The following is a 57,671-nucleotide window of genomic DNA, read 5'->3' as shown; positions in this document are numbered from 1 at the left end:
GAAAAATGGAAAATTGTAGAATCACTTAAATACGCAAAAATTCAGCAAATTAGTCAAGGTTTTGCTCAATTAGCAAAAATTGATAATTTGTTTTTACAAGACTTACTTGAAAATTATTCTGCCGAACTTTTATTTGAAAAATTAAATGAAATCAAATTCTTGGACGAATACAGCCTAATGCTCATAAACATAAATAAAGCGAGTAAAACAACTTCCTTAAAGATTTTGAAATTAATTGAACAAAACCATAGTTTCAAAGAACGATTTAACTCAAAGGGCATTAAAGGAAGAGAAATTCCAGCTATACTTAACTGTCTTCGCAAGCTTGGAGCTAATTCTTATTGTTCAAAATTAATCGAAGATTCAAATAAAGATATAATTGAAGGTAGAGTTTTGAGTTCTTTACCAGAGGTATCCGTTCGTATAATAAAAAGTATAAAGCCTATAAACGAGCATTTAGCGGATAAAATTCTTTCCACATTTTTAGAATTAGACCTTATAACCAAATTGGATAACAAGAATTATAAGTTATCACAAGTATCTGATTTCTTGGTTAACTTTTCTCATTGTGACGAAAAACTTTGCTCTGATTTTTTTGAGAAAATAAATAATCTGATTTTCATTAAAAAATCTTTAAAAAGTAATGTTTCATTTGCCGAAATATGTACTTTTTTATCTAATGTTAAAAACTGTAATATTGCTAAAACGAGAGATATTTATAGTAACATTTATGCTCATAACGTTTTTCACAAAAAGGCACGAGAAATACAACCTCGAGTATTTGTAAATTCATTACATCAACTAAATTCGGTTGATAATAGATTTACAGTCAGGTTTATAAACTCTTATGTAAATCAAAAAAATATAAACAAGGAATTAATTTTTAAGACAATAAAAGAAGTGAATAAAGATTTCGGAATTAAACTGAATTAAAAAAAGCCAGCTTACAACAACATATATAAAAAATTGCGGTTTTTAGTGTTTAAACGGAAATCAATTTTATAAATTTAAGGTCAGTATAAATCCGAAAAGTTAGTGCAAAAAATCCGCTACTTTTCATATACAAGACCGTTAAACGAATTCTTCAAAAAACACTAATTTGTTTTAAGAAATTAAGACAGTAAGCGCAACTGCTTTAAGGATTGCAACGGCATCCTTTTTTAAATCTAGATAAATACAAGTTTATAATGAACTTTAATGTTTGAGATTGCCACGTCGCAAGCTCCTCGCAATGACCTCTATTTTAAAAAGATATATGTGGAAAGCCTGACCCGATAGGGTAACGCCCAAAATAAAAGTTTTATTTCCTTTTTTAAATGTCAAGAGTTGTATTTTTATCTCACATAAATATAGATTTTAGGTTGCTAAAATTATGAATACTGCATTAAAACAATATATACAGGAGGTGTTTGGTATTACTGTAGCGCAAGCAAAGCAACTTGATGGTTATGATAATTCTAATTATTTGATAGTAGCTGATAATACTAACTATATTTTTAAAACATACAGCTATACTACAGCATTGTTTGATTTAGTACAGGCAGAAAACGAAGCGCTCTTACATGTAGCTAAGTCTTTAAACATTAAATCTCCAAAACCATTAAAAGCAAAAAATGGAGCCTATGCTACACGAATGTCTGCGGAGAATGGTGATAAAATATGTCGCTTGCTAACCTATGTGGATGGCTCTTTTTTAGGGGATGTTACACATACCGAACCTTTAATTACGGCTTTTGGAACGTTTTTAGCCAAACTAGATATAGAGTTGCAATTGGTAAATAACTACACGATACAATCTAGAAGTTGGCCTTGGGATATTAAATGTTTTGAGTTGAATAAAGCATATATGGAGGCTATTCCTTTGGCTAAAGATAGACATGTAGTGCTTTACTTTTTTCAGCAATTTGAGGCCATTGTGTGCCCTCGTTTTCCTGAGTTACGACAACAAATTATCCATAACGATGCCAACGAGTGGAACGTTTTGGTAGCGGAACATGCTGTTTCTGGCATTATAGATTTTGGAGATATTGCCCATTCGTTTTTAATAAATGAAGTAGCAGTAGCGTTAACCTATATTTGCTACGATAAAGAAGATCCGTTACGATGGGCAAGTGCATTTCTAAAAGCTTATCATAAGGTTTTACCGCTTAAACCCTTGGAAATTGAGTTACTGTATTACCTTATTGCAGCACGATTGTGTATTAGTGTTTGTAATTCGGCTTATGCAAAACAGGAAAATCCAACAAATACTTATGCATCTGTAAGTGAGGTTTCTGCCTGGGGTATGTTATACCGTTGGTTAGCCATTGGGCCTGTAAAGGCTACCAATAGTTTTAAAGAGGCTGTTGGGTTTGAGTTAGCTACACTATTACCAATTGAAGCGGTTATTACTAGACGACACCAACATATTAGCAGTATATTATCGATGAGTTATGATACGCCGATATATATGGAACGTTCGGCATTTCAATATATGTATGCTACTGATGGTACCACGTTTTTGGATGCTTACAATAATATTCCACATGTGGGGCATTCGCACCCTAAAGTAGTGGTTGCCGGTCAGCAACAAATGGCTAAACTCAATACGAATACACGATACCTTTACGATAATTTAGCGCGTTATGCGGAGCGTTTAGTCGCTAAATTTCCTCCGAGTTTAAATAAAGTGTTTTTTGTGAATTCTGGTAGTGCAGCGAGCGATTTAGCAATACGCATGGCTAAATTTTATACAGGAAAATCGCATGTTATGGTTGTGGAACAAGGGTATCATGGCAATACACAAACATCTATAGATATTAGCGATTACAAGTTTAATAACCCAAAAGGGCAAGGACAAAAGCCTTATATATTAAAAACAGCCTTACCTGATGCTTACAAGGGTAAGTATGCTGGCGATAACGATACTATTGGAGCAAGTTATGCTACCGATGCCTTTAATGATATGGCACCTTTTAAGAACGATATTGCAGCATTTATAGCAGAGCCTATTGTAGGTTGTGCAGGACAAGTTCCGTTGGCTGATGGTTACTTAAAAACGGTCTACCCTGCCATACGTAAGCAGGGAGGTGTGTGTATAAGTGATGAGGTACAAACAGGCTTTGGTAGGCTTGGGGATTATTTTTGGGGATATGAAATGCATGGTGTTATACCTGATATGGTTGTTTTAGGGAAACCCATTGCGAATGGGCATCCCATGGGTGCTGTAGTATGTACAGACGAAATTGCTGCGTCTTTTGAAAAGGGTGTAGAATTTTTTAGCTCGTTTGGTGGTAATCCTGTGTCTTGTGCTATTGCTGAGGCTGTTTTGGATGTGATTGAAAGTGAAAATTTGCAACAAAACGCTAAGGAAGTTGGTGCCTATTATGCCTCATTATTTAAGGGGTTGATGACAAAATATCCTTGTATTGGAGATGTAAGGGGTGCTGGTTTATTTTTGGGTGTTGAGATTGTGAAGGATGGTACAAAACTACCCAATACGGATTTGGCACATCACATTAAAAATGAATTGAAAGGTTTACATATTTTAATTAGTACCGATGGTCAATTTGATAATGTACTTAAAACGAAACCTGCGCTTTGTTTTACTAAGGCTAATGCTAAAACCGTTGTAGATACTATAGATAGGGTTTTGGAAGTGTATTATAAAAATTTTTAGGTTACCCCTCTAAATAATTACTTTCTTTTATGTTAATGCTTAATGTTAGCAAGTGTGCCCGCGTTAAGGATTGAGGCATTTGTTGAAGCTCCCCGACGATAGGAGGGAGCGACTGCCGAAAGCCTGACCCGACGCAGGAGGGTAACGCCCAAATAATAATTCGGTTAGTTTTTTAAGATAGTAATTGTATTTTTGCCAGCGAGTAAATCGCCTTATCGCTCTTGTGCTGAATTTATTTCAGCACTTGGGAGGAAAGTCCGAACACCATAGTGTAACACAGTGGTTAACAGCCACCAGCCGAAAGGTTAGGAAAAGTGCAACAGAAAGTATGTACGGGTAATGCCGTAGTGAAACCGGGTAAACTCTGTGTGGTGCAATGCCATGTATACCAGCGCTTGAAGGCGGCACGTTTGATTGCTGGAGGGTAGGCAGCTAAAGTGTTTTGGTAACAAAACATTGAGATAAATGATAAGGGTTGCGCCTTGGCGTAATACAGAATTCGGCTTATAGATTTACGTTGTTATAGTATAAACCCTTCCAAGATAATATCAAGGAAGGGTTTATGGTTAAAAATGGTTGGTTAATTATGTATTATTGTTCTTCTTTTTTAGGCATGTAGGATAGGTCTGGGCGCATTCTTCCTCTATGTTCAACCCACTCGTCTAAATAGGCTAATAGTTTGTTAAATGTGTCATAACGGTCTGGGCCTAAAACATCCTGGTTTGCCTTTGCTCGCGTTTCGCTATCTATTCCATCTTTAGCAGCTACGGATACTAAATAAAAATTTTCCATAGTACCAAACCCGGAGTGATAGATATTATAATATTCTTTAGAGCCTTTTTCTTCAAACATGGCTTTGATGGCTTTCATCCCTTCTTTAACTTTATCTTTGTTTTCTGCTTGATAATGTAATTCGTACCAAACACGGTGATTTTGGTCTGTCATATCTGTGCCTTCTGGAGCTTTATAGGATAAATCATCTACCTTATACATGATGTAAGAACCAGAAGCTGTGGCGCATTTATCTAGATTTGTAATCATTTCTTGAAATTTATCTCCCATAGCTTCAGCCATTGCTTTCATGGGTCTTTTGTCTAGTTCTGCCATATTTTCAATTGGCGTGATGTAATAATACGTAAAGTCGTCTTGTGCTGCGGCATACCACTCAGCATCTACATTATGCTCTGTACAAGAATCGTTAAAAGCTTTTACAGCTTTTTCGTATTCTAACATTTTAGATGGTTTTACATTGTCTTGGAAAACAACATACATTTGTTGGGCAAAAGACATGCAAATTGATAAACAAAATAATACACAAGTTAAAGCTAAGTTTTTTTGATTTTTCATAATTATTTATGGTTTTAAGGTTAGTATTCAAAATAAACCATAAACAAGCCTACTTAAAAAAGATTATACTTTTTTGAGTTTGAGAGTAGCATCAATAGAGCTTGGGACTCTAAGGGAGATTTCTAAGGTACTGAAAAAAAGAAACTTAAATATTAACAAATGTTAAGCATCTAGTTTTTAAAGAAACTAAATACGCTACCGCCGTAGTTTTTTTGGTTTGAGAAGTTTGGTAAGGTTGAGAGATTTGTATGTTTAGAATGCTCAATAATTAACATGCCTTCATCTAGCAAGATATTGTTTTGAAAAACTAGTTCTGGTATTTTTGCAAATTGTTCGTCTGAGAAGCTATAAGGAGGATCTGCAAAGACTATATCTGCACTTTGTTTAGTACTTTCTAAATACTTAAAAACATCACTTTTTATCGTGTCTATTGGCATTTCAAAATTTTCCGCAGTTTGGTTGATGAATTTTACACAAGCAAAGTGTTGGTCTATAGCAGTAATTTGTTCTGAGCCTCTAGAGGCAAATTCATAGCTAATATTGCCTGTTCCTGCAAATAAATCTAATACTGAAATTTCATCGAAATAATAGTGATTATTAAGAATATTGAATAATGATTCTTTTGCCATATCAGTTGTAGGACGAACCGGCAAGTTTTTTGGCGCAATAATTTTTCTGCTTTTATAAATTCCTGAAATAATACGCATTAAAAACTATTTACAATAATGTGATTTGAATGATTAGATTCTGAATCGTTAGTAAGTTCTTTACCAAGCTTTTCTATACTTATATTTCTTATATATTTATATGCTATTTTGTATAAGATATGCTCTTTTGAGATGTTTCCTATCAATACTGTGTCTATTTTTTCAGGGTCATAATTAAGCTGTTCAAGCGTAAATAAAATATAATAGATAAAGTCTTCTGCATTACTATATTCAAAAGTATTGTATAGCATTAGTTTTCCATTATCTACGGCAACTATTTCAAAATGTTGTTCTCCTATATGTATATAGGTTTTTGTTGATTTGGAATCTGTGTCTTTGTATAGTAGTTTTTCAATTAAAATTGTAGAAAAATGTTTGAATGTAAATTCTCCAAAAGCTTCGTAAATATAGTTGTTGATATTTACATAAGGTACGTAAACATTAACACTTTCATTATTACTTAAAGTATCATAACTTATATAATCTGACTTTAATATTTTTGAATTAAATTTTAAGTAATCTGCTAAATAATCCTCATTAAATAGAGGTTTGGGTACTAGCGTAGATAAATCATTTTCATGAATTACAAGTATGTCGTCAAATTTGTCTTGGAGGTAGGGTTTGGTATCGAAAAAATGGATTAAACGTTCTAATGCTTCAAAAGGATTTACTTTTTTATTAAAGCTAATGTATTCAATACTGGAAATAGTATTAGTAATTGTGTTTAGAACACAAAAAGAAAGTCCACTCAAACTAATTTGAATGGACAGTTTTTGATTGGTAATAGTATCGTTTGTGTTATTTCTTGTCTTTAGTGTCATAAAATTTTGCCCAATTTCCATTAGTTTGAGCTTCATCCATTGAACCAACTTTTATGGAATTTCCTTGAACTCCTACTACAGAAGAAATAACTTCATTTTCTTGTCTTACTAGATTTTTATCCTGATCAAATAAAACTACATCTTTTTTAACAGACGCTTCAAATACAGGGATGTTAATGTCATTTTGAACAACATAACCAGATTTCAATTCAAATTTTGCACCTTCTTCTCCAACAGGTACATTCATCATAGTTTTGTACCTATCGGAATTTTTGAAAATAGAATCTTTAACTGGTTTAGTACCTAAAGTATCTATTATAACTATATCTTTAAATGTTTCTACACCTCCATAACGTTTAGTTAACTCTTCGTCAACAACACTTGAGTCTCTACGCTGAGTTAAAGTAAAACTGGCTGTATCAATAAACTTAACTAATTCATCAAAATTTCCAGAAAATTTTCCGGTTACACTTTTATGAGCTATTTGAGCTTCTCTTATATCCTTTAATTTATCGATTACTTGAATATAACGCTTTTCTTTTTCTTTATTAAATTGAATGGGTGCATATATAGACATAAATGTTTGATAAGCTAAGAAAAATATAATACCCCATAAAACAATCATTATAACTGGTCTAAATTTGTTTGGTACAAATTTGTCAATGAGCTTCACTAACCCTATAGTAATAAGTATTACAACGATAACTCCTATTATCAACATAGTCTTAAAATTTATTTAAAGTTCTTATTGGTCTTTCGCAAATCTACAATTTTTTTTTAATGGTTAAAACTATCTTAATAAAAATCATTTCTATATTTGATTAATTTCTAAACCGTTTCATTTTTAAATGACTTCAGCTGAATTTTATTCTCTTGTAAAGCAACATTTTCCATTTCAACCTACCTTAAAACAAGATATTGTAATACAGCAACTTTCTCAGTTTTTATTTAGTAAAACATCAAATTCTGCCTATTTACTAAAAGGATATGCAGGTACTGGTAAAACCACCATAGTAAGTACTGTTGTAAATAATTTATGGAAAGCAAAAATGAGTGCAGTATTATTGGCACCAACAGGTAGAGCGGCTAAAGTAATTGCCAACTATTCTAAAAAAGAAGCGTTTACCATCCATAAAAAAATTTATTTTCCAAAGAAGAATTCTGGAGGAGGTGTAAAGTTTGTATTGCAGCCTAATAAACATAAAAACACCATTTTTATTGTAGATGAAGCTTCTATGATTCCTGATACGCCAGGAGATTCTAAACTATTTGAAAATGGTTCGCTTTTAGATGATTTAATGCAATATGTGTATTCTGGTTTTAAATGTAAATTATTGCTTATTGGAGATACAGCTCAACTTCCTCCTGTAAAGTTAGATATTAGTCCTGCTTTAGATGAAAATAAGCTTGCCTTAAATTACAATAAAGAGGTTGTTGTAATGGAATTAGACGAAGTAGTACGCCAAGAACAAGATTCTGGTATTTTAGCCAATGCCACCTTACTTAGAGAAGCCTTAACTAATGCGTTCTTTGAAACGTTTAAATTTAGTCTAGATGGTTTCAAGGATATTGTAAGGCTAATAGATGGTTATGAAATTATGGATGCTATTAATGATGCATATAGCTCTTTAGGTAATGAAGAAACTGCTATTATAGTTAGAAGTAATAAACGGGCAAACATATACAATCAGCAAATAAGAAGTAGGATTTTGTTTAATGAAAACGAGCTTACTGCAGGCGATTACCTTATGGTAGTTAAAAACAATTATTTCTGGATAAAACCCACGACAGAAGCAGGGTTTATTGCTAATGGAGATATAATTGAAGTATTAGAGATTTTTAAAATTGTGGAGTTATATGGGTTTCGTTTTGCTGAAGTAAAAGTACGAATGGTAGACTACCCAAAAATGCGTCCTTTTGAAACAGTATTATTATTAGATACTGTACATGCTGAAACACCCTCGCTTTCTTATGATGAATCTAACCGTCTATACCAAGAAGTGATGAAAGATTTTGAGGATGAAACCAGTAAGTATAAAAAGTTCTTAAAAGTAAAGAACAACAAGCATTTTAATGCGTTGCAGGTTAAGTTTTCGTATGCAGTTACTTGTCATAAATCACAAGGTGGACAGTGGCATACTGTTTTTGTAGAACAACCTTATTTACCAAATGGTATAGATATTGATTATATGAGGTGGCTTTATACAGCAGTAACAAGAGCCAAAGAAAAATTGTATCTTATTGGTTTTAAAGATGATTTTTTTGAAGACTAATTTTTAGAATAAAATGACACCTGAAACAATAATTAGTATTTGTTTGGGCATAGGATTATCTGCTTCGGTAGGTTTTCGTGTGTTTGTACCTTTGTTTGCATTGAGTTTAGCAGCATATTTTGATGTTTGGCAGCTTAACGAATCCTGGGAATGGGTAGGTAGCATGCCTGCACTAATTACCTTAGGTGTGGCTACCATAGTAGAGATTTTTGCATATTTCATTCCTTATGTAGATAACTTATTAGATAGTATTGCAGTCCCTCTTGCAGCCATTGCAGGAACCGCAGTAATGCTCTCTACTGTGGCAGATTTAAGTTCTGTTACCACTTGGGCCTTGGCTATTATAGCTGGTGGAGGTACTGCTGCAGCGGTTGCAGGGTCTTCAAGTACTACAAGGTTAGCTTCCACCGCAACTACTGGAGGTATTGCAAATCCAGTAGTATCCACTGTAGAAACAGGAACTTCAGTAGTAATGTCTGTGCTTTCTGTTTTTGTACCAGTTATTGCTGTAGTCTTAGTAGCTATCCTTCTATTTATCATTTTCAAAATTTACAAACGATTCACAAAGAAGAAAGGCACAGTTGCGTAATTATTTGGTATTTTTGAATTTAAACTCTAAATAGTAAATGAAGATAATTTCAATGATTCCAGCACGTTACGGTGCATCTAGATTTCCTGGAAAACTCATGCAAGACTTAAATGGTAAAACGGTAATTCTTCGTACATATGAAGCTACTGTGGCTACTAAACTATTTGACGATGTTATTGTTGTAACTGATAGCGAGATAATTTACAACGAAATTGTAAGCAATGGAGGTAAGGTAATGATGAGTAAAAAAGAACATGAATGTGGTAGTGATAGAATCGCTGAAGCTGTTGAAAATTTGGATATTGATGTTGTGGTAAATGTACAAGGAGATGAACCATTTACTGATGCAGCATCTTTAAGTAAATTGATTGAGGTTTTTAAAAATGATTCAGAAAATCAAGTAGATTTGGCGTCTTTAATGGTGCATATTACTGATAAAGACGAGATTGAAAATCCTAATACAGTAAAGGTAGTTTTAGATAATTTTAATTTTGCATTGTATTTCTCAAGAAGTCCTATTCCTTATCCAAGAGATGAAAACGTAAATGTAAAATACTATAAACACAAAGGCGTATATGCTTTTAGAAAGCAAGCACTTTTAGATTTTTACAGGTTACCGATGTTGACTTTAGAGGCTGCTGAAAAGTTGGAACAATTAAGATATTTGGAATATGGCAAACGTATTAAAATGGTAGAAACTTCTGTTGAAGGTGTTGAAATAGATACTCCTGAAGATTTGGAACGTGCAAAAAAGTTATGGAAATAGACTATAGCGGTATAAAAGTAATAGGTTTTGATGCCGATGATACCTTATGGGTAAATGAGACTTATTTTCGTAAGGCAGAAGAAGAGTTTGCTAAATTGCTATCTGAGTTTGAAACTCCTAATAAGATTGATCAAGAATTATTTAAAAAGGAAATAGGTAATTTACCGCTTTATGGTTATGGAATTAAGGCCTTTACATTATCTATGGTAGAATGTGCGTTAGAACTTTCTAATTACACTATTTCAAATAAAACCATTGAAAAAATATTAAATATAGGTAAGCGTATGTTGAATGAGCCTTTAATATTACTGGATGGTGTTCAGGAGGTCTTGGAAAAACTATCAAAGCAATATAGACTCATTTTAGCAACTAAAGGCGATTTGTTGGATCAAGAACGAAAATTGGAAAAATCAGGATTAACCTCTTATTTTCATCATATTGAAGTGCTAAGTGATAAGAAAGAAGACAATTACAGTAAGCTTTTAAATCATTTAGATGTTAATCCATCTGAGTTTTTAATGATTGGTAATTCTTTAAAATCTGATGTTTTACCTTTAATAAATATTAAGGCAAAGGCTATTCACGTGCCATTTCATACCACTTGGGCACATGAAATGGTTACTGAAAAGGAAACGAATGGTAAAGAATATAAGACGATACAAACCTTGAGAGCGCTTTTAAAGTTGCTACCTTTAAGTTTCAAGTCAATTTAATTAAGTAAAAGTAAAATAATGCTATTTTTACATTTTGTAAAAGAAAATACACTACATGAGTTATAAAAACTTTCCAATGGTGCCAAGAGTAATTTTTGGCAGAGGTAGTTTCAATCAGTTAAGTGAATTGTTAGCTCCAAATCGCTTAAATAGTAAAGCCCCATTTATTTACTTGGTGGATGATGTGTTTCGTGCAGAGGTTAACGTTACCTCTAGAATTCCTATTTCTTACGAAGATAAAATTATTTATGTATCTACTGAAGAAGAACCTAAAACATCTCAAGTCGATGAATTGGTAGAACACATCATTTTAACTTCCAAGGAAACGCCTTCTGGAATTATAGGTATTGGAGGAGGGTCTATATTAGATTTAGCTAAAGCAGTAGCTATTATGTTAAATAATGAAGGAAGTTCTGAAGATTATCAAGGTTGGGATTTGGTTAAAAATAAGGCTGTTTATCATGTAGGTATTCCAACAATTTCTGGTACTGGGGCTGAGGTTTCAAGAACTACTGTTTTAACAGGTCCTACTCGAAAATTAGGTATAAATTCAGATTTCACACCATTTGATCAAGTGGTTTTAGACCCCGAACTTACAAATGGGGTGCCAAAGCAACAATGGTTTTACACAGGTATGGATTGTTTTATTCATAGCGTAGAGTCTTTAAATGGTACATATTTAAATGCATTTAGTAAGACTTATGGAGATATGGCTTACCAAATATGTAAGCATATTTATTTTGATGGTGGTTTAACTAAAAAGGAGGCTCAAGATCAATTAATGATGGCCTCATGGCATGGTGGAATGAGTATAGCCTATTCTCAGGTAGGTGTAGCACATGCGATGAGTTATGGGCTCTCATACTTGCTGGGTATTAAACACGGTATTGGTAATTGTATAGTATTTAACCATTTGGAAGAATTCTATCCAGATGATGTGAAGCTATTTAAACAAATGTTAGACAAACATAACATTAAGTTACCAACAGATATTTGTCGTAACTTAGGAGAACAGGATTTAGATACTATGATAAGCATCGCCTTAAGTTTAGAACCACTGTGGGAGAATGCTATAGGGAAAAAATGGAAAAAAATCATTACCTCAAAAAAACTTAAAGAACTTTATTTAAAAATGTAATATGCGAAAGAAGTTAGCCAAATTTATTTACTATAAGTTAATGGGCTGGCAGATTGATGGACATTACAAAATTCTTCAAAACGATTTAAAAAAGGCAGTCATTATAGCAGCACCACATACTAGTTGGCACGACTTCTATATTGGTGTTTTGGTACGTACTATATTAGGGGTAGAAGTTAATTTTATTGGTAAGAAAGAATTGTTTGTTTTTCCCTTTGGGTATTTTTTTAAAGCTTTAGGAGGGCGACCTATTAATCGTCGAAGCAGTCAAAACGAAGTAAAAGCTGTTGCGAAATTATTTAAAGCAAATGAAGTTTTTAGAATAGCATTAGCTCCTGAAGGTACTAGAAAGAAAGTAGATAAATGGCGTACGGGGTTCTATTATATTGCAAAAGAAGCTAAAGTACCTATCGTAATGTTTACTTTAGATTTTGGGAATAAAAAAAACACATTTTCAAAACCATTTTACACTAGTGATAACGTAGAAAAAGATCTTAAGTACTTAAGATCTTTTTACAAAGGAATTAAAGGTAAAATACCTGAATTTTCATAGAAAAAACCTAAACTTGGCATAGGTTTTGATTATTGTAAATCGATGGTTCATGAAACATAAAGTAAACAATTTCTTGTCACTAAAAAGAAACATTAACCACATAAAAAAGCTACTTCATTTGAAGTAGCTTTTTTTATACTTATTGAGTAAGTTGTATTATTTCAATTCTTTTAGCCCGTTTTCTATAAGCATTCTTAAATGCGCTTTATGTGCTCTTGAAGCAATATTTCCTGATGGAGCAGCCATGGTTTTAATACGTTTTAAGTTATACAGAGCCATAGATCTAGCATTATGAGTGTATATAGAACTCATTTTTCCAGTTAGCATATTTAACAACATATCTGTGTACTCTAGCTGTAGGTTTTGTCTAAAGGTATTTACATTACCATAAATATCAGCTTTAAAAATAGAGTTGTTCAAGTCAATCATCATTGATGATAATTTATATGAGTTACCATATAATTCAGAATCAGTAATTCTCTGTAAAGTGTTATAATGCAATAAATGGCTTAAAACACGTTTTTGCATTCCTAGAACACGGCTGTGTATTTTTGGATCTTCAGGAGATCTAAAATTAAACCCTCTACGCTGACTTGCTAAATAATTATATAAATCATTTGGTGCATCAAATGCGTTTGGAGCAAAGATGTATTTACTCAATGCATTCATTGCCTTTTTTTGATCTTCAAGACTTACGGGAGTATAAGGTTGAGTAGCTCCATTTTGTCCCACCATAGCCCTATCAACATAAACGCCTCCAATAAATCTTGAAATTGTATTAGCAGCACTACCCTGTTGACCAGATAAAATATAGTATACCCGTTTTAGTTCTTCATAAAACGCTCCCTCTTTAGCAAAGTTAGTTTTAGCATCTTTTAAAAGTTGGTCGGATAGTTGTATTCTATCGATAGCCCAATCTATTTGCTCATTGGATTGATCTGATACGTTTACTCTAGGGTCGATTGCCTTTCCTGGACTACGCATATCATCCGCGTCATTTCCAAAAATATGTTCGGGTTTTGTAGATTCGTTTAGTAATGCTTGTCTTTCATTTTCTGATTGAAATGGTTTATATCCAAGTTGTATTGCCCAAACATCATAAGGTCCAACAGCAACATCATCATATTGTCCTTGCTTACTTCTATCTTTTGTAATGTTTAAGGCTGCGTAATCCATAACAGAAGCTGTTAAGCATTTGCCTTCAATAAAACTAGCGTCATTTAACTGCGCTCTTGAGAAAAGCTGACTTGCTTTCATATTGTGATTTAAGCCTAAAGTATGACCAACTTCATGCATTATTAATGCTAACATGGATTCTTTTTTGATGCGTTCCATTTCTAAATCAGAAGCACCAGTGGCAGAAACCACAGCATTTGCAAACATAAGTTCTTGATGCATTTCATGACCAAGACTGCAATATTTAAAATCTTTTTGTTGTTCCATGCTTACGTCATTATAAATTTTATCATAGAGTACTCTATTGGTAAAATGAACGTATTCTAGCATAATATCTGCTCCTAATATTTGGCCCGTTCTAGGGTTTACAAAACTGGGGCCATAACCACCAAATGGCGGACGTGGAGATGATGTCCATCGTAATACATTATACCTAATGTCTCCAGCATCCCATTCAGCATCATCTGGTTGTACTTTTACTGCTATTGCATTTTTAAATCCAGCTTTTTCAAACGCCTTGTTCCATTGTAATACACCATCTTTAATAGTTTCTCTCCATTCAATAGGTGTTGTGTTTTCAATCCACCATGTAATAGGTTCTACAGGTTCAGATAATTCTGCATCTGGATTTTGTTTCTTTAAGTGCCACCTGTGTATTAAATCTCTGTAAGGTGTTGTACTTGTACTGGTTTGGTCATCAACCTGCCTTGTGAAATAACCTACCCTTGGATCGTCAAATCTTGTTTCGTAGTCATTGTCAGGCATGGCTATTAAACTATGGTTTACTTTTATGCTAACGTTTCTACCATCTGTTACAGCAGTAGATCCACTATTTAAAACAGAGGGTTTTGAATATACATATTCTGCTGTAATGTTTATGTTGTCTGGGTAATTTTTGAGGGAATTTATTTTAGTTTTATTTTTATCTAAATTACCAAGTGAAAACGACATTGGGGAACTACCTGGAAATCTTGGTCGTTTTATCTGTCCGAATGTTTCTTTTAAAAATAAGTCACTTGCTTTAATGAGATATACTCCTTTTTTCTTATCGTAAGCTTCAATTTTTAAACTAGCAATATTAGCATTAGAAATGTTGGCATCTTTAGCTTTTGATAAAGGGCTGCTAGGGTCAAAATAGAAAGATGTGTTTTGTTTAATAAATTCAATTTTATTAAAATGTTTGTCAATTTTTATAATTTGAGTTGGATTGTAAGCACCTCTAAATCTCCCTGCTTCTAGAACACCATCTGCTATTTGCGCAAAATGGATATATTCTTTTCCTAAATCCTCTTCAGAAATTAGCATTTGAAGCGCACCAGTAATAGTATCTTGATATAAAGTAAAAAGCCCCTCTAATTTTTTACTGGATTTGGTTAAACTAGCAATAGTCTTTTTTTTAGATGGCCTTTTTACAGGAGCAGCCATTACAGTTTTATTTTTATTTTTTTTGTCTTTTCGTTTGTTTTGAGCGTTAATACTAAAAGGTATAACTAGAAAGACAATTAAAAGCATTAAAATTGCTTTTAACTGGCATACAGATTTAGTCTTCATAACGAGGTTTTGAAATTTAGAATATTTATATTAAATGAATTAGTCGGGCTAAAGTTAAGTATTAAACTTTTTAGATTTTAATTCAAAATGTTAAATGAAGTTAAATTGAGTAAAATAATCATAAAGCATCATATTGATTAAGGATTGAAACAATATGTGTTTTTTTTGTTTCAATTTAAAAGAGGTAATGCTTCGTTTTATTGAATCAATTTATGAATTGTAATGTTTTATTGTTTGTGCCATTTCCTAGTACTAATTGTTTCAGTGTTGGGGAAATCCTCAGGAATATTTTGAGTCACTTTTCCTGTTGCAGCCCATTCTGTGCCACGCTGTAAAGTTGTTATAAAACCAACACACTCCATAGAGTAATCCATGTGCCCTAGAGCACTATGGAATGTTCTGCCTTCTCCATATTCAATAGCCATAAGAAGAGGCTCATGTCTATCCGTCATTTTTTTACTGTATTTGGAGTCTGAATACGCAGTTGCAAGAATAGTCATGTTTTTTGCAGGCCCTCGCATGCGTTCATAAAGTTCATCTTTATTATGTAACCATTCTAATGGTAGCCCTTTCATTATTGGGTGTTCTGGTGCTCTAGTTTTAATAATATAATTGTGTTGAGGTCCATGCGAAGCACAAGGTCCTTTAGAGGTATCTGTAACCAGCTTATTTTCTTTATTATAATAAGTATAAGGTCCAGATTCTAGAGTTCTTCCTCCCCAACCTCCTAGGCCAATCATTTTATTATACTCTTCCCATTTTCCCCAAGCATTGTTTGCACTATGAATTATTACTAAACCACCACCATTGGCCATATAGTTTTCAAAGTTTTTCTTAGTTGTATCTGGCCACTCAGAAGATTTCCATCCCAAATTGTTAATAACAACGTCATATTTTTTAAAATCTGGGCTAAATTTAGGATCGAATCTTGTGGAATCTAAAACAACTCTTTCTATTCCATCTTCAAAAGGATAAATATTAATAAGCTCTTGAATATTATCTGTCTCTTTTATTTCGTTATGATGGGGGCCTATCCAAAGATATTTTTTTCGTTCAATTTCTACATCAAAAAGACCTGTTTCTTCTAGGTAGCTTTTAATCATAAATGTGCTTTTAGGCCAAATACCGTGACTGTTTTCTCCATCAATAATTAGTGCTTTTAGTTTAGGAGTGTGCTCAGAGTTTTTTTGTTGGTTTTGTTTACAGCTAAAAAATAATAGCATTAAAATTATTGAAACTAAGAGCCGGAATGATACCATTTGATGTGTCGTTAATTATAAAAATGTTAAGATAAAACTTATTACATTTATTAAAAACTATTTGTAATTAAAAAAGCACCATCAAGGTGCTTTTTACTACTATTCAATGTAGTGAAATTAGAATTGGTAACGTATACCTAAGGCAATATCAAAATCTAAATCGTCATTGTCAAAAACATCATTACCAAACCCAATTTCTGGTCTAAAATCTAAAGATAACTGTAGTGGGATATCAAAATTGTATTCAATACCAATATTACCTGCAGCGAAAACAAATGTATCACCATCATCAAAGCCTTGAGGTACCCTATCAAAACTGTAAGATGCTAATCCTCCACCAACACCTGCATACCAATTGAAATTACCATCTAGTAACCAGACCCATTGGTACAATCCTGCCAATTTGAAACCGTCAAAATTGTTGCCAGACCTTAAGCCTAGATCCAATTCCAGTCTATTGTTTTCACTAAGAGCACGTTGGTAAGAAATTTCAGCTCCAAATCCATCACTATCCCCCAAACGCAGACCGATAGCGTTATCAGCTATCTCTTGAGCATTTGATGTAAAAGTAAATCCTAATAAGGCTACTGCTAATACGAATAATTTTTTCATAAGTTTTTAGTTTTTATTTGATTAATGATATACGATCTTTATTTGAAAAAAGATCATGTGTATTATTCTGGATAACTTTACAAAAATAACGCCAAAAATGTATTTATATTTATTGCTTTTATAATATTGTTAATATAAATCGATGCAACATCAACTAAAATCCTTAGAATCAAAACTATCTGGAGAATTATTTTTTAATGATTTAGTAAAAGCCATATACGCTACTGATGCATCGGTATATCGTATGTTGCCATTGGCTGTGGCAATTCCAAAAAGTGAAGAAGATATTAAACAGTTGGTGCTATTTGCCAAGACTCATAAAATATCATTAATTCCTAGAACAGCAGGAACTTCTTTGGCAGGGCAATGTGTTGGTTCTGGTATAGTTGTAGATGTATCAAGGTATTTTACAAACATTATTAAAGTAGATAAAGAAGCTAAAACTGTAGTTGTTCAGCCAGGAGTGGTTAGGGATCAGCTTAATAATTATTTGAAATCTTATGGTTTGTTTTTTGGGCCTAATACTTCAACCTCCAATCGGTGTATGATTGGTGGAATGGTAGGGAACAATTCTTCAGGAACAACATCAATACAATATGGTGTAACTCGAGATAAGGTTATACAATTAAAAACGGTTTTGAGTGATGGTAGTGATGTGACTTTTGGAGAAATATCATCAGAAGAGTTTATTGAAAAAACAAAACTAAAATCTTTAGAAGGAAAGATTTATCAAACGATATATCAAGAGCTAAAGCAGGAATCAGTACAAAAGAAAATAAAAAAAGAATTTCCAAAACCTGAAATTCATAGGCGAAATACAGGGTATGCAGTTGATGAGCTATTAAAATCTGATGTTTTTTGTGGACAAGACGCTACTTTTAATATGTGTAAGTTGCTTTCTGGAAGTGAAGGTACGTTAGCAATAACGACTGAAATTACATTACAACTTGACGATTTGCCGCCAGAACATAGTATTATGGTAGCAGCACATTTTAAAACAATTTCAGAATGTTTAAAGGCTGTCGTTCCAGTAATGAGGCATAATTTGTACACCTGTGAAATGATGGATAAAACCATTTTAGATTGTACAAAACGTAATAAAACCCAACAGGAAAACAGAAAGTTTTTAGTAGGCGATCCAGAAGCCATTTTGATGTGTGAAGTAAAATCGCATAATCTTGATGATGCAAAAAAACAGTCTTATGAACTCATAAATACTTTAGAGGCTTCTGGCTTAAGTTATGCAAATCCTGTGTTGATTGGAGAGGATATTAATAAAGCTAATAATTTACGAAGTGCAGGGTTAGGGCTTTTAGGAAATATAATTGGAGATGAAAAATCTGCGGCATGTATTGAGGATACTGCTGTAACTTTACCAGATTTGGTAAACTATATTTCTGAGTTTACCAGTTTAATGAAAGGATACAATCAAAAAGCTATTTATTATGCACATGCTGGTGCGGGAGAGTTGCATTTACGACCAGTTTTAAATTTAAAGAAAAAAGAAGGTGTTGCATTATTTCGAAAAATAACTACCGATGTGGCGCATTTGGTAAAGAAATATGGTGGTTCTTTTAGTGGAGAACATGGAGATGGGATTGTAAGAGGCGCATATATACCGTTAATGATAAGGGATGAGAATTATCAACTTTTAAAACGGATTAAAAATATATTTGATCCTAATACTATTTTTAATCCAGGGAAAATAGTTGATGCATTCCCAATGGACGAATCTTTACGCTATGTTCCAGATAGGGAAGAGCCAGACATAAAAACTCTTTTTGATTTTTCTGAATCTCAAGGCATTCTACGTGAAGCTGAAAAGTGTAATGGTTCTGGAGATTGCAGAAAACTACCTGAATTTGGGGGTACTATGTGTCCTAGTTATAGAGCAACTAAAGATGAAAAAGACACCACAAGAGCTAGAGCCAATGCATTACGTGAGTTTTTGACGAATTCTGAAAAAGCAAATAAATTTAATCATAAAGAATTAAAAGAGGTTTTTGATTTATGTTTAAGTTGTAAAGCATGTGCTAGTGAATGCCCAAGTAGTGTTGATGTTGCGAGTTTAAAGGCTGAGTTTCAATATCAATACCAGAAAGAGAATGGGTTTAAATTCAAAGATAAGGTTTTTGCAAAATCAACCCAGTTAAATAAGTTTTTGTCTAGAGGCCCTTTGATTAATAATTTTTTGACCGATAATATTTTGATATCGAAGGTTATAAAATTTTCTTTAGGAATTCATAAACAAAGAAGCCTTCCAAAAGTGTCTAGATCTTTTAGTTTTAGAGACGCTAGAAGACTGACTAAGAACGTAAATAATCCAACAAAAACAGTATACCTCTATGTAGATGAATTTATCAATTATTTAGAATCTGAAATCGCTTTAGACTGCATGATTTTATTGGAAGCTTTAAACTACAAAGTTATTCCGGTACATCATTTAGAGTCATCAAGATCTTATATTTCAAAAGGATTTCTAGAAGAAGCAAAGGTTATTTCAAAAAAGAATATAGCTTATTTTGAAGGTAAAATTTCAGATGAAACACCTCTTATCGGTATTGAGCCTTCAGCAATTTTAACCTTTAAAGATGAATATTTAAAATTGGTAGATGATAAAACTTCCGCAGAAAACATAGCAAAACACACATATTTAATAGAGGAATTTATTCAACAGGAAATAGAGCAAGGTTATATAACTTCAGATCAATTCACTTCAGAAACAAAAAAGATCAAATTTCATGGGCATTGTCATCAAAAGGCATTAGGAAATCAATTATCTAGTTTTTCTGTATTAAACCTTCCAAAAAATTATAGCGTTACCATAATTCCTAGCGGATGTTGTGGTATGGCAGGGAGTTTTGGTTATGAAAAAGAACATTATGATGTTAGTATGCAAATTGGTAAACAAACTTTGTTTCCTGCAGTGAGAAAAGCACCAGAGTATGTTGTTATTTCAGCAAATGGTACTAGTTGTAGGCATCAAATAAAAGATGGTACTGGTAAAGTAGCAAAGCATCCCATTACTATTTTAAAAGAAGCGCTTATTTAACTTTTTGCGTTTTATCTACAATGGTTATAGCAGCTATAAGGTCTTTAACTTCCATTTCTTTTACGTCTTCATCAGCAAAGAAAGGAGATAGTTTATCGTTGTTGTAATTGTAGATTTTCCAACGTTTAAATTGATACTCCAGAGCTGTAAAGTTTTCCACCCAATCTCCAGAATTTAGATACATCGTTTTTCCATGTTTATTCTCACGAATTTCCATTTTAGGTTGATGAATATGACCGCAAACTACATAATCATAACCATTATCAATTGCTAAATCTGTAATTACTTTTTCGTAATCATTAATAAATTTCACGGCACCCTTTACGCTGTTTTTAATTTTTTTAGAAAGTGAATAGCGTTCTTTACCTAGTTTCGTTAAAACCCAATTTGTAAATCGGTTTAGTAATATTAAAAGATCATAACCATAACCACCTAGTTTTGCTAGCCATTTGGCATTCTGTATAGAAATATCAAATACGTCCCCATGGAAAAACCACCCCTTTTTACCATCTAAATCTAAAACTAATTTATCAACAATGGAAACATTGCCAATACTAGTATTACTAAACTTACGTAGCATTTCGTCGTGGTTTCCAGTTATATAATAAACCTCTGCTCCGTTAGCTGCAAAATCCATTATTTTTTTAATCACTTTTAAATGTGATTTAGGAAAATAACGCTTACTAAATTGCCAGATATCAATGATATCTCCATTTAATACTAACTTCTTTGGATTTATGCTATTTAAGTAGGTTAACAGTTGTTTAGCATGGCAAGCGTATGTGCCTAAATGCACATCGGATATTACCGCAACTTCAACTTTACGTTTTGTTTTCAATGGGTTACTCAGGTATTAAAAAATCAAGTATATATTACTTTACAAATAACATGTTTTGGTGTTATGTGATGATTACTAATTAATTAACTAATTATCAGCTTTTTGTTACCATAATGTTATGCATTGGTGTATTTTGATTCCATTGAAAATTAGTGTAATTGAAGGCTAAGGCTTATTTTAGCAAAAAATTTTTGAAATGGCTGGAAATTCCTTTGGAAAACTCTTTAACGTAACAACTTATGGTGAATCGCATGGACCTGCTTTAGGAGGCGTAATTGATGGTTGCCCTCCGGGAATTGAACTTGATTTAGAGGCTATTCAACATGAAATGAATCGCCGTAAGCCAGGGCAATCCGCAATTGTTACACAACGAAAGGAACCAGACAGCGTAAAATTTTATTCAGGTATTTTTGAAGGAAAAACTACGGGAACACCCATAGGTTTTGTTATAGAAAATACCAATCAAAAATCTCATGACTATTCACATATAAAAGATAGTTATAGACCAAGTCATGCAGATTACACCTATGATAAAAAATATGGTACACGTGACTATCGAGGTGGCGGACGTAGTTCTGCACGGGAAACAGCTTGTAGAGTAGTAGCAGGAGCAATAGCAAAACAAATGCTAAAAGGTATAGAGATTTATGCTTATGTATCTAGCGTTGGTACTATGAAGTTGGATAAGCCATACACGGATATCGATTTATCTCAAATAGAGTCTAACATTGTACGTTGCCCAGACCAAGAGATGGCAGCTAAAATGGAGCAATACATTAAAGAGGTGCGTGGTAAAGGAGATACTGTTGGGGGAATAATAAGTTGTGTAATTAAAAATGTACCCGTTGGATTGGGGGAACCAGTTTTTGATAAATTACATGCAGAACTAGGAAAAGCTATGTTATCTATTAATGCAGTAAAAGGTTTTGAGTATGGTAGCGGATTCCATGGCAGTACCATGTATGGTAGTGATCATAATGATGCTTTTAATACAGATGGTTCTACTAAAACCAATTATTCTGGTGGCATACAAGGCGGCATAAGTAATGGTATGGATATATACTTTAATGTGGCATTTAAACCAGTAGCTACCTTAATTCAGAAATATGAAACCATCGATAAAGAAGGTAAAGTAGTACAGATGCAAGGTAAAGGTCGCCATGATCCTTGTGTGGTGCCAAGAGCGGTTCCTATTGTAGAAGCAATGGCAGCTCTGGTATTAGCTGATTTTTATCTGATTAATAAAACTTACAGATAGTCTCTTACTGTATTACGTTCTCTATTACACTTGAGTATTGCTAGGGTAATCAGATATTCTGTTACTGTTAAAACCAAGTCGTCTTTTCTTTTAAAAATCAGAGGTTTTTATTAATTCAATAAAATTATTTCTATCCTTTTTTGAATTTTAAATTATTACAACAAAGGATTAATTATGTTGTAAATAGTGAATAGAATTATATATATTGTGATGGATTTTTAGTGATTAATATTTACAAGTTATAATCTGTTATTTTATGAGGAAACTAGCATTACATTGGAAAATTATTATAGGAATGGTTCTTGGAATCATTTTTGGTTTTATAATGAATGGTGTAGATGGCGGGAAAGGGTTTGTAACTGATTGGGTATCTCCATTTGGTACTATCTTTATAAACCTTCTAAAACTGATTGCAGTACCATTAATTTTAGCTTCTTTGATAAAAGGAATATCCGATTTAAAAGATATTTCTAAAATAAAATCAATGGGATTACGTACCATAGCTATTTATGTGGGTACAACTTTGGTAGCTATCATTATAGGATTAAGTATTGTAAATGTTGTAAAACCTGGTACAGGAATGCCAGAGGATACCATTGAAAAGATAAAGCTTAAATATGAAAATGATGCTGGAGTTACAGATAAATTAACAAAAGCGGCTGCGCAAAAAGATGCAGGGCCGTTACAATCTTTAGTAGATATTTTTCCGAGTAATATATTTAAATCTTTTGCTGAAGCTTCCATGCTTCAAGTTATTTTCTTCGCCTTATTTGTTGGTATTTGTTTGCTCTTAATAGGGGAGAAAAAAGCAAAACCATTAATAGACTTTTTTGATTCTTTAAATGAAGTCGTTATGAAAATGGTAGATTTAATTATGCTTTATGCGCCTTATGCCGTATTTGCATTATTAGCAAATGTGATTATAGCGTTTGATGATACTGAAATTTTAATTAAACTACTGTACTATGCATTTTGTGTGTTAGGCGGTCTTGTATTGATGATAGTATTTTACCTGTTTTTAGTAGGTACTTTTGTAAAGAAATCGCCAATGTGGTTTTTAAAGCAAATAAGTCCAGCACAGCTTTTGGCGTTTTCTACAAGTAGTAGTGCTGCCACATTACCAGTTACCATGGAACGAGTTGAAGAACATTTAGGTGTAGATAAAGAGGTTTCTGGTTTCGTGTTGCCAGTTGGAGCAACAGTAAATATGGATGGCACAAGTTTGTACCAAGGCATTGCCGCAGTATTTATCATGCAAGTTATCTGGCCCGAAGGTTTAACATTTACTAACCAGATGGTTATAATTCTTACTGCTTTATTAGCGTCTATAGGAAGTGCTGCAGTACCAAGTGCTGGCATGGTAATGTTGGTTATCGTTTTAGAGTCGGTTGGGTTTCCTGCTGAATTACTACCTATAGGATTGGCATTAATTTTTGCCGTTGACAGACCCTTAGATATGTGTAGAACTGTAGTAAATGTTACTGGAGATGCTACTGTATCTATGCTAGTAGCAAAATCTTTAGGTAAACTACATACACCAAAGCCCAAGGAATGGGACGACCATTATGAGGAGGTTAAATAATCAGTACTAAATTTTATACTCGGCTTTTTTTCGTTATTTTTAAAGGAACTAATAAATTTTAAAATAGTAAAGCATGAATATTTGTTTCATTATGTATCCGTGGGAAAATATTGATCCTGATAATGATACAACGCTTGCGCTTATTAAGGAATGTGTAAAACGAAATCATGGTGTAGCCATGTGTATTCCCGCAGATTTAACAATACGAAATAGTGTTACTACAGCAAACTGCTCAGTGATAAGTCGTATGGAGAAAACACCCTCTTCTTTAAAATCATTTTATAATAAAGTGAAGATTAGGGAAGAGATGTTGCCATTAGCTGGCTTTGATGTAATATTTTTTAGGGCGAATCCACCCCTAGACCCTATCATGCTTAATTTTTTGGATTCTGTTAAAGATGATGTTTTTATTATGAATTCATTACAAGGGATGCGAGAAGCAAATAATAAATTGTACACTGCTGCTTTTGGTGATGCCCATAGTAATATTATTCCAGCTACGCATGTATCAAAAAGTAAGCGCTATTTAATTAAACAGATTAAAGAATCTACCGCTGATAAAATGATTTTAAAACCTCTAAATGGTTTTGGTGGTTCTGGTGTTATTCTTATAGAAAAATCTGCGATGAGTAATATAAACTCTTTATTAGATTTTTATATTACCAATAGTGATGGCTCAAGTAGTTATGTGATTTTACAGGATTATATTGAAGGTGCAGATCAAGGCGATGTACGTATTTTAATCTTGAATGGAGAGCCAGTAGGAGCCATGAAACGTGTTCCTGGTAATGATGACCACCGCTCTAATGTTTCGGCTGGAGGTAGCGTGCAAAAGCATGCTTTAACTAAAGAAGAAAAAGCATTGTGTAAGCAAATTGGTCCGAAATTAGTAAATGACGGCTTGTATTTTGTTGGTATTGATGTTATTGGAGGGAAATTAGTTGAGGTAAATGTAATGTCTCCAGGAGGTATTACCTATATCAATAAAGTGTATAAACTTAAAACAAAAATAGAAGAGAAGGTCATCGACTTTTTGGAAATGAAAGTATTAGATAAACTCCAAGCTTTTGACAGGCGAACGCGATTACGTAAGGCGGTTCAAGATGCTTAAACAAGCTTAAATAGCAAATTAACTTTTTTAGCGGTTTTTCCAATCAGGTTTTGTAAGATAAAAAATGAATATTACCCTAACCACACCAGTAGTCTCAGTACAATGGCTTCATGATAATTTAAAAGCAGAAAATTTAATAGTACTGGATGGCACTATTGCCAAGACATTTGATGCATTATCATTACAGATTTCAAAAGCACGTTTTTTTGATATCAAGACAAAATTTAGTGATACATCAAATCCGTTCCCAAGTGCTTTTCCTTCAGAGGAACAATTCCAAAATGAGGCTAGAAGTTTAGGTGTAAATAATAATAGTGCTATTGTAGTTTATGATGATAAAGGTATTTATTCCAGCGCTCGCGTATGGTGGTTATTTAAAGCCTTTGGTTTTAAAAACATAGCAATTTTAAATGGTGGATTTCCAGAGTGGCAAAAGTCCAACTTACCTACGCAGTATATGCAGGCTTATGAGGGTAGTTTGGGCAATTTTGAAGCGAAACTACAGCCAGATTACATGCAATTTTTTGATGATATAGTTATTGCTTCTAAAACGCAAAGTCATAAAATAATTGATGCACGCTCTTCAAAACGATTTAATTGTGAAGTATCAGAACCTAGAGAAGGATTGAGACGAGGTACCATTCCAAATTCTGTTAATTTACCATTTACAAATTTATTAGAAGATGGTAAATTAAAGTCAAAAAAAGAGATAGAAAAGGCATTGTATATGGTAGCCGAAAAAGACGATGCTATTATTTTTTCATGTGGCTCTGGTATTACGGCTTGTGTATTGGCTTTGGGTGCTGAGATGTCAGGATATAGAAATATTTCGGTATATGACGGTTCCTGGACAGAATACGGGGCGTTAACTTCTGGTAACATGGAACAACCAGAAACATGGACGAAAGATGAGTTGCTGGCTTATATATTAATTTACGTTTCGCATTCTGATTTAAACGACACTTGGAAAGAGAAAGAATATATTTTGAGTAGAGTTGAAAAGGATGTATACCATCGTGTTCACGAGCAATTTGGAAAAGATAGCGATTATAAGAGCATTCAAAATATTGTAAAAGCAGTTAGTACCCACGATTATTACAGAAATGATTTTGCAGATCTATTTGCGGATATAAAACTAATGGCTTTTGCGGATGGGAAGTATGACAATATGGAAAAAGCAGTGTATTCTAATTTGAAAAGGATTTTAAAAATAAAATAATATCAAAATGAAGAAATTTCAGTTATTATTAGTTATAATAATATTTAGTTCTTGTGCATTGAAACCAATTTCTAGTGAATATGATTTTGTTCCTACTAATATTGATGAGATTAATCTAAGTTCTTTAGGAAATGGCAAAGTATTAATTTATAATGGAGCAGACATTTTACATAAAGTTGATAATACTGCTAGATTAAATGTTCTAATTAACAATAAAGCTTTGGGACAAGTAAGACCAAGAGAATATGTGGTTTTGAACTTTAAGCCAGGTTCTTACAGTTTTAAATTACAGCATATCGATTTGGTAAATATGAGAAGCGAACACACAGTACAAGTAGATGGAAGCACAAAAGTTATACGAATTGAGCCTACAATAACTTCTAATAAGTTAACCATAACAAACGAACTGCCAAAAAAGTTTGAGAAGTTTACTTATATGTTAAAGCGATAAGTATATGTATAGACTAACAGTTTCTGAAATAATCTCAAAAATACATGCAGGGAATATTTTTGAAGCAGTAGCTTCCGATTATTCGTTTACCATAAAAATTGATGGGTATGTGCCTTATGCTTGTGCTGCAATTCATGACGGACATCAATTTAGAAAAGAACTTTGGTGTAACTGCATTCATACAGAATATGAACGTTGGTATGAAGAGGATCCGGAAACGAAAACCATGATACAGTCTCATCCTATTGTTATAGCGGGTTGTGATTCCCGTTTTGAATATGATTTAAATCGCGCACCAGAAGCTGCTGTTTTTGAAACTGCTTGGGGTAAGCAATTATGGCGAGAATCTCTTTCTGAAGCCATGAAGGCTAAAAGCTTAAGGAAACATGCAAACTTCTATAAGGTAGCGCATGCTTTAATAGAAACTCTAGAGCAAAAATTTGGGTTTTGTACTGTTTACGATATGCATAGTTACAACTGGAAACGTTGGGATAGAGAAGTGCCAACTTGGAATTTAGGTACAAGCAATGTAGATAATGAACGGTTTGGAAGCGTTATAGAAGATTGGAGACATAGTTTATCAGAAATTGAGTTTCCTCATGGTATAAAATCAACTTCAAAAATTAATGATACTTTTCAAGGCAACGGATATTTCTTGAAATATATTACCAAAAACTTTAAAAACACTTTAGTTTTGGCAACCGAAATAGCTAAGGTGTATTGTGATGAATATGAGCAAGTTATTTTTTCTGAAGTAGTTAAAACTGTAGAAGAAGAATTGAGAACCCGAATTCCAAAACATGCGCAATATGTTTATAATGTTTTTAAAGCGTAAATTACGATGGTGGATAATAGCACAAGTCAAAAAGTATTATTAGAAATTGATAAGAATATCGATATGTTGGTAAAGCAAATCGAATTATTAAGCTACGTAAACCCCATAAATATTGAAGAAGAAAAAGAACGTTTTTTTGCATCTAAGTATTTAACAGATCCTATTTTTCAATATCCAAATATCAATTTCGATAAGTTTAAACTGCATCGTGAGCTATTTACACAACCATTAGAGCAAATTACAGATAAGGATATTCGTAATCTTTATGAGGATATTATCTATGCCTACTCAGGCTTAATTCAGTGTATTGAAAATATTGGTAACGGCAAGCATTTTTATTTTAATAGTTTGCATTGTTTTGGTACACCAACAGAGAATGACGTAGAGAATGCTAAATTTATTTTACATTTTGAAGATGAAAACAGGGGCGAAGACCGTTTTCTACCAAAGTATTCCGCTAAAGATTCAGAAGTCTTTTTTAAAGCGTTTTCAAAGAAATACGATTTCAGCTATGCTATAGAATTTTCCAACAAAATTTCAGCTATAGCTATGGTACTTAATAATGTTAAAACCTTAGTTTTAAATACAAATCATACCTATTCAGATAATGAGATTGCTATATTAACCAATCATGAAATTGGAGTACACATGGTAACGACTATGAATGGGTTGCTACACCCTCTAAAAATATTTTCTCACGGTTTTCCAAATAACGAAGAAACTCAAGAAGGATTGGCAGTATTTTCAGAATATATGAGCAATAATTTAACGGTTACAAGGCTTAAAGAATTAGCGTATCGTGTTATTGCTGTGGATAGTTTAGCAAAAGGTTATCCTTTCTCTAGAACATTTAGATTATTACATAACAATTACGATTTAGATAGAGAAAGAGCCTTTTATATAACATTAAGAGCCCATCGAGGAGGTGGTTTTACTAAAGATTATCTGTATCTCTCTGGGCTTAAAAAAATTTATGATTATTACCATTCAGGTAAAGATTTAAGCTTATTACTTACAGGAAAGGTGTCATTAGAATATGTAGAAGAAATAGAGTCTTTAATCCAAAAAGGTTATGCTGCAGTTCCAAAACACATTACAGATTCTTATGCTGAAAATAAAAACACTAATAAGAAGGTGGATTTTATTCTAAGAAGTTTAAAGTAACTCAGTGCAATTTAGAATATAGAATACCCCAGAATTAAAGAAACTGTTTTGTGATCTAATAAAACATCTATTTCATTAGGAAAACTTAAACGCCTAGGTGTATTATACCTTAGTTCCAAACTGTATTTATCTTTGAATTTATAGCCTAAACCAAGAGCGAGATTAGGGCTACTGTTAACTTCTGCTTTGGTGTTGTTAATAAATGCTTTGGAGTTTAAATCTACATCAAAAACTACAGCAGCATTTAGAAAAAGTTTTGACTTTTCATTGAAGAAGAAATAGTGCCTTAAACCTAGTGGTATTTCAATGGAGGAGTAGTCTAAATTTATCAATATTTCTTGACCTATGATAAGGTCGAATGGATTTACAATTATCCTGCCCTCATAGCTAGAAAAACGGTATGTAGGTTCTATAAATAAAGCCCATTTATTACTATTGAACCCTAAAATATATTCAAATTCAATACCGACTCCAAGATTTTGATTTTTCTCAAAATTATGCTCCTCAAAATCTGGGATTAAATCTTCGAAATTAACAAGCTTAGAACTATTTATTCGAGGTCTTATAGATAAATTGAAATTATCTTTTGATTGTTTCTTTTCATTAAAATCTATATACTCTGAGTGTGTACAATTATTAAATTTTTTGAAAACATTTAATAAGCTTTTAGTATTATAATTAAGGTTTTTAATAGTACTGATACTAATTTCAGAACATTTTAGAGCGTTTCTAATTTGCTGTTTGAATTGGTTATTTGTGCCAATTTCACGTTGTGAGGTAAAATATTGTTTGTATACCAATTGTTTTATTTCATCATTTTCAATTGAAAAAAAGAATTTTTCTATATTACTTTTCCTGTATAAATATAAACTAGCTTTACCATCAAGTAGAACTTTTAAAAGCAGTGTTTCCTTGCTAAAAGATGGTTTTTTGGTATAACTCAAGTTGTTTTTTTTGTCATCAGATCTATCTATATTTACTTGAGTTTTTACATATTTACAAACATCATAGATGCCAAATTCTTTAACCAAATCAACACCTATCTCTATCTCTTCCTCATTTTCGGATATTTTGTATGTAAATTTTGAAGGATTATTTATCCAATCTAAGTTTTTAATTAAGCATTCTACTTTATCATCAAGATTATTAATATAATAGCCTTTTTCGTATGTTATTTGCGAATGAGAATTAATAATTATAAATAATCCAAATACAATAATCGTTAAAATGTTTTTTAACATATTTTAATAATAGTTTAGAATTTACACTCGTTTCATTACCTGATTGAAGGTTAAAAGCTTGCAATTTCATTGCAGTTACTTTTAGTTTCTATAAATCTTTTTTAATACTGATTGTCATTTCTAACATAGTGAGAAACCTGACTATGTTATAGATTCAAAAACTATGGATTTCCAATCCATAATGGTTTATTAAAAAATTAAATGCGTGTAAATGTAAGAAAAACTATTAGTTGAAATTGGTAGAAGATTGGTTTAATCAAATTTTTTCCCACAAAAAAAGCCTCAACAATTAGTTGAGGCCATAGTTAATTTGAGTTAGTCAACTTCTTAATTATCCATTCATGGAAATTAAAAATTCTTCATTATTTCTAGTTTGTTTAAATCGGTCATTTATGAATTCCATAGCTTCAACAGGATTCATGTCTGCTAAATATTTACGCATTACCCACATACGTTGTACGGTATTATCATCTAATAATTTATCGTCACGACGCGTACTTGAAGATGTTAAATCGATAGCAGGGAAAATTCTACGGTTAGATATTTTTCTATCTAACTGAAGTTCCATGTTACCAGTTCCTTTAAACTCTTCAAAAATAACTTCGTCCATTTTAGAACCAGTTTCAGTAAGCGCAGTAGCTATAATGGTTAATGAGCCACCATTTTCAATGTTACGCGCTGCACCAAAGAAACGTTTTGGTCTATGTAATGCATTAGCATCAACACCACCAGATAATATTTTACCAGAAGCAGGTTGTACAGTATTGTAAGCTCTTGCTAAACGCGTAATAGAATCTAAAAGAATCACAACATCATGACCACATTCTACAAGTCGTTTTGCTTTTTCAAGAACAATGTCGGCTATTTTTACATGCTCATGGGCTTCCTTATCAAAAGTAGAAGCAATCACTTCTCCACGTACATTACGTTGCATATCTGTAACTTCCTCAGGACGCTCATCAATCAATAAAATCATTTGATATACCTCAGGATGATTCGCAGCAATAGCATTAGCCACATCTTTAAGTAGCATGGTTTTACCTGTTTTAGGTTGCGATACAATCATACCACGCTGGCCTTTTCCTATAGGCGCAAACAAGTCCATAATTCTTGTAGAAATAGTACTTTGGCGTTCAGCAATATTGAATTTTTCTTCTGGGAATAGCGGTGTTAAGTGTTCAAAAGCAACACGGTCTCTCACTACATTAGGGTCTTGACCATTAATTTTACTAACCTTAATTAATGGAAAGTATTTTTCCCCTTCTTTTGGCGGACGTACATGTCCTAAAACAGTGTCTCCTTTTTTAAGACCAAACAATCTAATTTGCGATTGAGATACATAAATATCATCAGGAGAAGATAAATAATTGTAATCTGAAGATCTTAGAAATCCGTAACCATCTTGCATAATGTCTAAAACACCTTCACTTTCAATAATGGCATCAAATTCAAAATCAGGTTCACGATAACGGTTTCTATTATCCTTGTTACCATTATTACCTTGATTTTTATGATTTTGGTTTTTATGCTGGTGGTTATTATCACGTCTCTGGTTACGCTGTTTATTATCGCGTTGCCCTCTGTTTTGTTGGTTATTATTATTCTGCTTTTGGTTATCGCTAGAACTTTTAGCCTCAACAGTTTTTTCTTGTGTATTAGTAGGCGCTTTATTCTCTTTTTGAGAATCATTATTTTGCTCTCTTTGTACACGCTGTCTAGGCTTTTTAGAAGGTTGTTCTGCTTTTTTATCTTGTGCAGGGGCTGCTTCTTTTGCGGCTTTAGGGTTTGCAGCTTGATGATCTAGGATTTGATATACCAAATCCAGTTTTTTCATCGAGCGGAATTTAGGGATACTTAATTGTTTTGCAATTTCTTGTAAATCAGTAAGTTTTTTTTCTTTTAATTGTGAAATTTCAAACATGAATGTTTAATTGAATGCTATTATATTGTGTATAAAAAAATTGAGTTTCCTGAAAAAAATATAGATTTTTTATTCTGAAGAATTAACAATCTGAATTAGCGATTGTTGAGAATTAATTAGTGCAATAATACAACTTTATTTTAATTAAACCTGTCAAATTAATAAAGAAACTACTATTTTTGCCATCCAGATTATAAAAATAATATGTTACAACGCATACAAACGGTATATTTATTATTAGCAGCAGCCAATGCTTTGGGGCTAATATTTGTATTTCATTTATGGATTACAAATGATGGTGCTACAGTTTTTGCTAAAGATCAATTACCATATTTTGCAGCGTTTTTAGTATCAGGAGCCTTATCGCTCATCACAATATTTTTGTTTAAAAACAGGAAGCTTCAATTTGTTTTGGGGCGTCTTAACATCATATTAAACTTTTTTTTACTAGGATTTTTCGTGTATCTATCTCTAAATTTATCTGGAGAAACCGAGGTTTCAGAGAAAGGTATTGGGATGTTTCTTCCTATTATTTCTATCGTGTTTTTGGCCTTGGCCAATAAAGCCATTAAAAAGGATGAAGATCTTGTAAAATCTGTAGATCGATTACGTTAAACCTAACATCTTAGTAGTATTAGTGCGTAAGCCCAAGGTGAAGATCTTGGGCTTTTTTATTTGAGCGTTACCCTCCTAAGGTCGGGTCGGGCTTTCCGCTATATCTTTTCTCGTGCCTCAAAAAGGATGCCGCTGCAATCCCTAACGCGGGCAAGTCCGATAGTTTTAGAAGTTACTGTAGTACAATTATTTTCTGCTAAAGCCTCTTATTTAAACCCATAAATATTTCCCAATTATAAAATACTTAACAAAATAATATTTGTGTTTTTTTACTATTGTCAAAAATATAATTCAAACATTTATTATGAAATTTTTCATATCACTCACAATTCTATTTTTAAGTATAATAAGCTATTCTCAAGAAGAAGCAATAATTGGGAAAGTATGGAATTTAGAAAATAATCAACCTTTAGCTTATGTTAATATTGGTGTTAAGAATAAAACAGTTGGGACAGTTTCAAATAAAGATGGAAGGTTTAAGCTTACTCTAAATAATAAAGTCACTTCAAAAGACACGGTTGTTTTTTCATATATAGGTTTTAAAACTAAAAAATATTTAATTTCAGAGTTAAGTAGTATAAAAACTCCAATTTTACTTCAACCTAAAAATACAGAATTAGAGGAAGTTATTGTTAATTCAAAAAAAGTAAAACTTAAACTCAAAAATATTGGAAGAAATTCAAAAGGGTTAGGATTAATGCATGCAAATTTTTACACATACTATGAAAAAGATGTAAATGACAGATTGAGTAAGGAGCTAGGAATGAAGCTTAAAATAAGAAGAAATTGTCACATTCAAAATTTGAATTTCAATATAACTACAAATGATTTCAAGTATTTAAAGTTTAGAGTAAATTTTTATAAAATTGAAGACGGACTTCCAACAGATTTAATCATACGTAAACATATTGTGTTTGAAATAGAAGATAATTTTCTTGGATGGTTTAAAGTAGATTTGGAGTCCTTCGATATTTATTTTGAAGAAGAGACTGAAGAGGTCGCAGTAACGATACAATGGTTAGAAAGTGTGAAATCTAGTGGAACGAGTAAATATTTTTCTATATCAACAGCTAGCTCACCAACACATACAGCTTATTTTAGGGAAAAAACTATGGATAGTTGGAATAAAAGTGGTCAAGGCTTAAGTTTTTATTTGAAGGCTATGTGCGAATAAAACAACAACTTTTTAATTTTTTGGATGTCTTGTTGGAAACTCAATAACCTCTAGATTATCAATTTTTTTACCATCAATTGTAAAACGCAGCATGGTTCTTACTTTATGAAACCCATGTTTACCAACAGCACCAGGATTCATGTGTATAAGGTTTAGTTTTTTATCGGGCATTACCTTTAAAATATGTGAATGTCCACAAATAAATAACCGTGGTGGATTTTGTTTTATAGCTTCAAAAACTCGCATATTATATTTTGGAGGATAGCCACCAATGTGTGTCATCCATACATCAACATCCTCACATTTAAAACGGTTATGCTCAGGGAATTCAGCTCGTGTTTCTGCATCATCAATATTACCATACACACCACGTAACGGTTTTAAAGCCTTTATAGCATCGGTAACTTTTAAATCGCCAATATCTCCAGCGTGCCATACTTCATCTGCCTGTTTTACATATTTTAATATGTCATTATTTATGTAGCCGTGAGTATCAGAAAGGAGTAATATTTTCGTCATTTTAAGTGCTTAATAAGATTTTACAAAGATTCAAAATTTAAATGAGGCATAGTATATTATGTATAATCTTCTCATAATTTTAAAAAAAATACAAAGAGTTGGCTTTCAATATAAAAAAATGAAATATTTTTATAAATGTAGATAAGTCTTCATAAGATAATGTATCTAATTTTCTGTATCTCTATAATTAATGAAATACTTTTCAATACATCTATATCGTAAAATGCTCAATTGTGCCATTGGAGAGGGTATGTCTCGAGATGATTTTATGAATCTACCCACGCCTATTAATGCTATTGATGGATTACAGGTAATTTCGGCTGATGAGTTTTTAGCATTACACGAATTGTTAGATGATAAACTCGGTCCAGGATTTGGAGTAAGAGTAGGTCAGCAAATGAAAATAGAAGACTATGGGGTTTTAGGACTCTCATGGCGTACATGCTCTAGAGTTGGAGAGATTTTTGAACGTAGTGAGCGGTATTTTAAATTATTATCCAACACCTTTATGTGGCATGTGGAAGTAGAAGGAAATCTATCCCATATATACCTTAATAGAGAAGCCAAACGCCGTGGTATGGAATTATCTACAGAAGCAAGTTTGTCAGCCACTGTAGTAGTACTTCAAGCGATGTCTGAAAAAGATATAGCACCAATTAAAGTGGCATTTAAACATGGACCTCCTAAAGATTTAACCAGTTATACGGCTGCCTTTAATTGTTCAATTGAGTTTTATGCACCACATTACGCTATTACTTATAAAACAGCAGATTTACAATTAAGAACTGCCAAAGCAGATAGTAGTATTAATAACTACCTGTTAATGCAAGTTGACGAAAAAACCAAGGGGATTAAAATTCCAGGAAATAGATTCGTTCAAGATGTAGAAACTCTTATTAAAGATGGGCTTCCAACAGGTATACCTAGTATTCAAAATGTTAGCAGCCTTCTAGCTATGAGTAATAGAACACTTACCAGACGTTTAGCAGATGCAGGTGTAACATACCGCGATTTAATTAAAAAGACCCAAGAGCATATAGCTAAAACACTACTGCAAGATCATAATAATAGTGTAGGAGAGATAGCCTTTTTAACAGGTTTTTCCGAACAGAGTGCTTTCAATCGCGCTTTTAAGAAATGGACAGACCAAACCCCTTCAGAATTTAGAAGTAAACATTAAAAAAAACTCACTTTGGCTTAAAATGTCAAAAGGTTGTCCTATAGTGTCAAAAATCTAGTGTAAGCACTTCGCACCTTTGTATCATCAAAACAATAACATTGTAAAAAGATGATAACACTATTTAAATGGGTATTAGTTTTTACGCTATTTATTACAGCCAAACCACAAGACTATAAACAAGACCTTGCTTATACGAACTATTTGGTAAAGACCAAATTAGATTCTACTTCAAACAAAGCATTTTCAATTCTTGAAAACAAGTGCAATATCTGCCACACAAAGCGCAATCGTAAGCGCATTTTTACCGCTAAAAACATGAATGTTTTTAAGGATGATATTTATAAGCAGGTGTTTATAAAACGACGCATGCCGAAAGGCAATAAAATAAAACTCAATAGTAAGGAATATCAACAATTATTAACGTGGATTAGCAACACACAAAATGAAACTTATGGAAATAAAATTTAAACTCATCGTGTTAGTTTTAGGTGTACTGTTTACAGGACTAACAGCAGGACTTTGTTTTACATGGTCTAACGCTATAACACCAGGTATAGGAAGATTAGACGATTTAAGCTTCTTAAAATCGTTTCAAGCCATGAATAGAGCAATTATAAACCCACGTTTTCTGATAGTATTCTTTGCGCCAGTAGTACTATTATTTTTGAACACCTACTTATACAGGAAAGCAGATGCAACAACATTCTGGCTATTCCTTAGTGCGGCAGTTTTGTTTTTTATTGGAGTGGGCCTTATAACAGTATTAAAAAATGTGCCACTAAATACTATTCTGGAAAATTCGGTATTAGAAGATTTATCATCTGTAGATGTAAAGCGCTTAAGAGAAACGTTTGAAAGTTCTTGGAATTTTTGGCACATGATACGTACAATAACCTCTTTCACAGCATTTACATTATTACTAGTAGGTATACTTTATAACAAATAAAATAAGAACTATTAAAAACAAACAATTATGAAAGTATTAAGAGCGATTACTATCGGTACAATTATTTGGGGTTTTGGTGTGAGCTTGTTCAACCTATCTTTTTATATCCCAATATTAGAAGATGCCCAACAACAGGCTAATATGGTTTTGTTTCTTGTGGTTATGCCACTGGTTTGGTATGGCGCAAGATTTTATTACCGAAAAGAGAAACATACTCATGGGTATTGGGTAGGACAAGCCTTTTTCTTAACAGCTATGGTTTTAGATGCTATAATTACTGTACCAGTATTTATAATACCCAATGGCGGTAGTTACTATGAGTTTTTTACCGATTTAGGGTTTTGGATTATAGGGCTAGAATTTATAACCATTACTGTATTGTATTGGTATACCAAAATTTATGTAAGAACACTAAAAACAATTAACTGATTTTTTAAACACAATAAATATATAAACATTAAAAACGAATATTATGAAACAAAACATTTTAGTCATCGGAGGTACTGGTAAGACTGGTCGCCGAGTAGCAGAAAATTTAACTCAATTAGGCCATAACGTTAGAGTTGTAGGTCGTAAAACAAATCCTGTATTCGATTGGGAAAACCCAGATACTTATGATGCAGCTTTAACGGATATGGATAGAGCTTACATTGTGTATTATCCAGATTTAGCAGTGCCAGGGTCTAGAGACGCAATTACCACATTAACACAAAAAGCTTTAAAAGCTGGCTTAGAAAAAGTGGTATTACTTTCGGGTAAAGGCGAAACAGAGGCAGAAGCTTGTGAGGATATAGTAGCTAACTCTGGGTTAAATTATACGTTGGTTAGAGCCTCATGGTTTAATCAAAACTTTAGTGAAGGTGCATTTTTAGAGTTTTTATTAAACGGTGTGGTAGCATTACCAATGCCAGAAGCTAGAATTCCATTTGTGGATGCTAATGATATCGCAGATGTGGTAACCAAAGTTTTAACAAATGATACCTACAACGGTAAAACCATAACGGTTACAGGCCCTAAAAAACGCACCTTTGAAGAATTGGTAACTATCATGGCAAAGGCAAGTGGGAGACAGATACAATATGTACCAATTTCTATAGAAGCATTTAAGGATGGTATGCGAGAAGCAGGCCTGCCAGATTCTTATGTTTGGTTATTTGGCTATCTGTTTAAAGAAGTGCTAGGTAACCCAGATAACCAAGAAGTATCTCATGATGTGGAGCGTGTTTTAGGACGACCTGCTATTGATTTTGAAACCTATGCTGAAAACACAGCTGAAACTGGTATTTGGAATACAGTGGTTGCTATCTAGAATTACAGTATAAAATTTGAGTGAAAAGGCTAATTCAATGGTGTTGGATTAGCCTTTTAATAATTGTAGCAAACTAAATAACGTGAGTTCGATATAAGTTTTTTAATTTTAATCTGACTATCATATAATTACGATTTATGTCAGGTTGAGCGCAGTCGAAACCTATTTGAAATGTAAGATTTTAAGACCTTTCGACTGCGCTCAAGATGACATTATAGCTTTAATTGTTATAAGTTTTTAAAATTTAGTGTTTTTTAAATCGAATTCACATTAAATAATGTGTTTTTCTATTTAAAAGACATATAAAATTGCATGCGATTCTATTTTGGTGTAAATTTACACCAAAATAGAATCGTTATGGCAAGACAAAGTATATCTTTTACAGAACCAAATGATGAATGGTTGAAGCATCAAGTAGACAAAAAAGAATATTCTAGCAAGAGTGAGTTGGTTAATGATTTGATAAGGCAAGCTAGAAAACAGCAGGTTCAAATAGATTGGATTAAAACTAAATTAGAAAGCGCAGAAAACAGTGGTTTTACCTCTGATAATAAAGCTGAAATTCTAAAACAGTCCAAAGATTTACTTAATGGCTAAATTTAGGTTAAGTGAAGTTGCTAAAGAAGATTTAATTAGAATTCATCAGTATGGTGTTAAAAAATTCGGAATGGTTCAGGCTGATAAATATTTTGATTCTTTTTTTAAATATTTTGAGATTATTGCCCAAAGCCCATTTTCATTTGAAGCCGTTGATTTTATAAAAACTGGATACAGACGCTGTGTTTGCGGGTCGGATAGTATTTTTTACAAAGTTGACGGAGATACTGTTGAGATAATGGCAATAGTTGGAAAACAGGATTTAGAAACCTTACTCTAAAAGCTACATTAATGTTTAAAACCTCAGTGTGACCTATTTCATAGGCTTTTTTTACATATTTTAAAAATGTTATTATTTTATGTAATAAGGGGTTGGAATACAGTGGTCACTATGTAGGATTACAATATAAAATTTAGTGAAAAGACTAATTCAATAGTGTTGGGTTAGTCTTTTTTGTTTTGAAATGATGCTATTGATAGTGCTGCTTTGCTGAATCTGTTTTAGTATTTCAATGTTGGTAAAGTTATAGATTCTTAGGTAATTTACTTCTGTTAATTAATGAGACAGTTTTCTTGAATTTGTAGAGATTTTCTTCTACCTTCGTGTGGTATAGTACTTAGGTGTTTACAATTAAATATGTTATCAGCTTAGAAGAAATTAGGTTAAAGTTTGAATTAGATTTATAAATGAAACCACATATAAAGCAAAAATTAAAAAATATTAAGTCAAGTACTAAGAAAGTTCAACTTACATCAGGGAGAATTAAAGAATTTCCAATTGAATTAAAGGAGTGTAGTCGGATGAAATATCTTGACTTATTTGGTAATTCCATACAAGAAATACCAGATTGGTTGTTTGGTCTCAAAAGCTTGGAGCATTTGAGTTTAAGAAACAATATGATAAAACTTTTCCCATCCATTGTATTTACCCTAGAAAAATTAAAATATCTTAATTTATCTGATAACCGAATTCAAGAAATTGATGGGCGCCAGTTTAAGAACTTAATGTTTATAGAAAAAGTTGATTTAAGTTATAACTCGATAAAAAGAGTTTGTTCTGAAAAAATTGATTATTCAAAATGTCGCAGTCTTAGTTTTAAGGGTAATACTTTAGAGGAATTTCCATGTGTGATTAGTTTTATAAATACTCTTGAAAACTTAAATCTATCCGAAAATAGGATAAACTCTTTGAAAGATGATGTCTTTACAGGACTTGAAAATATTGAAGAACTAGATTTAAGTTTTAATGAACTTACTTATCTGCCCACAAGTATTGGTAACTTAACCAAACTAAAAAAATTAAATTTAAGTGGTAATAAAATTACCTCTTTACCGAAAGAGTTTGAAAACCTTATTTCTCTGGAGTCACTGGAATTAGAAGGTAATCCAATAGGTAGAGTGCCTGTAGAAATTGCCTCCCAAGGAGTTTCAGGTATAATAAATTACTATTTATCCCTGGGGGATAATGTACAGTTATATGAGGCTAAGTTGCTGATTGTAGGTCAAGGCAATGTAGGAAAGACATTTCTTATGAACAGACTCATACATAATGAAATTCCAGAAACTTCAACGACTGAAGGAATAGATATTAATACATGGAAAATAGAAACAAAATCATCTCCTGAATTTAGAATTAATATATGGGATTTCGGTGGACAGGAAATTTATCACTCAACTCATCAGTTCTTTTTAACAAAACGTTCACTTTATTTATTGGTATGGGAAGCAAGAACAGATCAGCATTTAATTAGTTTTGATTACTGGCTCAATGTAATTCGTTTATTGAGTAATAATTCTCCAATAATTCTAGTGCTTAATAAAATTGACGAAAGAATCACACATATTGATGAAAAGTCACTTAAAGCTAAATTTAAAAACATAATTTCTTTTCATCAAGTGAGTGCAATGAGTGGTCAAAATATTGGTAAACTTACTTCAGAAATTGGACATGAAATCGATTCTCTGCCCTTGATAGGAGATAAACTTCCAAAAGTTTGGCTAGATATAAGGACAGAATTAGAATCATTAGAGTCAAATTATATATCAACTGAAGACTATTTGTTTATTTGTAATCAGAAAGGTTTATCCAATAAAAGAGCTCTTTTTCTAAGTCAATATTTTCATGACTTAGGAGTATTTCTGCATTTTCAAGATGATAATTTGTTACGGAACTTAGTGTTTTTAAAACCTGAATGGGCTACAAATGCAGTATATAAAATTCTTGATTCAAAAAAGGTTATAGAGAGAGAAGGTGAGTTTGATTCTCAACTTTTAGAACATATACTTTACGAATTTGAAGGGGAAAAACGACCATACATAGTTAGATTAATGAAAAAGTTTGAACTATGCTTTGAAGTTGATCAAGATACTTATCTTATTCCGGAGTTATTATCACCTGAGAGAAGAGAGTTCGACTGGAATTACAAAGATAATCTTCGTTTTGAATATCACTATGACTTTATGCCTGCAGGCATTATGGCTAGATTCATTGTTCGTGTTAGAAACATGGTTCATGATAGAACTTTTTGGAAGAATGGAGTGATAATTCAAAGGGAAAGGACAAGGGCTCTTGTAATGAGTGATCAATATTCAAGAAAATTGAATATTTGGATTCATGGAGATAATGCATCATTCTTGCTGGAAATTATCAGGAAAGAATTAGATGCAATTCACCTTTCTTTGAATTATCCCAATGTCCCGGAAAAGGTTCCTTGTAATTGTCCAGATTGTATTAATTCATCTATCCCACATCTATTTAACTATATCTTTGTTAAAAAAGTGGGGCAAGAAAATATTTTTAAAACCATTCCTTGTGAGGTAAGTGCTAGGGGGGTTAACGTTCATAATCTTCTCAAACTCTATCACATTGATAGTGCTACGTCAGATAACAACCCTATGTATTCTCTTGATAAAGTTTTAAACGATCTAATAGAGGTAAGTTCTAGAGTTCTTGAACGTAAGTTTCAAAAGAAAATTGAAAATTTAATTAATGATGACTTAGTAGATTTATTGAGGACCAAGGGACACAATATTTCTGATCAAACTCGTTCTGGTATTTCTGGAAATGGTAGAGGAGCTGGAGAGTTAGACATAATGATTAGACGTAATAATGGTATTCCAGTCACAATCATTGAATGTTTTCGACTAGATAGCTGTGGTTCTAAAAACGTTGTAGTAGCTGAGCATATGAAGAAGTTGTTTTCAAAATATGATACTCACGAACTGAAAAGAAAATTTATTGTTGTTTTTGGTGAGGCTCAGAGGTTTGACAATTTGTGGGTAAACTATTCTGAGTATATAAAAAATTTAAATTCTAATTATGATTTTGGAGAAAACTATCCGATTTCAGGATTTAGTGTTAGAGATGATCTACATGGTTTTTCAAACCTCAAAGTAGGTGTTTCGAGACATGAGAATAATGGAGAAACGATCGAGATAGTTCATCTTATGCTTAATATGAAGTAAAATTGTTTTGAAATTAGGTTTTATATCATACAGAGCCCTTTATTGATTTATTAGCAATGATGTAATAAGTAACCTAAATAAGTTATAAACTATAAATGAGCAAACACACCCGCGTTAAGGATTGAACGGTATGTGGAGCTCCCGACCTAAGGAGGAGCGACTAGTGAAAGCCTGACCCGACCTTAGGAGGGTAACGCCCACTTTTTAATATTTAATTAAGACAACACGCTTTATCACAACTATAAATCTCTCTATCTTTGCAGCTTTAGAAAAGTGACAACTTTTTTGTCATTCTGAACTTGTTTCAGAATCTCAACATCAATTAATATATTATTGTGTTTTGCGATATTTTATAGAACTTTCATACAATGGGAGCGTATACCACGGGTGGCAAATACAACCTAAAGCTACAACGGTACAAGAGGTTTTAGAGGATGGGTTGTCTAAGGTATTGAGCGACAAAATTTCGGTGATGGGTGCTGGTAGAACAGATACTGGCGTACACGCTAGCCAAATGTTTGCGCATTTTGATACGGATAGGCTGTTTGATACCGACGATTTAGTGTATAAACTCAATTCGTTTTTACCATTTAATATTGCAATTACTACAATTTTTAAAGTAAAACCTGATGCCCACGCACGTTTTGATGCTACAAGACGTAGTTATCTGTATCGTGTTAGTTTAAAAAAGAATGTGTTTACACACCGTAATGCCTATTATTTAAAGCAACCGCTAGATGTTGATAAAATGAATGCTGCGGCTAAAATTTTATTTGAGTATAAGGATTTTCAATGCTTTTCTAAAACGCATACCGATGTAAAAACGTATTATTGTAATATTATGAAAGCCAAGTGGTTTTTACGTGATGGTGAGGTACAATTTACCATTACGGCTGACCGTTTTTTACGCAACATGGTACGTGCCATTGTTGGTACTATGATAAATATTGGGTTGGGCAAGATTGCTGTTGAAGATTTGCATACCATCATACAATCTAAAAATAGGAGTGAAGCAGGCTACTCGGTACCAGCACATGGGTTATATTTAACAGAAGTAGTGTATCCTGAAACGATTAAGCTGTAAATGGAGAAGAAAAAAGAAAACATATTTGATTTTACGCTGTTTAAACGCTTGTTTAAATTTATTAGACCTTACAAGGTTACGTTTACCATTGTGTTTATATCTGTAGTTATTATTGCACTTTTAGGTATTGCAACACCAGAATTATTACAACGTGCCATAGATACCAAATTAACTGACAAAATTAGCGAAGGGTTTTTAACCTACATCGTAATTATGATAGGGGCATTGATTTTGGAATTCCTGTTTCAGTTGGTTTTTATATACTATGCGAGTTGGTTAGGGCAGCATGTGGTAAAGGATGTACGTGTAAAATTGTTCGATCATTTATTACGCTTTAAAATGAAGTATTACGATAATTCTTCGGTTGGGGTGTTAATTACACGTTCGGTAACTGATATGGAGCGTATTGCTGATATTTTTGGTCAAGGGCTGTTTCAAATATTCAAAGATTTGCTTGCCATGCTAGTGGTGTGTGGTTTTATGCTTTTTAAAAGTTGGAAACTGAGTTTGATTGTTTTTGTAATGTTACCTATTGTGCTTTATGCCACAAGGTTGTTTCAAAAATATATGAAGAAAGCCTTTGAAGAAGTACGTACTGAGGTGTCTAACTTAAATTCCTTTGTGCAGGAACGTTTAACGGGAATGAAAATTCTACAGTTATTTGCACGTGAGGATATCGAAAATGAAAAGTTTAGACAAATTAACGAACGCCATAAAAAAGGGTGGCTAAAAACAATTTGGTACAATTCTATTTATTTTCCAATTCCTGAATTTATCATTTCGGTTACTATTGGCTTGGTAGCTTGGTATGTTGGTGTAATTCAAATTGCCGATAAAAGTGTATCTATTGGAGTGCTTATGGCATTTATCATTTTAATTCCAAAGCTATTTCGTCCGTTACGTCAAATTGCTGATAAGTTTAATACACTACAGATGGGAATGGTAGCAGCAACACGAGTATTTAAAGTGCTGGATACTACCTCCCAAATTGATGATAACGGCACGCATAAAGCGGAACATTTTAAAGGCGATATAGCTTTTAAAAATGTATGGTTTAATTACGTTGAAGACGAACCCGTTTTAAAAGGTATTTCTTTTGATGTTAAAGCAGGGCAAACCATTGCTATAGTTGGTGCAACTGGTGCCGGAAAATCTACGATTATTAATTTATTGAACCGTTTTTATGAAATTAAAGACGGAACTATATGCATTGATGGTATTGCTATAAGTAATGTTACTTTAGCGTCTTTACGTACTCAAATTGCAGTAGTATTACAAGATGTGTTCTTGTTTGCGGATACGATTTTGAATAATATAACGCTTAACAATCCTGATGTTTCTGAAGAAGAAGTTATTGAAGCTGCTAAATCTATCGGCGTACATGAATTTATAAGTAGTTTACCAGGAGGGTATCACTATAATGTTAAGGAGCGTGGTGTGATGTTATCTTCTGGCCAGCGCCAATTAATTTCATTCTTAAGGGCGTATGTTACCAATCCGAGTATTTTGGTGTTAGATGAGGCAACATCATCTGTGGACTCCTATTCTGAACAGCTCATTCAAAATGCAACTGATAAAATAACAAAAGATCGTACTTCAATAGTAATAGCCCATAGATTAGCTACTGTAAAAAAAGCAGATAAAATCCTTGTTATGGATGCTGGCGAAATTGTAGAACAAGGCTCTCATGATGAATTACTTAAAAAGAAAGATGGGTATTACAAGAATTTATATGAGGTTCAGTTTTTGAAGGAAGCTGAGGTGGCTTAACTACGTTTTAGGTATAAAATCTTGGAATGAGATTTCCCCAGTTAGTAATAATCCACCTATGGTTAGTATAGATATACCAAAGTAACCTACTAAGAAAAACAATAAGAATAGCGGTACTCGCCAAAATAGAGATGTTTTTTTGTCTTGAGAATTTTTATAGGCTACATACACACAAAATAGTACCATAACTACGGAGTAAATAAGTGCTGTATCAATATAAAACTGAGGATTTGCAAGTAGCATTATTATAGCATAAATAGAAGAAATAATACTAAAGGTTGTTAACGCATATATTGCAGTAACAATATGTTCGGCTAGGTTATAATTTTTCTTATTAAAGAACACATAACTCGCAAATGCTAAAACAGGAATGTAGAATAGAAACAACAATGAACTATATTCCATAGTAGATGCCATAATTTTTTCTGTTCCTGCACCTCCAGAACTTGTCTGCGCATAACTAACCTTGGAGAAATCAATATTTTCCCAAGCTATTTTTTTCATTAAGAATAAAATAAATCCAGATGAGGTTAATGAAATAGCCAACATGCTTACTGGATTTAAATACTTTTTTCTTAGGCCGCTTATATAACCACCGCAAACTTCCTCAGGCTTAGTAATCATGTGGGAAATGGTTTTTAAAAACGTATTATCTAAATTAAAGTAGCGTTCTAAAAAATCGTAAACTAAACTTTTATTAGTAATTCTTTGTCTTACAACTTTGCCTCCACAATCGGGGCAATAGCTATAATCTGTTCTTAAGGTACTATTACAGTTTTTACAATTCATTTTTATTTCATTAGATAACCAAAAACATAACCTCCAACCACAGCAACAAACATTAGAAATACAAATAGTATAACATAACAAAACCCGATTAATACAAACCTGGCAAAACTCTCAAGGAATGATGCCTTAAATACACGGTGTAATACATAAAAAAGGTATGCGAATGTTAATAGGCTCACAAACATTGAAATCGTTAAGTAATTTCCACCACACACTAAAAATAGGATACTTAAAACAGCACTTACAATGATAATTTGAGCAGAATAATATAAGTTTATAACAATGTGTTCAGTAAAATTATAGCTCCGTTCTCCAGCTATAAAATAGGCTATCCATGTTGAAAACGCAGAAATGGGTACACTTAGCACATAAATTAAACTCTGGTAGTTATTTATAAGGCTATAATCCATATTTTCAGGAGAGAACGGATTGTTTTTTTGAGTGGCTAAGTCTTTAAAAGCATCACCATAAAGATCACTTAAATCCATAGCATCTTTAAAAAAGGTGTTCATTAAAAAAACTTGAATCCCAACTAGTGTTAGTGCGATAGCAAAGTATTGAATAACATCTACATACTTTTTTCTAGTACCTTTAATATAGCTTACAATTACCTCTTCCGGTTTTGTAAAAAGGAACAATAGCGTGCGGAATAATTTATTGTCTAAATTGAAAAAGTAAAGATTTATTTCAGACCATATATTTTTGAATGTGAGTCTATTACGAATAACTTTAGCACCACAGTCTGAACAGTAGTTTTGATAGGATTGCATTTTGATACCACAGTTTTTACATTCCATTAAGCTAAATCTTTCTTTATCATTTTAGATAATTCAGTAGTGTCTTCAAACACTACAAATTCGCCATCTTTAAAATAGGAAATATGTCCTGTCTCTTCACTAACAGCCAAAGCTAAAGCATCTGTTTTTTCTGTAACTCCTATAGCAGCGCGATGTCGTAATCCAAAACGTTGCGGGATGTTTTTATCATTATTTACTGGTAGAATTACTCGTGTAGCTTTTACGATATTATTACTAACGATTATAGCGCCATCATGAAGCGGACTATTTTTAAAGAAGATACTTTCTATAATGGGCTGCGTTACTTTAATATTCATTTCGTCTCCCGATTCTGAAAGGAAATCTAGATTATTATTACGTTCAAAAACGATTAAAGCTCCTGTTTTAGACATGCTCATTTTATTACACGCAGAAATAATAGCGTCCACATCACTTTCATTGGTAGCCTCAGTTTTTAGGAATTTAAGTTGTTTTAAAAATTTACGACGTCTACTAAAATTAGTAGAGCCTACCATTAATAAAAATTTCCTGATTTCTGGTTGGAATACTACTATTAAGGCAATGATACCAACACGCATGAACCCTCCAAATATACCTGAAAGTAATTCCATATTAAGGAATTCGGTAAGTTTCCAAGCGCCATAGATAATAATGATACCAAGAAAAATATTTATGGCTACCGTACCTTTAACAAGTTTGTACAGGTAATAGAGCAGTAATGCTACAAGCACAACATCTAAATAATCGATGAAGCGGAGATTTAAAATATCATCAAAGATGTTCAATAGGTAAAGGGTTTTTGTAAATTTAAGAAATTGTGGTTAATTATAAAGATACTCTTGATTCGAGATTGATAAATGATTTAAATTTATATTTGATAACAACGATTTATATAGTATATAATCTTCAAATTTTAAATTTTTATGGAAATTTAAAATGATCCTTCCTCTTAAAGTATCTAATTTTTTAATTTCATTTGTAAACTCTTTCTTATCTGTTGCTATATTGATGTCTAAAGCGTATCCTGGGAAAATTAAAATATCTTCATTAACTTCGAAATTAACCGTATGAATGTTTCCTGAATATTTAAGATCAGAAATATCAGAAAAAATCATTTCAGGTTTTTCAACATTATAATTTGTACTTGTAAACTCCAAAAACCCCAAATTATTAATACTCAAATCATGACAGGTAAAATAATTTTTTGCATTTTCATTTTTATGGCTGGAAGATTTTTTTTTGTCTTGTAAAAATTTTATGTGAGGAATGGCTTGTTTTAAAGTTAACCGCTTATCTACATTGACTAACCAATTTGTGGTGCTAATCAAGTTTTTTCTATTTAGTAAAACACTATCAGGTTGCGTTTCATCGTAAAATAAATAAGCAACTGAAACATCTTGTATTTCGGTAATAGCAGCTTTATCAATTTCAGGAAGTTGTAATTCTCTTTCGTTTCCGCAGGATACTATAAAAGCAAGAGTTATATAAAAAAAGATATTCTTCATAGTGATGACAAATTAAACAAGTCAACGATTCAACGATTCAACAAGCTTCACACATTCCACAGCCTCCTTAACATCATGTACACGTAAAATAGAAGCTCCTTTTTGTAAACCGATGGTGTTTAAAACTGTGGTACCATTTAAAGCCTCTTTAGCTGAGGTTTCTAAAGTTTTATAAATCATAGATTTTCTAGAAACACCAACTAACAAAGGTTTTTCAATTATTTTAAATAATTCTAATTTATTTAGAAGCTCAAAATTCTGCTCTAAGGTTTTAGCAAAACCAAAGCCTGGGTCAATTATCAGGTCAATAATTCCTAAATCTCTAGCTGCTGCAATTCGTTCTGAAAAATAGAATAGAATATCTTTTACCAAATTATCATAATCCGTTAAACTTTGCATGGTTTGTGGAGTGCCGCGCATGTGCATCATAATGTACGGTACTTGTAATTCAGCAATAGTTTTTAACATGTTGTTATCCAGTTGTCCTGCCGAAATATCATTAATTAAAGCAGCACCAGCTTCTATAGATCGTCTCGCAATAGTGCTTCTAAATGTATCAATAGAAAGCAATGTTTCGGGAAATTCGTTTAAAATTAAGTTTACAATTGGTAAAACTCTATTTAATTCTTCATCTATGGTAACATGGTCTGCACCTGGTCTGGAGCTATAAGCACCTACGTCAATAAAAGTAGCACCTTCATTTAACATTTGTGCTACTTGTTTTAAAATAGAAGCTTCATTCTTATATTTCCCGCCATCGTAAAAAGAATCTGGTGTTACATTTAAAACGCCCATTACTTTTGGGGTTGATACATCAACAAGTTGGCCTTTGCAATTTATGGTCATTATCAGGTATGGTGTAGTGTTTGTATCTGGTTTAAAACTTTAAACCCTAAACTTTGAACATTCTAATTATTTATGCGAAATTTACGCAAATTTAATGCTAGAAAATCCCAGATGCAAGATACTTCAAAACAATATGATGCGGTAATAGATACCTGTAAAAGTTTATTCGTTAAGAAAATGAGTGATTACGGTAGTGCATGGCGAATATTAAGATTGCCATCGTTAACCGATCAGATATTTATAAAAGCACAACGCATTAGAGGTTTACAGCAAAATGATGTACAAAAAGTAGATGAGGGACAGGAAAGTGAATTTATAGGTATTATAAATTACTGTATTATGGCATTGATTCAATTAGAGAAAGGTGTTGTGGAACAACCTGATATGTCTACTGAAGAAGCTAAAGCATTGTATGAAGCGCAAGTAGCTACCACTAAAAAGTTAATGGAAGATAAAAACCATGATTATGGCGAGGCATGGCGAGACATGCGAGTGAGTAGCTTAACAGATTTGATTTTGCAAAAATTATTACGCGTAAAGCAAATTGAAGACAATCAAGGTAAAACATTAGTAAGTGAAGGTATAGATGCTAATTATCAGGATATGATTAATTATGCCATTTTTGCTTTAATTCTGCTTGGGCAGAACTAAATCAAAAACAAAATTCCAAAAAATAAAACTCTAAATTCCAAAAGTGTTAGAAAGTAAAAGAGCATACAATCTAGAAGAAAGAACTTTTGAATTTGCTAAAGATTGTAGGTTTTTGGTAAAAGACTTAAAACCGACAATTTCTAATATTGAAGATGGAAAACAATTAGTAAGATCGTCTGGTTCAGTAGGTGCCAATTATATTGAAGGGAATGAGAAGTTGGGAGATAAAGATTTGAAATTCAGATTAAAAATTGCTAGAAAAGAAGCTAAAGAAAGTGAATATTGGCTGAAACTTCTAAAATCACTTAATAAAAAGGATGAGGAAAGGATTGAAAGGTTACAATTAGAAGCAAATGAATTGCGTAAAATATTATCAGCCATTATCAATAAACTTGGATGATTTTAGCATTTTTATAGTACTAAGTAAAGTTTAATAAACTTCTGATAGTTGAGTTTATAATTTGGGATTTATATAGAATTTGAGTGAGTTTTGGAATTTAGAGTTTGTAATTTGGAATTTATAAAATTATGAAAGTATTAGTAGCAATAAGTAGAATCTTAGTAGGCGTATTATTCATCTTTTCTGGATTTATAAAGCTAAATGACCCTATAGGTTTTTCGTATAAACTTCAGGAGTATTTTAGTCCAGACGTATTAAATATTCCATTCTTAGAACCTTATGCCTTATTGATTTCAGTTTTTGTAGTCGTTTTTGAAGTAGTTTTAGGGGTGTTTTTACTAATAGGTTACAAACCTAAATTTACAGTTTGGAGTTTGTTACTCATGATTGTATTCTTCACTTTTTTAACGTTTTATGCTGCTTATTTTGAAAAAGTAAAAGACTGTGGCTGTTTTGGAGACTTTTTAAAATTAGAGCCCTGGGAATCTTTTGGTAAAGATGTAGTGTTATTGCTATTTATCCTGATTCTATTTTTTGGTGTTAAACACATAAAACCAGTGTTTTCAAAATTACCTACAACAGTAATGGCTTTATTAGGTTTTATTGTAAGCTTGTGGTTTGGGTATCATGTGTTGATGCATTTACCTTCTATAGATTTTAGAGCTTATGCCATTGGTAAAAATATAAAAGAGGGTATGACAATTCCAGATGATGCGCCTAAGCCTATTCAAGAATATAGTTGGAAGTTTAATGTAAACGGAGAAGAGCAGGTTATAAAAACTAAAGGTGCTTATCCTGATGTAAAAGGCGAATTTGTTGGTGTTGAAACCAAAGTAATTCAAGAAGGTTATACGCCTCCTGTAGTAGATTTTTCAATTGAAAGTGAAGATGAAGATTTAACCACTCATTTTTTGGATCAAGACAATCTGGTTGTAGTTATATCTTATAGTTTAGAAAAAATTGAAGCAGATGGAGCATCGAAGTTGAAAGCTTTACAGAATAAAGCTAGAGCAAATAACTATCAAATCATTGGTTTAACAGCTTCAGGGACAGATGCCAAAGAGCGAATAAGAGAGGCTTACAATATAGATTTTGAATGGTACTTATGTGATGAAAAGGCGTTAAAAACCGTAGTGCGTTCTAATCCTGGAATTATTGAAATGGATAAAGGAACTGTAATGCAAAAAGTACATTGGAATGACATAGAAGAGTTAGAATTTAGGCGTCTACCAATTTCAAATATTTATAATTTTAATTTAAAAACAAAATTAGATAGTATACTTGAATTAGATCAAAAATATAGAGATACTTGGGATAACTACGACAAGAATTTTAAGGAACAGAATAAAATAGATAGTTTAAATTTGATTTATATTGAAGAGGTTATTCGTGGAAATGGCTATCCTGGTAAGTCAATGGTAGGGGAAGAAACGAGTGACGTAGCTTTTTTTGTTATTCAGCACTCAAATAAAATTGAAAAATATTTGCAAATTTTAAAAGGTGCTGCTGTAAAAAAAGAATTAGCTTTTGATAAAGTTGCTATGGCTGAAGATAGATTTTTGATGAGTCAGGGAAAAGAGCAAATTTATGGCACCCAAGGAATAGTACTAAACCAAAATCACAATGAAGAAAATATAATATGGCCAATTAAAAACTCAAAGATAGTTGATTCTATAAGAAAATCTGTAGGCTTTGAAACTACTGTAGAAGAAAATGGCAAACTAATGTTTGGGGATGATTTTACATTTAAATCATATACATTGAAACAAGTAAAATCTATAGAGAAGGATAACCCATGGATTATTGAATTGTTAAGAAATATTAATTAAACAACTGATAAACTACCTCTTAAATAAAATCCTTTACGCTATACTCACTCTACTAGGAGTAGTAACCGTCTTATTCTTTTTGTTCAATGTACTTCCGGGTGACCCAGCACAAATGATGATGGGGCAAAATGAAGATAGTGAACAGCTTGTCAAAGTAAAAGCAAAATATGGTTTTGATAAGCCAGTTTTAATGCAGTATGCCTATTACATTAATGATTTGTCTCCGTTATCATTTCATTCTAAAAACAAAGAAGATTATACGTATTTGGGAGAAAATAAATATAGTGCTACATCACTGTTCTCTTTAGGAAATACAACCACAGTAATAAAATTTCCATATCTGCGAGAGTCATTTACCAAACAAGGTAAAAAAGTAACACAAGTTTTAGGAGAAACATTACCTAATACATTCGTTTTGGCAGTATCAGCAATTATTATTGCTATAATTTTAGGGATTTTATTGGGAATAGTCTCTGCGCTGTATAAAGATAGATGGTTGGATAAAACCATTCAAGTTTTTAGTACCCTTGGTATGAGTGTCCCCTCTTTTTTTAGTGCAATTCTGTTTGCATGGTTATTTGGATATGTGTTGCACGAATTCACTAATTTGGAAATGACAGGCAGCCTATACGAACTTGACGACTTTGGAGAAGCTATACATATTAAATGGAAAAATCTCATTTTACCTGCCATAGTTTTAGGTATTCGTCCGTTAGCAGTAGTTATTCAATTAATGCGTAATTCACTGCTAGAAGTTTTTAACCAAGACTATATAAGAACTGCTAGAGCTAAAGGGTTAAGCGAATTTCAAATTATAAAACGTCATGCCCTCAAAAATGCGTTAAACCCTGTAGTTACAGCTATTTCTGGTTGGTTTGCATCTATGTTGACAGGTGCCGTTTTTGTGGAATTTATTTTTGGTTGGAACGGATTAGGTAAAGAAATAGTAAATGCATTAAATACATTGGATCTACCCGTAATAATGGGATCAGTTTTAGTAATAGCTACTTTATTTGTAATGATTAATATTTTAGTCGACTTAATCTATGTTTGGTTAGATCCTAAAGTCAAATTACAGTAAAAGTATAATATGAAAAAGATAAGTTATTTATTATTAATGTTGTTAAGCTACTTAAGTTGTGCAGAACCGCCAACACAATTTGATGAAGCTGCATTAAACGATACATTTATAACTTTAGAGGGAAGCAAAGTTACCCTACAATCAATCTTAGAGAAACACAAGGGCAAAACTATAGTTATAGATATTTGGGCATCTTGGTGTGGTGATTGTATAAGAGGTATGCCTAAAGTAAAGGCACTTCAAAAAGAATATACAGATGTGGTGTATTTATTCTTTTCATTAGATAAAGGAATAGAAGCCTGGAAGCGAGGAATAAAACGATACAATGTAGAAGGAGAACATTATTACTTGCCAAAAGCCAAAAAATCAGCCTTTGGTGATTTTGTAAATATTAGCTGGATTCCACGATATATGGTAATAAATAAGGCTAGCGAAATCGTTGTATTTAATGTTATTGAAGCTGATGATAATAAGTTAATAAAAGCTCTGAAAAATTAAGTAGTTTTGTAGCGCAAAAATTTAATTTATTAACTACAAAATAAAAGTCCCTTCCCTTGGGGAAGGTTAGTATGGGAATGAGAAAACATATCGTAGCTGGAAACTGGAAAATGAATAACGATTTGGCACAAACCGAAGCGTTAATTTCAGATTTAAAACAACAAACTAATTCTGGTAACGCAGAAGTAATGGTAGCACCAACATTTACAAACCTAGCTATAGCAACAAAAGCTTTAGAAGGTTCTGGAATTGAGGCTATTGCGCAAAATATGCATTTTGCATCTAATGGTGCTTACACAGGAGAAGTTAGTGCAGATATGTTAAAGAGTGTTGGTATAAACACTGTAATTCTAGGACATAGTGAGCGTCGCGAATATTTCAACGAAACTGATGCGTCATTAGCTCAAAAAGTAGATGCAGCATTAGCCAATGGTATGCGCACTATTTTTTGCTTTGGAGAAGAATTGGCTGATAGAAAAGCAGGAAATGAGGAAGCAGTTGTAGAAAGTCAAATTAAAAATGCGTTATTTCATTTAGAAGCAAGCGCATTTAAAAACATAGTTTTAGCTTACGAACCAGTTTGGGCTATAGGTACAGGAGAAACTGCAACACCAGAGCAAGCACAAGATATGCATGCCTTTATCAGAAAAACGTTAGCAGCTAAGTATGGTGCTGAAGTTGCTGATGAAGTCTCTATCCTTTACGGCGGAAGCGTAAAACCAGCAAATGCACAAGAGATTTTCTCTAAACCAGATGTTGATGGTGGCTTGATAGGAGGTGCTTCACTAAAAGCAGAAGATTTCTTTGCTATTGTAAATGCATTCTAAGGAATAAAGCATTTTGTCATGCTGAACTTGCCTGTACTGAACTTGTTTCAGTATTTTAGTATCTTATAATAAAAAACCTGTCAGGTAATGCCTTTCAGGTTTTTTTATTTTCAAAAAAGTACCAAAATAGAGAGGAACTTTTGTTTTAAAAGACTGTTTTTTGCCGGTACTTCCGCATTAGGGATTGAACGGTCTGTTTGAAATCCCCGACGGAGGAGGGATTGAGTAGTGAAAGCCCGACCCCTTGTGGGTAATGCCCCAAATAAAAAATACTGCAGGCTTAAGGGTATTCCCTGATTTTTTACAAATCAAGGAATGCCCTTAACTATTTTATATTGATATACAATAGCTTGCAACTATAAATATTAATACAATAAGTTATGAAAATTTTATGCAGATGTTTAACTATAGTAATAATGGTTGCTACAATTTTAAGTTGTAGTAAAGATGATAATGACATTACAACTATGGGGTTCTCGCCAGAGCTTCTTAACGGAACTTGGCGCATTAGTTTATTTACCGATGAGAGTAGTAACCGAACTTCAGAGTTTAATGGCTATGAATTTACTTTTAATGTTGAGCAGGAAACTGCTATTGTATCTTATAACGGGGCATCTCAATCTACTTTGGTTGAGGTGTTTCAACAAGACATTGAAGGAGAAAATATGTGGGTGGTTTATACTGATTTTGATCTGGACGATCTTGGTAATGCTGATTTAGACGATTTAGTTGAGGATTGGTTAGTTACAGAGGTTAATAGCGATGCTACTGTTATAAGCTTTAGAGAACTTTATAGTAACAACACACCAGAAGTTTTACAATTGTCTAAAGTTTCAAATTAGTCATTTAAAAGAATTAATATGAAATTAGGTATCTTGTAAGTAACTATAAAAACTTTTAATTGAAAAATTGTGTTCTGTATATAGCCCTAATTGTAATTGCTGGTAGCAGTTATTCCCAAAATAAACATTTTTATGATAGCATTTCAAAAGTTATCGTAGAGCAAAAGTCTGACAGCTTAAGGGCAAGTAAATATTATGATGCCGCAGCATATAGTGCCCAAAAATTATCTGATCTTAAACTAATGCGGTTATATACAGACAGTTCAATGTATTATGCATCACGTTCTGGTCATAAGGATTTAGAGGCGAAGAATCATTTTGCATATGGTGTTTTAGAACGATTGGCCGGCAATTATTCTAAAGCATTATCTCATTTACACAAAAATATAGACTATTTTGAAAACGACTCTTTAATGAAACCTTATGCAATGTTTCAGGTTGGAGTTATACATAGAAATTTAGGAGATTTAGAAAAAAGCTTAAGTACTTATTTAGAGATACTAAGTATTTTTCAAACACGTAAAGATACTTTTGCAATAGCATCTACTTTAAATAGTATAGCTGTATTGTATGGGGAAATGGAAAGCTATGATAAAGCAATTTCTAATTTTAAAAATGCCAAAGTACTTTTTACTGCTAAAAACGTTGAACGGGATATTGCAAACACAAATAGCAATATTTCTGAGATGTACTTTAAAAAAGAAGATTATAAAAGTGCCATAGATTATGCTAATAGTGCACTAGAGGTAGCTAAAAAGATTCAGCATAAAAACTTGATAGGGAAATCTCTACATTCTTTAGGGAGTATACATGCTTTATTTGATGTTGATAAGGGGATAAAGTATTTGCTTGATGCAAGGGAAATCCTTCTTGAATCTAATTATTCAAGAGAATATATCAATGTCAATAGAGAGTTAGGCAATTTATACTTTAAAAATAATCAATATTCCAAGGCAAAAACATACTTGAATGAAGCTCTAGAATTGGCTATTGAGAACGAAGTTTTGCCTGAGATAAAAATAGTTACAAAAATTTTAGCAGATATTTATTCTAAAGAATCAAATTTTAAAAAAGCTTATGCATACAGATTACAACATGAAACTGCCCGAGACTCAATTTTTAATACAGAAAGCAAAGAAAGTTTAAACGCATTACAAGTAAAATTTGAAACAGCTAAAAAAGACAAAGAGATTGCAGAACAACAGCTAGATATTGAGCAACAACAACTAGAAATCCAAAAGAAAAGCTCCCAACAAAAAATTATGATAGGGTTGGTTATAGTACTTTTACTAACATGTGTTTTGATTTGGTTTTTGTACCAACAGCGCCAAAAGCAGAAAAATCAAGAAATCTTAAGTTTAAAACGGGAGCAACAAGTACAAACATTGGAATTACTTATGGAAGGCGAAGAAAAAGAACGTTTACGCATTGCACAGGAGTTGCATGATGGTGTTAATGTAGATTTATCAGCTATAAAGTATAAACTCACGTCTCTTTTAGAAAAGAATAACCAAGTGATAAACGAAGCTGTATCCATGATTGATAAATCTTGCAAACAAGTACGTGCCATTTCACATAATTTGGTGCCGCCTGCATTAAAGAATTTTAGCTTAGTTGAAGCTATTGAAGACTATTGTAGTACATCAAATGCTATTCATGATATGCGTATTACATTTCAACACCTGGGTAATGCAATAGCGCTCTCAAAAAAGGCAGAAGTAAACATATTTAGGATAGTACAAGAATTGGTAAATAATAGTATTAAACATGCAGAAGCAACAGAGATCCATGTGCAAATAAGCCATCAGGATGATAGTATTCAATTAACGATAGAGGATAACGGAAAGGGGTTCGACATAAACAAAAAAGGAAATAATGGTATTGGGCTTCAAAATGTTTACTCTAGAATAAAATATCTTAATGCCAAGTTAGATGTTACTTCTGATAATAAAGGGACGTCTTATGTTATAGATATAGATGCAAAAGAAATTATATGATAACCAAGATAGCAATAACTGATGATCATCAAATGGTTTTAAAAGGTATTGAAACTATGCTTGCAGAAACTAAAGAGATTAGTATTGTGGGACTTTATAATAGTGGAAAGCAAACACTGGATAATGTTCAAAAAGATAATCCAGATATATTATTATTAGATATTAACCTTCCAGACATTAACGGTATTAACCTATGTAAAGAATTAAAATCATCTAACAAAAATTTAAAAATAATAGCCATATCTAATTATGATGATGTATCATTTATTAAAAGAATGCTTAGCAATGGAGCCGATGGTTATTTGTTGAAAAATACTGATAAGCTAGAATTATTAACAGCCTTTAAAGCGGTGTTAAATGGCGAGCAATATTTACAAAGAGATATAGAAAAGAAACTGCTTAATCTTTCCATTGGGAAAACATCAAAAAACCCACTTTTGGTAAAATTGACTAGAAGAGAAAATGAAGTTTTGCAGGCTATTGCCGAAGAATTGACAACTCAAGAAATATCTAAAAAACTCTTCATCAGCCCAAAAACTGTAGAAACACACCGTATGAATATTATGAGTAAGCTTGGTGCAAAAAATAGTGTTGGAATTATTAAGGCAGCAATTGAAAATGGATTGATTTAGAATGCCTCGTTAAGTCGAATCTAAAATGGTTTTTCAATATTAAAATTATAATCTAAGGGTATTCCCTGATTTTTCACAAATCAAGGAATGCCCTTAACTATTATCGAGACAGTCAAAGTAATTTTATTAAAGTTTTTAATTATAAAATTATACTATGTTTCGTTTATTACTTTTTACTGGATTACTCGTTATTTCAAATTATTTAAATGCACAAGGTTGGGGAGAAATACAAAAACTTACACCTGATGACAGAGCTATAGGAGATGAATTTGGTTGGTCTGTTGTCATGCAAGGAGATTTAGTTGCAATTGGAGCTAAATCTGAAGATGGTTCAAGTAGTGATTATGGCGCAGTTTATATTTTTGAAAAAGATGCTACAGGTAATTGGGTAGAAACTCAAAAATTCCGTAATTCTGATGTAAGACAGTTTGATAGATTTGGGCAATCTATAGCTATAGACGGTAATTATATGATTATTGGTGC

The 57,671-nt window shown here is 32.5% G+C and carries 54 protein-coding genes and 1 other RNA gene (2 of these 55 cut by a window edge); 39 read left to right on the top strand and 16 right to left on the bottom strand.

Features of this window, described 5'->3' with window-relative positions:
- The 3 genes from EYD46_RS16995 to rnpB form a co-directional block, all read left to right on the top strand.
- A protein-coding gene (locus EYD46_RS16995) for an SMEK domain-containing protein (RefSeq protein ID WP_130938364.1) crosses the window boundary here: on the top strand, positions 1-933 show its final stretch. Its footprint begins 2,298 nt before the window's first position; only the last 933 of its 3,231 coding nucleotides appear in the window; its start codon lies off the left edge, out of view; the stop codon is at positions 931-933.
- A 439-nt stretch (positions 934-1,372) separates the two neighbouring features.
- Positions 1,373-3,658: an aminotransferase class III-fold pyridoxal phosphate-dependent enzyme gene (locus tag EYD46_RS16990; RefSeq protein WP_130938363.1), complete on the top strand. Its 2,286-nt coding sequence runs from the start codon at positions 1,373-1,375 to the stop codon at positions 3,656-3,658.
- Between the two features lie 199 nt (positions 3,659-3,857).
- Positions 3,858-4,182, top strand: an RNA gene (rnpB, locus tag EYD46_RS16985) — RNase P RNA component class A.
- A gap of 67 nt (positions 4,183-4,249) precedes the next feature.
- Here the strand turns inward: rnpB and EYD46_RS16980 are convergent.
- From EYD46_RS16980 to EYD46_RS16965, 4 genes are all read right to left on the bottom strand, one after another.
- Positions 4,250-5,005, bottom strand: coding sequence for a hypothetical protein (locus EYD46_RS16980; RefSeq protein WP_130938362.1), 756 nt, complete (start codon positions 5,003-5,005; stop codon positions 4,250-4,252).
- A 170-nt stretch (positions 5,006-5,175) separates the two neighbouring features.
- On the bottom strand, positions 5,176-5,712 hold the full coding sequence (gene rsmD, locus EYD46_RS16975) for a 16S rRNA (guanine(966)-N(2))-methyltransferase RsmD (RefSeq protein ID WP_130938361.1): 537 nt from the start codon (positions 5,710-5,712) through the stop codon (positions 5,176-5,178).
- On the bottom strand, positions 5,712-6,533 hold the full coding sequence (locus EYD46_RS16970) for a DUF3822 family protein (RefSeq protein ID WP_165454409.1): 822 nt from the start codon (positions 6,531-6,533) through the stop codon (positions 5,712-5,714). The genes rsmD and EYD46_RS16970 overlap by 1 nt, the downstream gene beginning before the upstream one ends.
- Entirely contained in the window at positions 6,511-7,254 is a 744-nt protein-coding gene (locus tag EYD46_RS16965) for a hypothetical protein (RefSeq protein ID WP_130938359.1), read from the bottom strand. Before EYD46_RS16965 ends, EYD46_RS16970 begins: the two co-directional genes overlap by 23 nt.
- 127 nt (positions 7,255-7,381) lie before the next feature.
- Between EYD46_RS16965 and EYD46_RS16960 the strand changes: the two genes are divergently transcribed.
- Genes EYD46_RS16960 through EYD46_RS16935 form a run of 6 tightly spaced genes read left to right on the top strand, consistent with a single transcriptional unit; the run spans position 7,382 to position 12,565 of the window.
- Positions 7,382-8,806, top strand: a complete 1,425-nt coding sequence (locus tag EYD46_RS16960) for an ATP-dependent DNA helicase (protein WP_130938358.1) — start codon at positions 7,382-7,384, stop codon at positions 8,804-8,806.
- Between the two features lie 13 nt (positions 8,807-8,819).
- Positions 8,820-9,395, top strand: a complete 576-nt coding sequence (locus tag EYD46_RS16955; protein ID WP_130938357.1) for a DUF4126 domain-containing protein — start codon at positions 8,820-8,822, stop codon at positions 9,393-9,395.
- Positions 9,396-9,432: 37 nt separating this feature from the next.
- Complete coding sequence (kdsB, locus tag EYD46_RS16950) at positions 9,433-10,161, top strand: 3-deoxy-manno-octulosonate cytidylyltransferase (protein WP_130938356.1); 729 nt, start codon at positions 9,433-9,435, stop codon at positions 10,159-10,161.
- Positions 10,152-10,874: an HAD family hydrolase gene (locus tag EYD46_RS16945; protein ID WP_130938355.1), complete on the top strand. Its 723-nt coding sequence runs from the start codon at positions 10,152-10,154 to the stop codon at positions 10,872-10,874. The genes kdsB and EYD46_RS16945 overlap by 10 nt, the downstream gene beginning before the upstream one ends.
- A 55-nt stretch (positions 10,875-10,929) precedes the next feature.
- Positions 10,930-12,012, top strand: coding sequence for an iron-containing alcohol dehydrogenase family protein (locus EYD46_RS16940; RefSeq protein WP_229731377.1), 1,083 nt, complete (start codon positions 10,930-10,932; stop codon positions 12,010-12,012).
- Position 12,013: 1 nt separating this feature from the next.
- Entirely contained in the window at positions 12,014-12,565 is a 552-nt protein-coding gene (locus EYD46_RS16935) for a 1-acyl-sn-glycerol-3-phosphate acyltransferase (protein WP_130938354.1), read from the top strand.
- Positions 12,566-12,721: 156 nt separating this feature from the next.
- Here the strand turns inward: EYD46_RS16935 and EYD46_RS16930 are convergent, their stop codons facing one another.
- From EYD46_RS16930 to EYD46_RS16920, 3 genes are all read right to left on the bottom strand, one after another.
- A complete protein-coding gene (locus EYD46_RS16930) occupies positions 12,722-15,292 on the bottom strand; it encodes a zinc-dependent metalloprotease (protein ID WP_130938353.1) in 2,571 nt (856 codons plus the stop codon).
- Positions 15,293-15,519: 227 nt separating this feature from the next.
- Positions 15,520-16,515, bottom strand: coding sequence for a ThuA domain-containing protein (locus EYD46_RS16925; RefSeq protein WP_229731376.1), 996 nt, complete (start codon positions 16,513-16,515; stop codon positions 15,520-15,522).
- 153 nt (positions 16,516-16,668) lie between these two features.
- Positions 16,669-17,163, bottom strand: coding sequence for a hypothetical protein (locus EYD46_RS16920; protein ID WP_130938351.1), 495 nt, complete (start codon positions 17,161-17,163; stop codon positions 16,669-16,671).
- Positions 17,164-17,305: 142 nt separating this feature from the next.
- Here EYD46_RS16920 and EYD46_RS16915 point away from each other — a divergent pair, with 142 nt between their 5' ends.
- Complete coding sequence (locus tag EYD46_RS16915) at positions 17,306-20,215, top strand: FAD-binding and (Fe-S)-binding domain-containing protein (protein WP_130938350.1); 2,910 nt, start codon at positions 17,306-17,308, stop codon at positions 20,213-20,215.
- Here the strand turns inward: EYD46_RS16915 and EYD46_RS16910 are convergent.
- On the bottom strand, positions 20,208-21,053 hold the full coding sequence (locus EYD46_RS16910) for a UDP-2,3-diacylglucosamine diphosphatase (protein WP_130938349.1): 846 nt from the start codon (positions 21,051-21,053) through the stop codon (positions 20,208-20,210). The two genes, EYD46_RS16915 and EYD46_RS16910, sit on opposite strands and share 8 nt — an antisense overlap.
- 196 nt (positions 21,054-21,249) lie before the next feature.
- Between EYD46_RS16910 and aroC the strand changes: the two genes are divergently transcribed.
- From aroC to EYD46_RS16875, 7 genes are all read left to right on the top strand, one after another.
- Entirely contained in the window at positions 21,250-22,311 is a 1,062-nt protein-coding gene (aroC, locus tag EYD46_RS16905; RefSeq protein WP_130938348.1) for a chorismate synthase, read from the top strand.
- Between the two features lie 256 nt (positions 22,312-22,567).
- The gene (locus tag EYD46_RS16900; protein ID WP_130938347.1) at positions 22,568-23,893 is read left to right on the top strand and encodes a dicarboxylate/amino acid:cation symporter; all 1,326 of its coding nucleotides are present in this window, start codon (positions 22,568-22,570) and stop codon (positions 23,891-23,893) included.
- 73 nt (positions 23,894-23,966) lie between these two features.
- Positions 23,967-25,004 carry a glutathione synthase gene (gene gshB, locus EYD46_RS16895; RefSeq protein WP_130938346.1) on the top strand — a complete coding sequence of 346 codons (1,038 nt, stop codon included), beginning with the start codon at positions 23,967-23,969 and terminating at the stop codon, positions 25,002-25,004.
- A 64-nt stretch (positions 25,005-25,068) separates the two neighbouring features.
- Positions 25,069-26,223 carry a sulfurtransferase gene (locus tag EYD46_RS16890; protein ID WP_130938345.1) on the top strand — a complete coding sequence of 385 codons (1,155 nt, stop codon included), beginning with the start codon at positions 25,069-25,071 and terminating at the stop codon, positions 26,221-26,223.
- 7 nt (positions 26,224-26,230) lie between these two features.
- The gene (locus EYD46_RS16885; RefSeq protein WP_130938344.1) at positions 26,231-26,674 is read left to right on the top strand and encodes a hypothetical protein; all 444 of its coding nucleotides are present in this window, start codon (positions 26,231-26,233) and stop codon (positions 26,672-26,674) included.
- A gap of 4 nt (positions 26,675-26,678) precedes the next feature.
- The gene (locus EYD46_RS16880) at positions 26,679-27,509 is read left to right on the top strand and encodes an N-formylglutamate amidohydrolase (protein ID WP_130938343.1); all 831 of its coding nucleotides are present in this window, start codon (positions 26,679-26,681) and stop codon (positions 27,507-27,509) included.
- A 6-nt stretch (positions 27,510-27,515) separates the two neighbouring features.
- Entirely contained in the window at positions 27,516-28,673 is a 1,158-nt protein-coding gene (locus EYD46_RS16875) for a flavohemoglobin expression-modulating QEGLA motif protein (RefSeq protein WP_130938342.1), read from the top strand.
- Positions 28,674-28,684: 11 nt separating this feature from the next.
- Here the strand turns inward: EYD46_RS16875 and EYD46_RS16870 are convergent, their stop codons facing one another.
- On the bottom strand, positions 28,685-29,914 hold the full coding sequence (locus tag EYD46_RS16870; RefSeq protein WP_130938341.1) for a porin family protein: 1,230 nt from the start codon (positions 29,912-29,914) through the stop codon (positions 28,685-28,687).
- Between the two features lie 331 nt (positions 29,915-30,245).
- Positions 30,246-31,835, bottom strand: coding sequence for a transcription termination factor Rho (gene rho / locus EYD46_RS16865; RefSeq protein ID WP_130938340.1), 1,590 nt, complete (start codon positions 31,833-31,835; stop codon positions 30,246-30,248).
- Positions 31,836-32,039: 204 nt separating this feature from the next.
- Between rho and EYD46_RS16860 the strand changes: the two genes are divergently transcribed.
- Both EYD46_RS16860 and EYD46_RS16855 read left to right on the top strand, forming a co-directional pair.
- Positions 32,040-32,450: a DUF4293 domain-containing protein gene (locus EYD46_RS16860; RefSeq protein WP_130938339.1), complete on the top strand. Its 411-nt coding sequence runs from the start codon at positions 32,040-32,042 to the stop codon at positions 32,448-32,450.
- Between the two features lie 304 nt (positions 32,451-32,754).
- Entirely contained in the window at positions 32,755-33,624 is an 870-nt protein-coding gene (locus EYD46_RS16855; RefSeq protein WP_130938338.1) for a carboxypeptidase-like regulatory domain-containing protein, read from the top strand.
- 12 nt (positions 33,625-33,636) lie between these two features.
- Here the strand turns inward: EYD46_RS16855 and EYD46_RS16850 are convergent, their stop codons facing one another.
- Entirely contained in the window at positions 33,637-34,143 is a 507-nt protein-coding gene (locus tag EYD46_RS16850; RefSeq protein ID WP_130938337.1) for a metallophosphoesterase family protein, read from the bottom strand.
- A 190-nt stretch (positions 34,144-34,333) separates the two neighbouring features.
- Here EYD46_RS16850 and EYD46_RS16845 point away from each other — a divergent pair, with 190 nt between their 5' ends.
- From EYD46_RS16845 to EYD46_RS16800, 10 genes are all read left to right on the top strand, one after another.
- Positions 34,334-35,323, top strand: a complete 990-nt coding sequence (locus EYD46_RS16845) for an AraC family transcriptional regulator (RefSeq protein ID WP_130938336.1) — start codon at positions 34,334-34,336, stop codon at positions 35,321-35,323.
- 108 nt (positions 35,324-35,431) lie between these two features.
- A complete protein-coding gene (locus EYD46_RS16840; RefSeq protein WP_130938335.1) occupies positions 35,432-35,791 on the top strand; it encodes a hypothetical protein in 360 nt (119 codons plus the stop codon).
- Positions 35,775-36,269, top strand: coding sequence for an anthrone oxygenase family protein (locus EYD46_RS16835; RefSeq protein ID WP_130938334.1), 495 nt, complete (start codon positions 35,775-35,777; stop codon positions 36,267-36,269). The genes EYD46_RS16840 and EYD46_RS16835 overlap by 17 nt, the downstream gene beginning before the upstream one ends.
- 27 nt (positions 36,270-36,296) lie before the next feature.
- Entirely contained in the window at positions 36,297-36,698 is a 402-nt protein-coding gene (locus EYD46_RS16830) for a DUF5367 family protein (protein WP_130938333.1), read from the top strand.
- A gap of 43 nt (positions 36,699-36,741) precedes the next feature.
- Positions 36,742-37,578 (top strand): NmrA family NAD(P)-binding protein, encoded by an 837-nt coding sequence (locus EYD46_RS16825; RefSeq protein ID WP_130938332.1) that lies wholly within the window; start codon positions 36,742-36,744, stop codon positions 37,576-37,578.
- Between the two features lie 357 nt (positions 37,579-37,935).
- On the top strand, positions 37,936-38,175 hold the full coding sequence (locus EYD46_RS16820) for a ribbon-helix-helix domain-containing protein (RefSeq protein WP_130938331.1): 240 nt from the start codon (positions 37,936-37,938) through the stop codon (positions 38,173-38,175).
- Entirely contained in the window at positions 38,168-38,455 is a 288-nt protein-coding gene (locus tag EYD46_RS16815; RefSeq protein WP_130938330.1) for a type II toxin-antitoxin system RelE/ParE family toxin, read from the top strand. Before EYD46_RS16820 ends, EYD46_RS16815 begins: the two co-directional genes overlap by 8 nt.
- Positions 38,456-38,862: 407 nt before the next feature.
- Positions 38,863-41,640: a COR domain-containing protein gene (locus EYD46_RS16810; RefSeq protein ID WP_130938329.1), complete on the top strand. Its 2,778-nt coding sequence runs from the start codon at positions 38,863-38,865 to the stop codon at positions 41,638-41,640.
- Positions 41,641-41,980: 340 nt separating this feature from the next.
- Positions 41,981-42,724 (top strand): tRNA pseudouridine(38-40) synthase TruA, encoded by a 744-nt coding sequence (gene truA / locus EYD46_RS16805; RefSeq protein ID WP_130938328.1) that lies wholly within the window; start codon positions 41,981-41,983, stop codon positions 42,722-42,724.
- The gene (locus tag EYD46_RS16800) at positions 42,725-44,494 is read left to right on the top strand and encodes an ABC transporter ATP-binding protein (RefSeq protein WP_130938327.1); all 1,770 of its coding nucleotides are present in this window, start codon (positions 42,725-42,727) and stop codon (positions 44,492-44,494) included.
- On the opposite strand, the gene EYD46_RS16795 is transcribed toward EYD46_RS16800, so the two are convergent.
- The 5 genes from EYD46_RS16795 to folP are packed head-to-tail and all read right to left on the bottom strand — an operon-like array spanning position 44,495 to position 48,431.
- The gene (locus EYD46_RS16795) at positions 44,495-45,283 is read right to left on the bottom strand and encodes a DUF3667 domain-containing protein (protein WP_130938326.1); all 789 of its coding nucleotides are present in this window, start codon (positions 45,281-45,283) and stop codon (positions 44,495-44,497) included. It lies immediately after the preceding gene.
- A gap of 2 nt (positions 45,284-45,285) precedes the next feature.
- On the bottom strand, positions 45,286-46,080 hold the full coding sequence (locus EYD46_RS16790; protein WP_130938325.1) for a DUF3667 domain-containing protein: 795 nt from the start codon (positions 46,078-46,080) through the stop codon (positions 45,286-45,288).
- Positions 46,080-46,865, bottom strand: coding sequence for a diadenylate cyclase (locus EYD46_RS16785; protein ID WP_130938324.1), 786 nt, complete (start codon positions 46,863-46,865; stop codon positions 46,080-46,082). The genes EYD46_RS16790 and EYD46_RS16785 overlap by 1 nt, the downstream gene beginning before the upstream one ends.
- Positions 46,866-46,901: 36 nt before the next feature.
- Complete coding sequence (locus EYD46_RS16780) at positions 46,902-47,585, bottom strand: hypothetical protein (RefSeq protein WP_130938323.1); 684 nt, start codon at positions 47,583-47,585, stop codon at positions 46,902-46,904.
- A gap of 21 nt (positions 47,586-47,606) precedes the next feature.
- A complete protein-coding gene (gene folP, locus EYD46_RS16775) occupies positions 47,607-48,431 on the bottom strand; it encodes a dihydropteroate synthase (RefSeq protein ID WP_130938322.1) in 825 nt (274 codons plus the stop codon).
- Positions 48,432-48,542: 111 nt separating this feature from the next.
- Here folP and EYD46_RS16770 point away from each other — a divergent pair, with 111 nt between their 5' ends.
- The 10 genes from EYD46_RS16770 to EYD46_RS16725 all read left to right on the top strand — a co-directional run.
- The gene (locus EYD46_RS16770; protein ID WP_130938384.1) at positions 48,543-49,082 is read left to right on the top strand and encodes a DUF1599 domain-containing protein; all 540 of its coding nucleotides are present in this window, start codon (positions 48,543-48,545) and stop codon (positions 49,080-49,082) included.
- Between the two features lie 43 nt (positions 49,083-49,125).
- The gene (locus EYD46_RS16765; RefSeq protein WP_130938321.1) at positions 49,126-49,482 is read left to right on the top strand and encodes a four helix bundle protein; all 357 of its coding nucleotides are present in this window, start codon (positions 49,126-49,128) and stop codon (positions 49,480-49,482) included.
- Between the two features lie 128 nt (positions 49,483-49,610).
- The gene (locus EYD46_RS16760; protein ID WP_130938320.1) at positions 49,611-51,311 is read left to right on the top strand and encodes a BT_3928 family protein; all 1,701 of its coding nucleotides are present in this window, start codon (positions 49,611-49,613) and stop codon (positions 51,309-51,311) included.
- Between the two features lie 4 nt (positions 51,312-51,315).
- Positions 51,316-52,392, top strand: a complete 1,077-nt coding sequence (locus EYD46_RS16755; RefSeq protein WP_130938319.1) for an ABC transporter permease — start codon at positions 51,316-51,318, stop codon at positions 52,390-52,392.
- A gap of 9 nt (positions 52,393-52,401) precedes the next feature.
- Positions 52,402-52,890 (top strand): TlpA family protein disulfide reductase, encoded by a 489-nt coding sequence (locus EYD46_RS16750; RefSeq protein WP_130938318.1) that lies wholly within the window; start codon positions 52,402-52,404, stop codon positions 52,888-52,890.
- 77 nt (positions 52,891-52,967) lie between these two features.
- Positions 52,968-53,717 carry a triose-phosphate isomerase gene (gene tpiA / locus EYD46_RS16745; protein ID WP_130938317.1) on the top strand — a complete coding sequence of 250 codons (750 nt, stop codon included), beginning with the start codon at positions 52,968-52,970 and terminating at the stop codon, positions 53,715-53,717.
- 380 nt (positions 53,718-54,097) lie between these two features.
- Positions 54,098-54,559 carry a hypothetical protein gene (locus EYD46_RS16740; RefSeq protein ID WP_165454408.1) on the top strand — a complete coding sequence of 154 codons (462 nt, stop codon included), beginning with the start codon at positions 54,098-54,100 and terminating at the stop codon, positions 54,557-54,559.
- Positions 54,560-54,618: 59 nt separating this feature from the next.
- Positions 54,619-56,556, top strand: coding sequence for a tetratricopeptide repeat-containing sensor histidine kinase (locus tag EYD46_RS16735; RefSeq protein ID WP_130938315.1), 1,938 nt, complete (start codon positions 54,619-54,621; stop codon positions 56,554-56,556).
- A complete protein-coding gene (locus tag EYD46_RS16730) occupies positions 56,553-57,188 on the top strand; it encodes a response regulator (protein WP_130938314.1) in 636 nt (211 codons plus the stop codon). Before EYD46_RS16735 ends, EYD46_RS16730 begins: the two co-directional genes overlap by 4 nt.
- 154 nt (positions 57,189-57,342) lie before the next feature.
- Positions 57,343-57,671, top strand: the 5' end (the start) of a protein-coding gene (locus EYD46_RS16725) for a T9SS type A sorting domain-containing protein (protein ID WP_130938313.1). The gene runs 1,282 nt beyond the window's last position; 329 of the gene's 1,611 nt are visible here — the first part of the coding sequence; the start codon lies at positions 57,343-57,345; its stop codon lies off the right edge, out of view.

Origin of the sequence: Hyunsoonleella pacifica (assembly GCF_004310335.1) — a bacterium.
Lineage (GTDB): Bacteria > Bacteroidota > Bacteroidia > Flavobacteriales > Flavobacteriaceae > Jejuia > Jejuia pacifica.
Note: the sequence above shows the minus strand (reverse complement) of the source record. Positions and strands in the feature narration are given on the sequence as shown.

Coding starts and splice junctions, on each gene's coding strand:
- EYD46_RS16860 (WP_130938339.1), top strand. CDS start 32,040: ATGTTACAACGCATACAAACGGTATATTTATTATTAGCAGCAGCCAAT.
- EYD46_RS16970 (WP_165454409.1), bottom strand. CDS start 6,533: ATGACACTAAAGACAAGAAATAACACAAACGATACTATTACCAATCAA.
- rsmD (WP_130938361.1), bottom strand. CDS start 5,712: ATGCGTATTATTTCAGGAATTTATAAAAGCAGAAAAATTATTGCGCCA.
- EYD46_RS16740 (WP_165454408.1), top strand. CDS start 54,098: ATGAAAATTTTATGCAGATGTTTAACTATAGTAATAATGGTTGCTACA.
- EYD46_RS16820 (WP_130938331.1), top strand. CDS start 37,936: ATGGCAAGACAAAGTATATCTTTTACAGAACCAAATGATGAATGGTTG.
- EYD46_RS16800 (WP_130938327.1), top strand. CDS start 42,725: ATGGAGAAGAAAAAAGAAAACATATTTGATTTTACGCTGTTTAAACGC.
- rho (WP_130938340.1), bottom strand. CDS start 31,835: ATGTTTGAAATTTCACAATTAAAAGAAAAAAAACTTACTGATTTACAA.
- EYD46_RS16915 (WP_130938350.1), top strand. CDS start 17,306: ATGCAACATCAACTAAAATCCTTAGAATCAAAACTATCTGGAGAATTA.
- EYD46_RS16760 (WP_130938320.1), top strand. CDS start 49,611: ATGAAAGTATTAGTAGCAATAAGTAGAATCTTAGTAGGCGTATTATTC.
- EYD46_RS16930 (WP_130938353.1), bottom strand. CDS start 15,292: ATGAAGACTAAATCTGTATGCCAGTTAAAAGCAATTTTAATGCTTTTA.
- EYD46_RS16960 (WP_130938358.1), top strand. CDS start 7,382: ATGACTTCAGCTGAATTTTATTCTCTTGTAAAGCAACATTTTCCATTT.
- EYD46_RS16730 (WP_130938314.1), top strand. CDS start 56,553: ATGATAACCAAGATAGCAATAACTGATGATCATCAAATGGTTTTAAAA.
- EYD46_RS16900 (WP_130938347.1), top strand. CDS start 22,568: ATGAGGAAACTAGCATTACATTGGAAAATTATTATAGGAATGGTTCTT.
- EYD46_RS16980 (WP_130938362.1), bottom strand. CDS start 5,005: ATGAAAAATCAAAAAAACTTAGCTTTAACTTGTGTATTATTTTGTTTA.
- EYD46_RS16880 (WP_130938343.1), top strand. CDS start 26,679: ATGTATAGACTAACAGTTTCTGAAATAATCTCAAAAATACATGCAGGG.
- EYD46_RS16780 (WP_130938323.1), bottom strand. CDS start 47,585: ATGAAGAATATCTTTTTTTATATAACTCTTGCTTTTATAGTATCCTGC.
- EYD46_RS16855 (WP_130938338.1), top strand. CDS start 32,755: ATGAAATTTTTCATATCACTCACAATTCTATTTTTAAGTATAATAAGC.
- EYD46_RS16810 (WP_130938329.1), top strand. CDS start 38,863: ATGAAACCACATATAAAGCAAAAATTAAAAAATATTAAGTCAAGTACT.
- EYD46_RS16885 (WP_130938344.1), top strand. CDS start 26,231: ATGAAGAAATTTCAGTTATTATTAGTTATAATAATATTTAGTTCTTGT.
- tpiA (WP_130938317.1), top strand. CDS start 52,968: ATGAGAAAACATATCGTAGCTGGAAACTGGAAAATGAATAACGATTTG.
- EYD46_RS16825 (WP_130938332.1), top strand. CDS start 36,742: ATGAAACAAAACATTTTAGTCATCGGAGGTACTGGTAAGACTGGTCGC.
- EYD46_RS16845 (WP_130938336.1), top strand. CDS start 34,334: ATGAAATACTTTTCAATACATCTATATCGTAAAATGCTCAATTGTGCC.
- EYD46_RS16770 (WP_130938384.1), top strand. CDS start 48,543: ATGCAAGATACTTCAAAACAATATGATGCGGTAATAGATACCTGTAAA.
- EYD46_RS16965 (WP_130938359.1), bottom strand. CDS start 7,254: ATGTTGATAATAGGAGTTATCGTTGTAATACTTATTACTATAGGGTTA.
- EYD46_RS16875 (WP_130938342.1), top strand. CDS start 27,516: ATGGTGGATAATAGCACAAGTCAAAAAGTATTATTAGAAATTGATAAG.
- kdsB (WP_130938356.1), top strand. CDS start 9,433: ATGAAGATAATTTCAATGATTCCAGCACGTTACGGTGCATCTAGATTT.
- EYD46_RS16945 (WP_130938355.1), top strand. CDS start 10,152: ATGGAAATAGACTATAGCGGTATAAAAGTAATAGGTTTTGATGCCGAT.
- aroC (WP_130938348.1), top strand. CDS start 21,250: ATGGCTGGAAATTCCTTTGGAAAACTCTTTAACGTAACAACTTATGGT.
- folP (WP_130938322.1), bottom strand. CDS start 48,431: ATGACCATAAATTGCAAAGGCCAACTTGTTGATGTATCAACCCCAAAA.
- EYD46_RS16830 (WP_130938333.1), top strand. CDS start 36,297: ATGAAAGTATTAAGAGCGATTACTATCGGTACAATTATTTGGGGTTTT.
- EYD46_RS16940 (WP_229731377.1), top strand. CDS start 10,930: ATGAGTTATAAAAACTTTCCAATGGTGCCAAGAGTAATTTTTGGCAGA.
- EYD46_RS16955 (WP_130938357.1), top strand. CDS start 8,820: ATGACACCTGAAACAATAATTAGTATTTGTTTGGGCATAGGATTATCT.
- EYD46_RS16750 (WP_130938318.1), top strand. CDS start 52,402: ATGAAAAAGATAAGTTATTTATTATTAATGTTGTTAAGCTACTTAAGT.
- EYD46_RS16790 (WP_130938325.1), bottom strand. CDS start 46,080: ATGGAATGTAAAAACTGTGGTATCAAAATGCAATCCTATCAAAACTAC.
- EYD46_RS16835 (WP_130938334.1), top strand. CDS start 35,775: ATGGAAATAAAATTTAAACTCATCGTGTTAGTTTTAGGTGTACTGTTT.
- EYD46_RS16870 (WP_130938341.1), bottom strand. CDS start 29,914: ATGTTAAAAAACATTTTAACGATTATTGTATTTGGATTATTTATAATT.
- EYD46_RS16840 (WP_130938335.1), top strand. CDS start 35,432: ATGATAACACTATTTAAATGGGTATTAGTTTTTACGCTATTTATTACA.
- EYD46_RS16935 (WP_130938354.1), top strand. CDS start 12,014: ATGCGAAAGAAGTTAGCCAAATTTATTTACTATAAGTTAATGGGCTGG.
- EYD46_RS16990 (WP_130938363.1), top strand. CDS start 1,373: ATGAATACTGCATTAAAACAATATATACAGGAGGTGTTTGGTATTACT.
- gshB (WP_130938346.1), top strand. CDS start 23,967: ATGAATATTTGTTTCATTATGTATCCGTGGGAAAATATTGATCCTGAT.
- EYD46_RS16920 (WP_130938351.1), bottom strand. CDS start 17,163: ATGAAAAAATTATTCGTATTAGCAGTAGCCTTATTAGGATTTACTTTT.
- EYD46_RS16815 (WP_130938330.1), top strand. CDS start 38,168: ATGGCTAAATTTAGGTTAAGTGAAGTTGCTAAAGAAGATTTAATTAGA.
- EYD46_RS16925 (WP_229731376.1), bottom strand. CDS start 16,515: ATGCTATTATTTTTTAGCTGTAAACAAAACCAACAAAAAAACTCTGAG.
- EYD46_RS16890 (WP_130938345.1), top strand. CDS start 25,069: ATGAATATTACCCTAACCACACCAGTAGTCTCAGTACAATGGCTTCAT.
- EYD46_RS16850 (WP_130938337.1), bottom strand. CDS start 34,143: ATGACGAAAATATTACTCCTTTCTGATACTCACGGCTACATAAATAAT.
- EYD46_RS16795 (WP_130938326.1), bottom strand. CDS start 45,283: ATGAATTGTAAAAACTGTAATAGTACCTTAAGAACAGATTATAGCTAT.